Here is a 53,679-nt window from a genome sequence, read left to right as displayed (position 1 = left end):
GGCTCCCGCCCCCGGGAGCCGGCGCGTCGGCCTGTGTCCGGGCGTTCATACGATGGTTTCCACGGCGTAACCCGCCGCACCGGGCCCACCCTTCAGCATGGGACGACCGCATCCGCGGTGATCGGCGACAGCACCGCCACGAGCGGTGCTCCTCCCCCGGAAGGCCCCTCGATGATTCGACCCCTGCGCGTGCTGTCGTTGTACGAGGGCTTCTTCGCCGGGGGCGCACGGATTCTGCATTCCGACGTCATCGCGGGTCTCGCCGCCGGCGGTGCGCAGCACCACCGGGTGCTCTCGCTCACCTCCGCCGCCCGTCGCGACGCGTCGCTGCAGCTCGCCCGCGACGACACGCGCTATCGCCGTCTGCGCCGCGCCGGGGTGCGCATCGACGCCCTCGACCGCATCGCGGGCGATCACCCGGTGCACCCCGAAGACTTCACCCGGCCCGAACTCGAGCGGGCGGCCCATCTCTTCGCCGACGCCGACGTCGTGCTCTCACTGAAAGAGCAGCCGCTCAGCCTCGTGGTGGCCCTCGATCGCGCCGGGCTCCTGCCCGCACGGCCGGTGGCGGCGTGCCTGCACCGCTCCGATCCCACGCATTCGGGGCCGGCGCTGGGGTGGTTGCGCGATGCCGGGGCCTCCGGCGCCGTGTCGGCCACGATCGCCTGCGCCTCGTCGACGTCGACCGCCTACGCCCGCGCCGGCGTCGTCACCGAGCAGGCGTGGGTCATCGACAACGGCATCGACACCCGTCGTTTCCGCCCGGGCACCCGGGCCGAGCGTCACCGCATCCGCGAGGGTCTCGGCATCCCGGAGTCCGCCCCCGTCGTGCTGCTGGCGGCACGCTTCGACGCCATGAAAGACCCGGGGCTGTTCCTCGCGGCGGTGGCGCGCCATGCGGCGCTCTCCCCCGGCGCCCACTACGTCATGTGCGGTTCGGGCATGACCCGCGACAATCCCCTGTTCACCGCCCTGCTCGCCGAGAACGGCATCGACGGCACGGTGGCGCTGCACGCCCTGGGACTGCGCGAAGACATGCCGCAGCTGTATCGCGCGGCCGACATCGTGGCCCTCACCAGCGCCTTCGGCGAAGCCTCACCCCTCTGCCTGGCCGAGGGAGCGGCATCCGGAGCCGTCCCCGTGACCACCGACGTCGGCGACGCCGCCCGGATGGTCGCGGGCTTCGGCCTCGTCACGCCCCGCGACGCCGCCGCGATCGCCGCCGCCTGGGACGACGCGCTGCACCGCCGCGGCGAGCTGCGCCGCGCCGCCCTCGCCGCGCGCACGCGCATCGACCGCAAGCGCATGGTCGACGATTACCGCGGTGCGATCTCGAGCCTGCTGCTGCCGAGCGTCCTGGCCGCCTGACCCTCGGCGCGAGGTGAGAACACCGTCGCCCTGTGGCACGGTACCGACGGATTCCGCACCACGCGCGGGTGGCGGCAGAGTCAACGTGGTCGTCTACGGGACGGGCAGTCGGCGCACACTGTGACGCCTGAGCCACACGCGCGGACGATATGCGCAATGATGGCCGGAAAGCGCCTGTGATCACAGTGCCTCCCCGTCCCCCCGAATGGTTGCACATGCCTCGATCACGCTCCATCGTTGCCGCGCTCGCTTGCGCGGCGGTGCTCGGTACCTCGTTCCTCGCCCCCGTTCCCGCTGCGTCCGCACGGGGACCGGTGGTGGATGGCGAGGGTCGATCCGCGGCGGTGTACGACATGGCCGAAGCGTTCATCGAGCACGTCTACGTCGAAGCGGCGATGGACTCGGACGGCGACGGCCGCGGCGACCTCATCCGCGCCGACATCGTGAGACCCCGTACTCCCGCCGCGGTGCAGGTTCCCGCGATCATCACCGCCACCGGATACAACGGCACGCCGGGAGGCAAGCCGTACGTCGACAACGCGAACCGCGACGTCAGCGACCTCGCGTTCATGCCGGGGTGGGAAGACAACTACTTCGTCCCCCGCGGATACGCCTACATCTCGGTCGACGTCGCCGGCACCAACTGGTCGGAAGGGTGCGTCGACAACGTGGGGCCGAACGACGTCGAATCGGTCGCCGCCGTCATCCGGTGGTTGCACGGAGAACCCGACTCCGTCGCGTACCGCAACCTCGATCGCGAGCTCACCGTGGACGCCCGGTGGAGCTCGGGCAAGAGCGCCGTGACGGGCATCTCGTACGACGGCGGCATCGCCAACGCGGTGGCCACGGCGACGGCCGTGCCGGGCCTGCAGACGGTGGTCCCGATCGCCGGCGGGAGCAGCGCCTACAACACCCGCCCGCATGGAGTGTTCGTCGGGGGTGGCACGGCGAACTTCTCGGAATGGCTCACCGAGCCCGAGCCCGCGGGGGTCGAGAACCCCTCGAATCCGGCGCGGCTGCGCGAGCACCAGGCCGAGAAGCGACGCGTCTGCCAGCCGCAATTCGCCGGATGCGCGCTGACTCCGACCCCGCCGAGCGCTCTTACAACGCCTTCTGGGACGCCCGCAACTACACGCGCAAGGTCGACACCATCGCCGCGAACGGCGTGAGCGTCTTCATCGCCACCGGGCAGGGCGACATGATCGTGCGCACGAACGAGTTCGGCGAGCACTGGGCGGCCCTGCAGCAGGCGGGTGTCGAATCGAAGCTGTGGCTGCATCGTCGGGCGCACGTGGATCCCTTCGACGTCGATCGCGACGGATGGAGCGACACTCTGCACCGGTGGTACGACCACGAGCTCCTCGGCATCGACAACGGGATCACGGACGAGCCCGCCGTCCGCGTCGAGACGCAGCCCGACGTGTGGGAAGACGCACCGACCTGGCCCGTGCCGGGCAGTACCGCCGTCACCCTGGGCGTCGGCGCGAAGAACGGCGTCGGCACCCTCCGGATCGGAGCGTCCGGAACGGGAACAGCCTCGTTCGCCGGTGCGCAGCTCGACGACGCGGCCCCCTTCGCCCTCACCGGCGGCGCGGCCGAACCGCGGGGCGGACGCGACCGGCTCGTATACGCGTCCGCGCCTCTGTCCGCCGACGCCCGCATCTCGGGGACTCCATCGGTCACCGTTCGGGTTCGCCCGGAGGCGGCGGATGCGAACATCTCGGTCGCGCTCGTCGACTACGGCCCCGCCGAGATCGTCGACTGGTCACGAGGGAATGGCATCCGCGCACTCGACTCGACACGGGAATGGGGCGGTTCACGCGCCGAGGAGGGGGCCACCTATGCCGACACCGTTGCCCTCACCGCGACGACCGGCAGCTCCGTGATCACCCGAGGGACGGCGAGCATCGCGCACCACGAGTCGCTCGAGCGGTACACACCGGTCCCGCAGGGCACCTACGTCGACCTCACCTGGACGCTGTTCCCCGCCGATCACACCGTCCCCGCGGGACACCGCCTCGGCCTCGTGCTCTACAACAACAGCATTCAGTTGGATCCCGGTACCGTCGGCGATTACGTCGGCACGGCAGGCTCCACCATCGACCTCGCGGGCACCTCGCTGTCCGTCCCGATCGTCGGCGGAGACACCGTGATCGCGGGAGTCCTCGTCCCGCAGACGCCGACCATCGTGGGCACTGCTCGCGTCGGTTCGCCCCTCACCGCCACGGTCGGCGCCTGGGGGCCGGGGCAGGTCGCACTGTCGTATCAGTGGGCCGCCGACGGCGTCGCCATCGCGGGAGCCACGAAGAGCACGTGGACACCCTCGCCCTCAGCGCGGGGGAAGACCATCACCGTCACCGTCACGGGCAGGAAGGTCGGATACACCTCCACCAGTCGCCCGTCGAACCCCACCGCCAAGACCGTGTCAGGAACGCTGACGAGCGTGGCACCAGCGATCAGCGGAACCGCGAAGGTGGGGTTGACAACTTGCCACGACTCGCAGTTGTGACGCGCAACACCGACGAGATGTTAGGAAGCGTTCTTGCCGACGATCGGCCCTCGTCGACCCGAAGGTACACGCGGGCAGACTCACATGGCCCCCGGTCACCGGAACCTACTTCGGACCAGTTAGACGAGACGCGCCGTTTAGGCGTGTCGTCCCTTTCATTTATGCGTCCGGTGAACGATCCCCTATTAGGACAGGGAGACCAACCATTCGGTCGTCGGCGAAATGCCCCTCTCCTGCGGAACCCTCGCCCTCCCCTCAACCAGCGGCAAAGTCATCGCCACCTATCTCACCGAGCCGGGCACACCCTCCACCGTTGCTCTCAACCTGCTCCGCAGCTGGGCAGCGCAACTCCTCGAAGCGCCGCCGTCGAACTAGCGGATCTTGGTGGTGATTGTCGACGCGCTATCGTTCGGCAATGACCATGCGCCTGGAACTCGTGCCCATCGCCGTGAGCGACGTCGACGCCACTGTCGCCTTCTACCGCGACGTGGTCGGGTTCACGCTTGACCACGACGTCTCGCCCGGGGGCGGGATGCGCGTCGTGCAGCTCACCCCGCCGGGCTCGGCCTGCTCGATCGCGTTCGGCGTCGGCATGGGCAGCGGTGGACCGGTCTCGAATCTGCACCTCGTGGTCGACGACGTCGAGGCGGAGCGTGCCGCTCTCGTCGGCCGCGGCCTCGCCGTCAGCGAGGTGCAGGACATGGGCGGCGTGCTCTACGCCTTCTTCGCCGACCCCGACGGCAACACCTGGGCACTGCAGGAAATCCGGGTTGCGTCACTGCCACAGTGATCACACCCGACGTAGACGCCCGCGAATGCCGATCCAAAGGCGCCCGGCCGACCGTCTCGCGACCATTCAATCGCGATCAGGCTCCGAGCGTGGTGAGAAGGGTTTGCAGCGTCTTCTGCTCGTTGCCGGCGTCGGGGGTGCTTGAGCGCACCGATGAGAGAACCGGGTCGATCTGCTGGTCGATGTAGGTCCAGGCTCCGCAGTCGGCGGCGTTCAGGGTGTCCTGGTTGTCGTCCCACGCGGTTTCGAGGTCGGTTGCGCTCTTCGCGGCGCCTGCTGCGTCGCCGTTCTGCACGGCGGTCAGGATGTCGGCGGTGATGGTTCGGAATTCGTTCATGGTCACGGTCGGGAAGTTCGATCGGGCCGCGGCCTTCGCCTGGTCCTGGGTGAGGGAGGTACTGGTGTCGCAGCTCGGGCCCGAGCCTTCGTCTGCCAGGACGCTCGCATGGGGCTGGCTGTTCGTGTAAATCAAGAGCGCGACCGTGGCAATCGCGACGACGGCAAGGATGCCGAGACTCGCCCGTCGGCGTCGTGGTGACGTCGCGGGTTCCGGTACGGTTCGGTCGCGTTCTACGACGTCGGTCTTGCTGACCGTCAGGTAGATCACGGTGGCGAGGATGGCGGCGAGGAAGATCAGGCTGGTCGTGAAGGTACCGAGGCCGATGCCGCCTTCGGCGGGAGTGAGCCCGAGCCAGTCGCCGATGTTGGCGCCGAGGGGACGGGTGAGGATGTAGGCGATCCAGAAGATGAGCACGGGGTTGGCGCCGTACCGCCAGAGGGCAGTGACGATGCCAATCATCACCAGGGGCAGCAGGATCGACAGTCCAGGTCCCCAGCCGGTGAGCTCGAGGGTCCAGTCGCCGAGGGCCGTGCCGAGGGCGAAGGTGACGAGCACGGCGACCCAGTAGAAGGCTTCGCGCGGGCGGGTGACGATGCTGTGGATCGAGAGGGTGCGTTCGCGGGCGAACCAGATTCCGAACACCACCGCGAGAGCGATGGCGAAGACGGCCGAGCTGGCGGAGAGTGGCACGCCGGCCTGGTCGGTGAGGATGTCGGTGTAGAGGGTTCCCGTGATGCTCAACACCACGACGGTGAACCAGTACGCCGCCGGCCGGTAGCGAGTGAGACGCAGCTGCACGGCGAGAACGACGACGGTGACGACGGTGAAGATGATCGCGGTGGCCACCAGTCCCACGCCGAGGGCCATGTTGATGTAGTCGGCGAAGCTCTCCCCGACGGTGGTGCAGAGGATCTTGATGATCCAGAACCAGATGGTGATCTCGGGGACTTTGCTCAGCAGCTGCCGAGTCGTGAGTGGGGTGGCGTGTGCGCTCATGCTCTGACGTTCCCAACCGGGGTTTCGGGCATCCTGCGAACGGCGCCCTCGGCCTCTGAGACTTCTCACACGATCGGGCTCGCCGCGGTGGTCCGGGATCGCTGGCGGCTGAGCACGGCGACGCAGACGGCGATCGCGGCGGAGAGAACAAGACTCACGGTGCCGGTGCCGACGCCGATGCCGCCACGGTCGTGGCCGACTCCGAGCCAGTCGGCGAAGGACGCACCGAGCGGCCGCGTGACGATGTACGCCACCCAGAAAGCGGCAATCGCGTCGACACGGAAGAACGCGTAAGCGACAGCGGGGATGCAGATCGCCACGAGGAACAGCAGCCCCGATCCGAGATAACCCAGGCCGAGCACGTGGGCGGTCCAGTCCCCGGCCGCGGTGCCGAGTGCGAACGTCGTGAGCACGGCGGCCCAGTAGAACGCTTCACGGCGCGGTGTGTCGATCGCGTGGATCGAAAGGGTGCGCTCGGTGCGGAACCAGAGAATGAACACCGCGACTAGGACGATCGCGAAGCCAGCGGTCGAGACCTCGTACGGCACGCCGAACTGCACGTGCACGACATCGGCAGCCATCGTGCCGAACACGCTCACCAGCACCACGGCGAGCCAGTAGACCCACGGCACATACCGCCGGGTACGGAACTGCAGCACCAGCGCCCCGACGAGCAGCACGAACGCGACAGCGACCCCGATGACGGGTTCGATGCTCGTCACGACGAAATCGGACGTCGTCTCCCCCATCCCGGTGGTGAGCACCTTCGTCACCCAGAACAGCACGGTGATCTCAGGCACCTTGCTGCGGCTCAGGTCCACGCGCTTCACGCGCTCACCCACGGTCGGCCTCGACCGCGGCACGTTCTCGTTCGCGCTTGTCGGCGCGCCGCTCCCGCACGACGGCGATGGCGATCGGGATGACCGACACCACGACGATCCCGACAGCGATCAGCTCGACGTTGTCGGCGACGACCGGAATCTTCCCGAGAAAGAAGCCGGCCACGGCCAGCAGCAGCGCCCAGGCCAGTCCGCCGATGCCGTTCCAGAGCAGGAAGCTTCGGTAAGGCATGCTCGACATGCCCACCACCGGCGGCACGAACGTGCGGACGACCGGCACGAACCGGGCGAGTACCAGCGAGTGGGCCCCGTACCTCGCGAAGAACGCATCCGCTTTCTCGAGGTAACGGGCTTTCAGGATGCGCGCATCCGGCTTGAACAGGCGCCGGCCGAAGCGGCGGCCGATCGCGTACCCGACCGTGTCGCCCACGATCGCGGCCACGGCCACGCCCGCGACGAGCGCGGGGAGCGGAAGCCCCAGCGACCCGGTGAGCAGCGCTGCGGTGAAGATCAGCGAATCTCCCGGGAGGAAGGGGAACAGCAGGCCCGTCTCGATGAAGATGATGCCCATGATCACGGGCAGCACCCAGGGCCCGGAGCCCTCCAGCAGTGCGGTCGGATCGAGGAGACCCCCGGATTGGATCAGCACGCGCGCCCTTTCGATGTGGATGGCTGGTGCTCGCAGACTAAGCACCGCGGGTGCGAGAACAGGCCGGATGCGGGGCCTGCGTTCCTGAAAGAACTCTCAGACGGACGGGTGTCGCTGATACCGGCTCCCGCCCGTCCTCAGGGTCTACTTCGTGGTGCTGGTGGGGTCATCGGCGGTCTCGCCGTCGTTGCTGCCATCCTCCACACCGGCGCTGTCCTCGACCTCGTTGGGGTCGTTCACCTCGGTGGGGTCTTCGGTCTCAGTGGCGTCATCGGCGGTCTCGCCGTCGTTGCTGCCGTCCTCGATGCCGGTGTCCGTGCCCGTGTCGTCGGCGGTCTCGCCATCGTTGGTTCCGTCCTCGACACTGGTCTGGCTGGTCGCCGGGGCGGGCGTGGTGTTGGAGGCCTGGGCGGGGATGGAGACGGCCAGGCCGCCACCGATGAGGAGGACGGCGGCTCCGATCGACCCGAGCGTCCATGTGGTTCGCTTGTTCATGACTTCTCTCCTTCGTCGAGCACACGAAATGCGTGCGTGGTCTGACGGTACGAACGTGCCGATGAGATGACCGTGAGAGGCATCAGCGCGCGTTCAGCTTAGGAAGTTCGATCGTGGCGACCGTGCCCTGTCGAGTCTCCGAGTCGATCGCCACACGGCCACCATGAGCGGTGACGATCTGTCTCACCAGCGGCAGGCCCAGTCCGTGGCCGGGGATGGACTGCACGGAGTCCGCTCGCCAGAACCGGTCGAACGCGCGGGACTGGGTGCCGGGCGGGAATCCGGGACCGTCGTCCGCGACCGCGATGATCGCCAGGCCCGCACGCTCGCTCACCCGCACCCGGACGACACCGGAAGCCGGGGTGAACTTGGAGGCGTTCTCGACGAGGTTCCCGACCGCGCGGGTCAGCAGCTCGCGCGAACCTCGAACGATCGGGTCGCCGTCGAAATCAAGCGTCAGTGTCGGCCAGGACCGATCCCGGTCGCGGCCGGGGATAGCTCCGAGAACGATCTCCTTCACCCTGACGGGACTGAAGATGTCTTCGATGCGCCGATCGCCCGCCTGCCCGAGCAGCAGCAGGTCGCTGGTGAGGCGTTCCATCTGCTCGACAGCGTCGATGCTCCGCCGGATGGCGGTGACGTACTCGGTGCTGGAGCGGGGTGCGAGCAGCGCCAGCTCCAACTCACCCGAGATCACGCTGAGTGGGGTGCGGAACTCGTGCGAGGCGTCATCGACGAACCTCTCCTGCGCTTCGTACGCCAGCCGCACCGGCGCGAGCGTGCGGCGGGCCATGACATAGCTGACGGCGGGCACGAGCACCACGAGGATCGCGAAGCTAATCAGCAGCCCAGTGCGCAGCCCCGAGAACGCGACCTCGGCCGCATCGACGGCAATGGCGGTGTCGCCCTCGGGCGGGTCGTAGTCGAACACCGTGGTGACGAAGAGATAGATGGCGACCGCGAACGCCCCGAAGACCGTCAGCTGCACGAGGGAGAAGAACACGGTGAGCCGGAGGACGGCCCGGCGGAACATCACAGGTGTGTCCGCACGAGATAGCCGGCGCCTCGACGGGTCTCGATGAACTCGGTCTCGGCCGTGCCTTTCGCGGTGAGTTTCTGGCGGAGGTAGCGGATATAGGTCTGCACCACGTTGCTGCCTCGATCGCTGTTGGTGTCCCACGCGTGGTCGAGCAAATCAGAGGTGGAGACCACAGTTCCGGCGTTGCGCATCAGATACTCCAGCACGGTGAACTCCTTCGCGGTGAGAGGGATCTCCCGACCCGAGCGGTAGGCCCGCCTCAGACCGGTATCGAGTGTGACGTCCCGTACAGCGAACACGGGCGCGATCGCTTTCGGTGCGCGCCGCAGCAGCGCACGCACCCGGGCGAGGAGCTCGTCGAGGTGGAACGGCTTCACCAGGTAGTCGTCCGCCCCGGCATCCAGTCCTCGCACCCGGGACCGGGTCGAGTCCATCGCGGTGACCATGAGCACGGGCACATCGGTGTCGGCGCTCCGGATGCGCCGGCACAGTTCCACACCCCCACCCACCATGCCCGGCAGCATGAGGTCCAGAAGCACGAGGTCGTAGACATCGGTCTCGAACGCGAACAGCGCCTCCGCGGCATCCGCCCTCAGATCGACCGGGTACCCCGATTCCGTCAGGGCGCGGCGCATGATGTCCGCGATCCGCCGATCGTCCTCGACCACCAGAATGCGCATGCCATTCCCTCCAGGAAACCACCAGGCTCCGAACCTAGGGAGCGGGGCCAGGCGACTCCTGCGATCCGAGGGCGTCGACCATGAGAAAACGTTCAGACACCCCGCTCTGCACGGTCGAGCAGGAAGAATGGCCACCATGACCGCTGTCTCGGATCGACCCGTGCGCGTGCTGGTCGTCGAGGACGACACCCAGCTGGGCCCGCTCCTGGTGCGGGGCCTGACCGAGGAGGGCTACGACGCGACCTGGCTCGAAGACGGCACCTCTGCTCTCATCCAGTCGCAAGGAGGCGGATTCTCGGTGGCCGTGCTCGACGTGATGCTGCCTGGCATGTCGGGGTTCGAACTCTGCCGCCGGCTCAGAGATGCCCACCCCGCCCTGGTCATCCTGATGCTCACCGCCCGCGACGAAGTCGACGACCGGGTCAAGGGTCTGGACTCCGGAGCCGACGACTACCTCGTCAAACCATTCGCCTTCACCGAGTTGGCGGCACGACTCCGGGCCCTCCGCCGACGCGAGAACCTCACCACCAGCCCGCGACTCGAGATCGCCGGACTGCTCATCGACAGCCATGACCACACCGTCACGGCAAGCGGTGTCCCGGTGCCGCTCAGTCCCAAGGAATTCGCGCTGCTTCGGCTGCTGGCCCAGAACCTCGACCAGACTCTCCCGCGGGAGCAGATCCTGCTCGAGATCTGGGGCACCGTGCAGCACACCGACCCGAACATTGTCGACCAGTACATCAGCTACCTCCGCCGCAAGCTCGACCCGGTCGACTCCGGAGTCACTGTGCGCACCGTCCGCGGAGTCGGGTTCCGGTTGGAGCGGCCGTGATGCGAGCCCTCGGCCGGTTGTCGATCCGCGCGCGGATCACGATCGGTACCTTGCTGATCGCAGCCCTGTTCTTCACCGGCGTCGCCATCATCGTGCGCCAGCAGGTCGACACCATTCTCCAGAACGCCACCTACGACGTGCTCACCAGCGACGCCACTCCGTTCGAGACCGCCCTCCAGCAAGAGCCCGACGACCCCGTCGACAACCCCGGCGAGGGGCAGCTCATCGCCGTCATCGACCCCGCCGGAGCCACCCGCACCTCCACCCTGCCCGCCACGATCGTCGCCCAACTTGACTCAATCGACAGCGGGCGGTCCGGGCCTCAGCACCTCACCGTCGACAGCGCCACCTACCTGGTCGCCGTCGAGAAAGTCACCTCCTCGACCGGCGACTGGACCATCATCTCCGCCCGTAACGAAAACGCATCCCAGCAGGTGCTCACCGACCTCACCACCGGCCTCGTCATCGGCCTGGGAGCCCTGACACTCCTTTTCGGGATCGTCTCCTGGGTTCTCACCGGTGCGGCCCTCCGCCCCGTCATCCAGCTCCGCCGCAGCGCCGACATCATCGTGGCCAACGACTGCGACACGCTGCTCCCGGTCGGCCCGGCGACCGACGAGATCGCCGACCTGGCCGCGACCCTCAACGCGCTGATCACGAAGCTGCGCGCATCCGCCGCCCGTGAACGCCAGATGGTCTCCGATGCGAGCCACGAGCTCCGCACACCGCTGGCGGTTCTGCAAGCGCAACTCGAGCTCCTCCGCACCGGCGACCGTACCCGTCTCGACACCGACCTCCTCGAAGCCGAGCGCGCCACCGTGCGTCTCAACCAACTCGTCGACAGTCTCCTCGCACTCTCCCGCCTCGACAGCGGACGGGCTCCAGCACGCGCCACGGTCGGCGAACTCGTAGAGGAGGCCGGAGAGGCCCTCGACCGTGCGCGGCTGGCAGCGTCGGGGGGACAGGTCGAGATCGACCTCACCCTGCCAGTGGCAGCCCAGCCGCGCGGCCGGGTAGCGATGGCACCACTTCTCTACGGCCGAGTACTCGACAATCTGCTGACCAACTCGCTCAGCGCCCTGGACGGCGAAGGACGGATCGCCGTCACCCTGTCCGTCGAGGCCGACCACTTCGTGACGACCGTCATCGACACCGGACCCGGGATGTCACCGGAGTTCTTACCCCAGGCATTCGACCGCTTCTCCCAGGAAGACCACTCGCGAACGACCGGGCAGGGCAGCGGGCTGGGCCTTGCGATCGTAGCCGCCGCAGCAGCAGCTGCCGGCGGAACGGCCCGACTCTCCAACACAGCCCCACAGGGGCTGGTGATCACAATCGCCCTGCCCGTCCTCGACTCCGATGCGACACCGACTCGCGGTCACCTCCCTCCACCCTGAGTCACATGTCCCTCCACCCTGAGCCACATGCATCCCGCGCCGCACCGCGCCGCGACTGTCCAGCTCAGTCCGACTCGTCGCATCGGTATCGGGTACATTCCGGCTCGCGCCGGTAAACCCGCACACCGCTACGCATTCGAATGCGCACCCTCCGAACGCTTCTGGTCACCGGTTTTGAAGAGTCTGCGATTCTCCGCCGTACTCTCGGAGTGTGCTCTACATTGCCCGTGGCATCGAGGATGACCATTACTGGGTGGTTCAAGAACTTGATGGTGCCCTCGTCGAGACGCCGTGGCGGGTTGAGCGCGAGGCGGGTAGTTACCGCCTGAGCCATGCGGACGACAGCCGCGAGACAGTTCGAGGACTTGCGTTGGGCGAATTTGCAACACCGGAATCGGCGGTTGAGGCGCTACGAAGCCTGCTGCAGCTCTGACGTCGGGAAATCTCTCCCCTCACAGAGACCCGCTTCTTGACGAGCCTACGTAGGGTCGTCCTGGTCATGACAAACCGTGATCGCACTGGCTCACGACGCAGCTCGTCCGAGTGACAGAGAGTCCGATGGCTCTCGCCGGTCATGTTCCGCAGGCCAAATCTCTAGCACCCGGTCAATGGGGTCAAAGATCGCATGTGGTATTCACGCTCACCGCCGCTCCCGGAGCATGGGGACCGGGAACGGTCGCCCTGACATACCAATGGAAAGCCAACGGCACGGTCATCGCGGGGGCGACGGCGAACACGTACCGGGTCGCTTCTCGCGACGTCGGGAAGACCCTCACCGTCACCGTGACCGGCAAGAAGTCGGGCTATGCAACGCGGTCGCGCGGGTCGAGCGCGACGAAAACCGTCGTCACGTAGCGCGCCTCGCACATCGTGCCGACCGAACGCGCGACCGTTCGGCACGATGTGCGTCCACCGACCGGCGTCGTCTGGCCGTGACGACCGCGTACCGGGCGAGGGCCGGAACCCTCGCGGCCGGACGCCGCCGCGCGTCCGGGCGGCACGGACCGACGCCGCCGCGCGGCACCATAGACGGCGCGCCGACACCGCGCTATCCCCGCCGTCGGCGCCCCGAACCGTGTCTACAGTGAGGCATGACCGCGCGCATCCTCTCGATCGGCACGGCCCTGCCCGAGACCCGCGTCGAGCAATCGACCCTGCGCGGCCTCTTCGCCGCGCAGCCCGGGTTCGACCGCAAGGCCCAACGCCTGGTGGGTGCGGCCTTCGATGCCGCCGCCATCGACACCCGCCACGTCGTGCTGCCGCAGCTCGCCGGCGGCACCGGGGGCGGGCTCGGCGTCCGCGACGGCGACACGCTGCTCATGCCGTCCACGGGAGCCCGCAACGCGGAGTACCGCCGCACCGCACCCGCCCTGTTCGCCGAGGCGTCGCGCGCCGCGATCGAGGGTTCGGGGCGGACGCCGGATGCCATCACGCACGTCGTGACCGTCTCGTGCACCGGCATGTTCGCGCCGGGTCCCGACTACCACCTCGTGCGCGACCTCGGCCTGCCGACCTCGGCCGAGCGGTACCACCTCGGTTTCATCGGATGCGCGGCCGCGATCCCCGCGCTGCGGCTCGCGGCGCGGATCGTGACCGCCGACCCCGACGCCGTCGTGCTCGTGGCGTGCGCCGAGCTGTGCTCGCTGCACTGGCAGACCTCGTCGCACCCCGACCAGATCGTCGCCGCCTCGGTGTTCGCCGACGGCGCGGCGGCCGCGGTCGTGGCATCCGGAGACTCATCGCACCCCGGTCTCGACCTCGACGACTTCGCCACCCACGTCACCGACGAGGGCGAGAAGGACATGGCCTGGACGGTGGGCGACTCCGGGTTCGAGATGACCCTCACCCCCGAGGTGCCGCGCATCATCGGGCGCGAGATCGCCGGCATCGCCGCCGACGTGCTGGGCGACCTGAGCGACGTCGACGCGTGGGCCGTGCATCCCGGCGGCCGCAGCATCCTCGACCGCGTCGAGAGCGCTCTCGCCCTGGATGCCGCCGCCCTGGCGCCCTCGCGGGAGGTGCTGCGCGCCCACGGCAACATGTCGAGTGCGACCCTGCTGTTCATCCTGCGCGACCTGCTGGCCGACGTCACGCACCCCGACGGGGAGCGGATCGCCGCGCTGGCCTTCGGCCCCGGCCTGACGGTCGAGGCGGCGCGTCTGACGCTGCGCCGCCCGTGAGCGCCGCGCGAGGCCCCGCCACCAGCGACGGAGCGACCGGCCTCTGGCGCGGCCTCGCCCGACGCGATGTGGCGCTCACCGAGCTGATGGACGACCCCGACTGCGACCCGCGCGCCCTGGCGGCGACGTATCGGCGGTTCGACGTCGTGAACCGCCTGGTCTCGGCCTGGGGGCACGTGTACCGCACGCGCGTCCGCCCGCAGTTGCGGGCGCTCGGCCGCCCCGCCCGCGCTCTCGACCTGGGGTGCGGCGGCGGCGATGTCGCCGTCCGTCTGGCGGGCCTGGCCGCGCGCGACGGGTTCGACGTCGAGTGGACCGGCGCCGATCCCGACCCCCGCGCCATCGCCTCGGCCCGCGCGCGCGAACGACCGGGCGTGCGGTTCGTGGCCCAGGACTCGGGCGCCCTGCGCGCCGCGGGCGAACGCTACGACCTGGTCGTGTCGAACCACGTGCTGCACCACCTCGACGCCACCGCCCTGGCGACGTTCGCCGAGGACTCGCTCGCCCTCTCGAGTGGTCGGGTGCTGCACGCCGACATCGCCCGCGGCCGACTGGCCTACGCCCTGTACGCCGCGGGGATCGCCCCGCTGTCGGCCGGCACGTTCCTGCGCGTCGACGGACTGCGCTCGATCCGCCGCAGCTACCGCGCCCCCGAGCTTGCCGCGGCACTCGGAACGCCCTGGCGGGTCGAGACGCCGGCGCCCTTCCGGGTTCTCGCCGTGGCCGAGGGGCGGGCGGAGCGTGCCTGAGGTACTGGTGGTCGGAGCCGGACCCGTCGGTCTCGCCCTGGCTGCCGACCTGCGTGTGCGCGGGGTCGACGTCGAGATCGTCGAGAAGCGCGCCGGCACCGGATCCGGGTCGCGGGCCATCGGCATCCACTCCCCCGCGCTCGCCCTCCTCGAGGCGTCGGGCGCGACCGAGGCCCTGCTGGCGCGCGCGGATACGATCGTCCGCGGCGAGGCGCGGGCCGACGGCCGACTGCTCGCGGCGATTCGCTTCGACCGCCTGCGTGCGCGTCATCCGTACGTCGCCGCACTCCCCCAGGCCGACACGATGGAGGTGCTGACCGGCCTCGCGCCACGCGTGCGTCGGGGGGTCGCGATCACCGCCGTGCACGACGATGGTCAAGGCGTACGCGTGCGCGCCACCGGTCCGCGCGGTGACGAGGAGATCCGCGCCCGCGTCGTCGTCGTGGCCTCGGGATGGGCGGGCCGCGACCTCGTGTACCGCCCCGGCGCCGTTCGGACGCATCACTACCCCGACCGCTACGTCATGGCCGACGTCGTCGCTCCCGGCGGTCCCGTCGCCCGGGTGCACCTGGAACGCCAGGGCGTGCTGGAATCGTTCCCGCTGCCCGGCGGACGCCGCCGGCTGGTGGCGTGGGCGGGCACCGACGAGGTGGCGGATGCCGTCGGCACCCTCGAGAGGGCCGTCGCCGAGCGCGCGGGGCTCGAGGTCGACATCGCCGAGGCGACGACGTTCCGCGTGCGGCGCGCCGTCGCTCCGGCGCTGCGGCGCGGCCGCGTCGTGGTGGTCGGCGACGCCGCCCACGAGGTGAGCCCCATCGGCGGTCAGGGGATGAACCTCGGACTGCTCGACGCCCTCACGCTGGCCCCGCTGCTGCCCGGGTGGGTGCGGACGGGCGAGGCGCTCGGCCTCGGACGATGGGAGACCGACCGTCTGGCCTCGGCGCGGCACGCGGCGCGCCTGGCCTGGCTCAACACGATGCTCGGGCGAGCCACGGGCCCGCTCGCCCACCCCCTGCGCACCGGGGCGCTGCGCACCATGCTGCGGGGGGCGGGGGGCGCGCTGTTCACGCGCGCGTACGCCATGCGACTGGATCGCGCCGCCCGCGACTGACGAGCCGCCCGGGCGGGAGGAGTCAGGTCACGACGAGTTGAGCGGCGAGCAACAGAGCCGCCAGCATCGTGAGCTGGAACACCGCGCGTCCGGGCGCGCGCACGAGCACGAGCACCACGGCCGTGGCCGCCACCGCGACGACGGCGGTGAAGAAGATCGCGCCGAGCACCGTGGCATCCGTGCCGATCAGCACCGCCACCGCTCCGGCGACGACGCCGACCGCCGCGAGCACCACCGAGACCCGCGCACCGAGGCGGTGCGGAAGGCCCCGCACGCCCGTGCGCCGATCGTCGTCGAGGTCTCGTACGACATTGGTCAGATGCACGGCCGCGCCGAGGGCGGCTCCCGCGAGCGACGCCCACGGGGCAGCCAGCGCGGGAGAGGCGAGGGACAGCGTCGCGAACGACGGGAAGAGCCCGAAACTCAGCACGAACGGCACGATCGACACCGGCGTCGACTTCAGCCCGGCGTTGTAGGCCCACGCCGAGGCCAAGGCCACCGCGTGCGCGGCGACGAGTCCGGGGCCGAGCGGCACCGACAGGAGCACGGCGAGGAGCGCGGACGCCACGGCCACCCCGAGCGCACGTTCCGGAGTGATCGCTCCCCCGGCGATGGGCTTGTCCGAGCGGCCGACCGCGGCGTCGCGCGCGCCGTCGATCGCGTCGTTCGACAGCCCCACCGACACCTGTCCCGCGAACACGGCGACCACCAGCAGCGCGAGTCGCGCGGGCTCGACCCCCGCGGCGAGGCCGAGGGCCAGTGCCAGAACGGTCACGACCAGGGTCGGCCCCGGGTGGGTCGCGCCCCACAGCGCCCGCACGAGGGGCGGCTTCGCCGCGGCATCCATCACCCGATGACGCTACCGCGGCTGCGCACTCGGGCGGCCGACCCGCCCGGGCGCCGCGCCACCACCACGTTGAGTGTCCAGGACACGCCGCGGAGACCGGCCCCGGCACGGCGCGTCTTGGACACTCGACAGTCTTGGCACTCTCCTGTCGAGAGTGCTAATCTGCTGCCACGTTGAGCGCACAAGGCTCAACTTCATCGAACTCCGGATGCCGATATCCGGACCGACCGAAAAGGAGAACCGACCATGGCCACTTACGACCCCTTCCGCGACCTCGACCGCCTCGCGTCGACCCTTCTCGACGCCCGTCGCGGGGGCGGACCGCGCCGGATGCCGATGGACCTCTACCGCGACGGTGACCACTACGTGCTCTCGGCCGATCTTCCCGGGGTCGACCCGGGCTCGGTCGACATCGACGTCGACGGTCAGCTGCTGACCATCCGCGCCGAACGCACCCTCGCCACCGGCGACGACGTCAAGTGGATCACCCGCGAGCGCGAGACGGCCACGTTCGTCCGCCAGCTCAACCTCGGCCAGGGCATCGACACCGACGGCATCAGCGCCGCCTACCGCAACGGGGTGCTGTCGGTCACGATCCCGGTGAGCGAGAAGGCGAAGCCGCGCCGCATCGCGGTGGCCACCGACGACCACGACGGCGTCATCCGGGCGCACGAGAGCGAACCGCAGCTCATCGAGCAGTAATCCACCGCGAACAGAGGGGCCGGCCCGAACGGACCGACCCCTCTCTCGCGCGTCGCTCAGAGGTCTTCGGGCGCCAGGTCTCCCTGGCCCTCTTCGCCGAGCTCGACGACGCCCGGGTCCTGACCCTGCGAGTCGGTGCCGGTGGACCCGGGGTGGATGTCCTCGAACGGGATGTCGGTGTCGTCGGCGGCGATCTCGGCCGGGTCGGCGCCCGTCGCGGTCGCGGGGGCGATGTCCTGCGGGTCGACGCCCTCGTCGAGGGCCGTCGTGGCATCCCACTCCGCCTGGGCGGGGTCGAGCGCGGGGTCGGGCTCGATCGAGGTGTCGCCGTCGCGCAGGGGCTGCACACCCGCGATGCCGACGTCGGCGGCGGGGGTCGACGAGTCGGCGGGGGACGGGTCGATCGAGGCGTCGCTCATGGGGATCCTTTCGTCGAACGCACCGGGGTGCGTCACCGCTGATCGGCGGTGTCTCCATCCAACGACGCCGACGGGGCCGCGCCCCGCCCCTTGACAGGCCCGACCCGCGCACGGACCACGCGCTTCAACGGGTGGGCTCCCGCTCCAGCGGCACGGGAGAAGCGCTCCTGCCGACGGCGAGCCCTCTTCGTCGTTCCCCAGCGCCCGGGTCGTCCGCCCGACCGACGCTGTCAACCGGGTGGCATCCCGCTGCCGATGACGACACGGTGAGGGAGACGAGAGGATCCCCCATGAACGACTCGAGCCGCACCGTCGCTCGCGCCGACACCCCCCGCATCGTGATCATCGGCGGGGGCAACGCCGGACTGTCGGTGGCCGGACGCCTCCACCGGGCCCGCGCCGGAGACATCACCGTGATCGAGCCGCGGACGCAGCACGTCTTCGCGCCCCTCCAGTCGCACATCGCCGGAGGCGCGGCACGGGCCAGCGAGGCCGTCCGCGCGCAGGCCGACGTGATCCCCGCGGGCACGCGCTGGCTGCGCGACGAGGTCTTCACGGTGGATGCCGCTGCCCGCCGCGTGCATCTCGTGTCGGGCGGTCATCTCGACTACGACCAGCTCGTGGTGTGCGCCGGCCTGCGCATGGCATGGGAGCAGATCCCGGGCCTGCCCGAGGCCATGGCGGCACCGAACGGCATCTCGAACTACGACTACGACCTCGCCGCGAAAGCCTCGCCGGTGCTGCGCGACCTGCGCTCCGGCACGGTCGTGTTCACCCAGCCGCCCGAGCCCGCGTCCTGCGGCGCGGCCGCGCAGAAGCCGATGTACCTCGCGTGCGACTGGTGGCGCGCGATCGGCGTGCGCGACGACCTGCGCGTGGTCTTCGTCGCCCCCGACCCCGTGCCCTTCGGCATCCCGGCCATCGACCGCGAGCTGCAGCGCAAACTCGACGAGTACGGCATCGAGGTGCACTACAGCCGCGAGATGCGGTCGGTGGATGCCGAGGCGCAGACGATCACGATCGGTCACGGCGAGGCCGAGGAGACCCTGGCGTACGACGTGCTGCACGCGGTCCCTCCGCAGCGGGCGCCGGAGTGGATCGCCGGCAGCGGGCTGGCGGCATCCGACGATCCGCACGGGTTCGTCGACGTCGATCCCGAGACGCTGCAGCACACGCGGTATCCCGAGATCTGGTCGGTCGGCGATGCCGCCGCGGTGGCGACCCGCCGTTCCGGGGGCGCGATCCGTCAGCAGGCGAAAGCCCTCGTGAAGAACATGACGGGGGTGAGGGCCGGGCGCTCCCCCTCCGCGAAGTACGACGGCTACAGCGTCGTGCCGTTCACGGTGTCGCGCGGCACCGTCGTCTTCGCCGAGTTCGATCGTCAGGGGCGCCTGCAGCCCACGATCCCCTTCTGGCGTTCGCTGTATCGAGAGCGCGCCCTGTCGTGGATCGCCGACCGTCGGGTGCTGCCCTGGGTCTACTGGCACCTGATCCTGCGCGGTCGCGCCTGAGCCGCGGGGCGAATCCCCGAACGACCCCGGCGCGCCGCGCACGCGCATAGGGCACGCGAGCCGATCCCTCAACCCCGGGGGCAGCTCGCCCGTGACGAGCGAAGACTGGGACCAGCCCCGGAAACCACACGAAAGAGGACACCATGGCACAGGTCATCGAAACCATCGACGTCAACGTTCCCGTCCGCGTCGCCTACAACCAGTGGACGCAGTTCGAGGAGTTCCCGCACTTCATGAGCTTCGTCGAGTCGATCACGCAGAAGAGCGACACCCTCACGCACTGGAAGGTGAAGATCGCCGGCGCCGAGCGCGAGTTCGACGCCGAGATCACCGAGCAGCACCCCGACGAGCGCGTCGCCTGGAACAGCGTCGGCGGCGACGAGAACCACGCGGGTGTCGTGACGTTCCACCGTCTCTCCGATGACGAGACGCGCGTCACCGTGCAGATCGACTGGGAGCCCACCGGAGTCCTCGAGAAGCTCGGTGCCGTCTTCGGCGCCGACGACCACTCGGTGAAGAAGGACCTCGACAACTTCAAGAAGTACATCGAGTCGCGCGGTGCCGAGTCCGGCGCCTGGCGCGGCGACGTCAGCTGACGTCACCGACAGGAAAGCCGGGTCCACCCTTCGGGGCGGACCCGGCTTTCGCGTGTCAGACGCTCACCACTGCGGGTGGATCTCCGCCCGCAGACGGCGGTCGTAGACGTCACGCACCAGCGCGTCGAAGGCGTCGAGGTCGAAGCCCTCGTCGAGGAGCTGTGCGGCCCCGGCGTTCGATGTGGCCTGCGCCACCGAACGTGCGCCCGGGATCACCGAGGTGATGCCCTCGCGCGAGGCGATCCACGCCAACGTGGCCGCGGGCAGGGTGACGCCCTCGGGAAGCGAGGCCTTGAGCTCGTCGGCCGCGGCCACGCCCTCGGCGAACGGGACGCCCGAGAACGTCTCACCCTTGTCGAACGCCTCGCCGTTGCGGTTGTACGTGCGGTGATCGTCCTTGTCGAACGTCGTGTCGGCGGTGTATTTGCCCGAGAGCAGACCGCTCGCCAACGGCACGCGGGCAAACACGGCGACGTTCTTCTCGGCCGCCATCGGCAGCACCTCGTCGAGGGGCTTGAGCCGGAACGGGTTGAAGATGATCTGCAGGTTGCTGAGGTTCGGCCGGCGGAGCGCCGAGAGAGCCTGTTCCATCGTCTCGACCGACGCGCCGTAGGCGGCGATGACCCCCTCGGCGACGAGCTGGTCGAGCGCGTCGTAGGTGGCGTCGTCGTCGATCACGGCCGACGGCGGGCAGTGCAACTGCACGAGGTCGAGGGTGTCGGTGCCGAGCAGCCGCCGCGAGCGGTCGATCCACCCACGGAAGTTCTCGATCGTGTAGTTCTCGGGCACCTGGTCTTCGCGACGGCCCATCTTGGTCGCCACGGTGATCCCCGCGGCAGCGGTGTCGTTCAAGAACTTCCCGATGATCTCTTCGGACCGGCCGTCGCCGTACACGTCGGCGGTGTCGAAGAGCGTGACGCCGGCGTCGGCCGAGGCGGCCAGCACGGCGAGGGCCTCGTCTTCGCTGACACCGCCCCAGTCGGGGCCGAGCTGCCAAGTACCGAGGCCGATCACCGAGACGTCACGGCCGGCGCGGGAGAGGGGACGCTGCTGCATTGCGGTTCCTTTCGAAGCTGGTTCCGAGCCTATCCAGCGTGTCCGGCACCGGGGCCGCGCCTCACCGGACGCCCCCTGCGCACCCCGTGGCGGTCGTCAAGCCCGTTCGCCCGGTCGGTGGTCGCCCATAGCGTGGCGGCACACCCCACGGAAGGAACGCCATGAACACTCCCGCCGACCGGCTCCCCGGAGCCGACGAAGAGAACATCGTCCCCGAGTCCGAGGGCCTGGCCGCCGATGTGCCCGCCGGCGCCGCCGGCGCCGACACCGGTGCCGTCGGAGCGGCGCAGATCGACGCCGACGACGAAGCCCGCATCCAGGGCATCTCGAGCCAGAACGACCTGCCCGGAGTCGGCACCCGCGCCGCCGACGGCCTCACCGAGCGGGGCACCGATGACGCCCGCGGCGAGGGCGGCTCGACCTCGCAGCACACCGAGGACACCGGCGGCGGCTCGGCCACCGCGCACGCGGCCTCGGACACCCCGACCGAGGGCGAACCGCACGTCGACGCCGACGACCCCATCGCGAAGTTCCAGCCCGGCGTCGGCCGTGATTCCGCGGCATCCAGCAAGATCGCCCAGAGCCTGCCCGATCCCGACGACGCGTGACCCCGGCGGGGGCGGCCCTCCGGTCGCCCCCGCGCAGGGTCCGGCACCAGACCTGCCGCCGCGGCGACGCTCAGCGTGCGAGGCGCAGGGCGTCTTCGGCGAGGTGGAAGAAGTCGCCCGTCGCCGCGGTCACGGCCTGCGCGTCGTCGGCCGAGAGAAGCAGCACCACCGTCGCCTCCCCCTCGTCGTCGCGCACGAACCAGCTGCCGGTCAGCACGCCCAGGCTCGAACCGCCCTTGAAGCCGACGTAGGGCCACGTGCCGACGTCGAGTCCCGCACCGGGGTTCTCGCTCACGATGGCGAGCACCTCGGCATCCTGGGTCTGCTGCAGCGCCCGATGCACGGCGGCGATGTCGGTGGCCGAGGCGAACCAGTCGAACCCGTCCTGCCACACCGGGGTCGTCACGTCGGTGACGCCGACGGCCAGCGGGGCGGCGTCGATGCGGTCGAGCAGCGCGCGCTTCGCGGCGTCGTCGGCACGCGCCCACTCCTCGCGCAGAGCCGGCTCGCCCCAGCCCAGGGTGAACAGCTCCTTGGTCGAGAGGAAGGGCGTCAACGCCGCGGGGTCGGCGTGGCCGCTGCGTGCGACCGCCGCTTCGACGCGCTCACGCCCGAGCCGCTCGATGAGCAGGTCGGTGGCGGTGTTGTCGCTGATGCGGATCATGGCCGAGGCGGCCTCGCGCACCGACACCTCGGTACCGGTGGGGGCGTTCTGCAGCTCGCCCGAGGGCAGGCTGCGGTCGGCGTCGTCGAGCACGAGCGTCTCGTCCCAGGCGAGATCCCCGGATGCCACGGCATCGGCCGCCGCGAGCAGCACATACAGCTTGAAGATCGAGGCGAGGGGAGCTGCCCGTTCGGTGTCCACCGCCACGACGTCGTCGTCTCCTCGCCGGATCAGCGCGCTGACCTCGCCGGGAAGATCGCCCAGGCGCTGCTCCACCTCGTCGAGCGAGGCGGAGGGCACCCACGGCTCGGCGACCGGGGCGAACACCATGCCGGTGATGCGGTCGTTGCCGTCGATCGCGAGCGAGAGATCGAACGGGTCGCCGAGCGTCCCGGCGAGGGTCGCGACCGCCTGGGTCTCGGTGCCCTGGTACGCGGTCACGGTGAAGGGCGCCGCCGGGCGGATCTGCCGATTGAGCAGCTCGGCGATGTCGTCGGCCGACACCTGCTGCTGGAAGTCCTCGTGCAGCACGCGCGACCAGTCGCCGGCCGTCGTGTCGGCCTCGGCCTCGAGCACGTCGATCACCCAGGTCAGCCGCTCCCCCACGGGGGTGGCCGGCACCTCGACCGAGGCCGCGGGGGTTGCGGGAGTGTCGGGCGCGGAGCTGGTGCACGCGGTGAGGGCGGCGATCGTGGCGATCGAGAGGGCGGCGGCGAGGCGACGGGCGAGAGTCACGGGAGTCCTTCCGGGGGGCTTTCCACGCTACGGACCCGCACCTCACGACGCCTCCCTCGCGAGACGGAGATACGCGAAGGTGGAGGCATGCCCGACCTCCGCCTCGAATCCCTCGCCCCCTCCCTCGACGACTACCTCGAGCTGCGCCGCGCCTCGGGCCTCACCCCCAAACGTCCCGACCAGGGCGCGCCCGCGCTCGCGAACAGCTGGGCCTGGCGTCGGATCGTGGATGCCACGGGTCGATCGATCGCGATGGGCCGGGTCATCGGCGACGGCGGGTGGTACTTCCTCATCGCCGACATGGCCACGCTGCCCGAGTACCAGCGACGCGGTCTCGGCCGCCGCATCCTCGAGGACCTTCTCGCGGAGATCCGCGCGAAGGCCCCCGAGGGTGCCTACGTGACCCTGCTGGCCGACCCTCCGGGCCAGGCGCTGTACCGCAGCCTCGGCTTCACCGAGCCGACGACGGGTTCGGTGACGATGCACCTGCTGCTCGAGGGCTGAGCGGGCCGCCGCACCGCGGCCCGTCGCCGCGCCGTCACACCGTGGGCCGCCTTGCCCCGGTCCGCCGTCGCGCCCGGAGACCGAGCAGCACGTCGAGCACCACGAACGCCGCGAGCGTGTAGCCGACGAGCGGCAGGAACAACCCGATCGCCACCGCGACCACGAGCACCGCCCCGATCCCCCACCAGGGCGCCCCGTGCAGTGCGCCGCGCGCCGGCGCCGACGCGAGGCCGCGGGTCGGGCGACGGTTCCACCACATCGCGTAGCCCCAGACGACGAGCGCGGCGATGCCGATCGCCAGGGCGAACAGCACGAGCTGGTTGACGAGACCGAACAGGGTGCCCATGTGCAGGTCGACGCCCCAGCGAGACAGCTTGGCGAGCAGCGGATAGTCGGCGAAGTCGACCCGATCGGTCACGTGCAGGGTCGATGCGTCGATGGCCACGGCATCCACTTCGGTCGGGAAGCTGCGGTGCACCTCCTGCACGACCCACGCGTCGCCGACGGCGGCCGGCGGGCGGATCTCGACGTCGCCGGTGTTGACGTTGACGCGCTTCGCGACGGCGAGGACGGCGTCGAACGTGGCCGGGTCCGCCGCCCCCGGAGTGTCGGCGTGCGCCCCGCCGCCGTGTCCGGCGTGCTCGCCGCCGGCCTCCGCCTCCGCACCGAGCGAGGTCGTCAACGCGGGTGTCCCCTCACCGACCGCGGCACGCAGGTCGGAGACGTGCGCGCCCGCCGAGGCCGACCAGGTGATGCCCGTCGCCGCGAGGAAGACCGCGCCCAGCACGACCCAGATCCCGACGGCCGAGTGCCAGCCCGACAGCTTGCGGTACCCCCGGTGCGCGCGGTTCGGGCGCAGCAGGTCGCGGCGCCCGCGGCGGCTGCGCACGAAGCGGCCGATCCACAGCCCGAGGCCCGCGAGCGAGACGATCCCGAGCCAGGATGCCGCGAGCTCGCTGTACAGCCGGCCCGGCTCGCCCAGGTGCAGCGAGCGGTGCAGGTCGCTGATCCAGTGCCGCAGGGGCAGCGCGCCGCTCGTGCCGTACGCGGGCAGGTCGCCGCGGATCTCGGCCGTCGCGGGGTCGACGAAGATCGCCCGCGTGGTGCTTTCGGGCAACGCCTCGTCGGCGAACAGGACGCGCGTGGTGTCACCGGGCGCGGGGGCGGGCCGTACGGCGACCGGTGAGGCCCCGCCGCCCACGTAGGCCTCGGCCGCCTCGACCTGGTGGGCCAGCGGCATCCCGACCAGGGTGGAGGTGGCGGTCACCTCGTGCGCGTACATGACCCTCTCGAGCGACGGCGTGAGGGCGTACAGCGCGCCGCTCAGCGCCGCGACCAGGATGAACGGCCCCACGAGCAGCCCCGCGAAGAAGTGCAGTCGGCGCAGCAGCGCGGTGAACCAGCCTCGTCGCGGAGCACTCGGCCCGCTCCCCGACCGTCGAGTGTCCGGAACACGCCGCACCGCGTCGTCTCCCGACGGCGTGTTGTGGACACTCGACGGGGTGGATGCCGTCATGACGGCGCCCCGGGCTGGACGGGGCGGCCGGGGGCGGGCGCGGGCGGCGGGGACGGCGGGGCGGACTCGTCGGGAGCGGATGCCGCGACGACCGACGCCGGCAGGGTGAGGGGAGGGGAACGGAACATGGAGGATCTCTTCTCCGGGCACCGGGTGGCGCCCGTCGGTCGGCGGCGCCGCGCGCGTGCACGACGGGCCGGGGTCCCGCGCGCGGTCGACGTCGCAGCGTGGCGGTGCGCCACGGGAGACGACATCGCCGCTCGACGATGACCGAGGAAGGGGGCGTCCCGAGGGGACGTGGAAGGGAGTCGCGCCGGCGCGAGAGCACTCGGCGTGCGCGACCGCCCGCCCGGTCCGTCAGACGGCCGGGACGCACCGCTCACGGCACGACGTGACGCGGAGCAGGGTCAGGATGCCGAGACCGGCGGCCCGCGACGCCTCGCGCTCGCGGCGAGCAGCACCGAGGTCGGGCGCACGACGGCGACCACGACCGCAACGCGATGGCGCGCCGACACGGGCCCGAACGTCGCCGCCATCACGCGCACGCGCGCACGCAGTCCCTCGACCGCGCGGCCCGCGAGCGCACGCAGCACCCCCAGGGTGCGTTCCGCGCGGTGCAACGCCAGCGAGGTGACGGCGGCGGCGAGCGCGTGCCAGAGCCACATCGTGGCATCCGGCGTCAGGGCGGCGCCCACCGGATCCGCGGCGACCGCCGGGAAGACGGCCCCGTGCACGTGGCCGGCCGCGCCGAGGTCGTAGCTGCCGAGCACGAACAGCGCGTGGAACAGCAGCTGGCTGACGACGACGGCCGCGCTCAGACGCCAGGCCGAGAGCCGTCGGCCGGCCAGGACCGTGCAGGCGACGAACGACAGCGCGAGCGGAACGACGACACCGATCCAGCCGGGCACGGCTCCCCCGCCGGTCACGTGCGAGAGCAACGCGACGAAGGTGGCGATCGATGCAGCGACGCCCCCGCGCGCGACGCGTGCGCCCCGTGCCCGTCGTCGCATGGCCTCCATTGTGGCAGGGGTTCCCCGCGCGTTCCGCGCACTCCATCGGTGTCGAGCAACAGGAGGGCGATCAGCACGCCCCCGCCCCTAGGCTGAGGCCACCCGACCCAGGAGGATGCCGTGCCCCGACCCCGCGCCGTAATCGCCGGAGCGAGCGGATTCGTCGGCGGAGCGCTGGTCGCCGCGTTCCGAGACGACGGCTACGACGTCGACACGATCGGCCGCACCGGCACCGCGACCTGGGCCGATCCGGCCGCCGTGGCGCGGGTCGTCGACGGCGCCGACGTCCTGGTGAACCTGGCGGGCAAGATCGTGTCGTGCCGGTACACCGACGCGAACCGTGACGAGATCCTGCGCTCTCGCGTCGACACCACCCGTGCCCTGCACTCCGCCGTCGCGCACGCCGCCCATCCACCCGCGGTGTGGATGAACGCCTCGACCGCGACGATCTACCGCCACGCCACCGAGCACGGCCACGACGAGGTCGACGGCGAGATCGGCGAGGGGTTCTCGGTCGATGTGGCCACGAGCTGGGAACGCGCGTTCTTCGAGGGAGAACTGCCCCGCACGCGCCGGGTGGCGTTGCGCATGGCGATCGTGCTCGGAGACGGTCCCGCGACCCGCATGCTGTTCGCCCTCGCCCGACTCGGGCTGAGCGGCCCGCAGATCGACAGCTGGTGGTTCCCCCACCGCCGATACCGCGGAATCGGCGCGCGCCCCACGGGGCGCCCGTGGTCGAGCTGGCACCGCACCTCGGGCCACCAGCGCTTCAGCTGGATCCACATCGATGACGTCGTGGCATCCGTGCGATTCCTGCGCGACCGCGACGACATCGTCGGTCCGGTCAACCTGGCCGCGCCCGCCGTGAGCGACAACCGCACCCTCATGCGAGAGCTCCGGCGCATCGCGCGGGCGCCGATCGGCCTGCCCGCTTTCCGGTGGATGCTCGATCCGGCGATGGCGCTGCTGCGCAACGAGCCCGAACTCGTGCTGAAGAGCCGGTGGGCGGTGCCCCGCGTGCTGACCGAGGCGGGCTACGTCTTCCGCTATCCCGAGCTGGCCCCGGCGCTCGAGGCGGTGGCGGCCCTGCGCCCCCCGCGCGGTCGCGACCTGTTCTCGGCCTGAGCCGGCCTCACGCGAAAGGCCGCCCCGGCCGCGTGACGCACGTCGGTGCGGCACACGGGGGACGGCTTCGGATCGCTCCGACCTCGGTCGGATCCGGGGGTGGGGACGAACGGTCAGACCTGGCGACGGATGAACCGCATGAGCGCGGCGATCACACCGATGATCAGGATGATCACGCCGATCCAGAGCAGGAACTTCACGGCCTCGACGAAGATGCCGAGGAAGAGGAGCACGAGACCGACGATGACGAGGATGATGGCGAGAGCGGGCATGGTCCCACTCTGCCGGGTCGACGCCCCCTCGTCTGCGCCCTTGACACCGTGCGGGCGGCACCGCACGGGTGGCGCCGTGCGGGCTGCGCGGCGGAAGCCGTGTCAAGACCGCTGCGCCCCCGGCATCCGCGGACTAGCGTCGCTGTCATCACGACCCCCAGGAGGCGGACATGACTGAGCGCGACGTCAACGGACACGGCACCGGACCCGAAGAAGGCGAGTACACCGACGTGCAGCTGCCCGGCGGAGACGACGACCGCGGGAGCGCCGACGCGCCCGGCGAGTACGTCGACCGCGAGAACGCCGACGGGAGCGAGTCGCGCCCCCGCACCGACGAGGCCGGCGCCTACACCGACGTCGAGCTGCCGAGCGGCGACGAGGCGCACGAAGACCTCGACAACCCCGGCGAGTACACCGACCGCGACCGCTGAGCGATCAGAGTCCCTCGGTCAGCACCCGGCGATCACCGCTCGAGCGTGCGCTGCGGTGCGACGCGATACACCTCGACGTACGACCGCACGAAGGCGTCCGGGTCGGCGAAACCCCATCGGGCGGCGACCTCCGCGACCGACGCACATCCCGCGTCGGCGTCGAGGAGGTCGGCGTGAGCCGCGCTCAGACGCGCCGCGGACAGGTACTCCTCGGGAGAGGACGCAAGTTGCCCGTTGGCCGCGAATGCGCGACGCAGACCGGTGGCAGACGTGCCGACGGCACGCGCCGCGTCGTCGACCGTCACCGGCAACGACGCGTGATCGTCGATCCACGACGTCGCGGCGGTGTAGATCGTCGCCTGCTCGAGGGCCGATGCCCGCCGCTCGCGTGCGTCGCCCACGAGCGGGAACGCCTCGAGCGTCGCCGCGGCGAGGGCGCGTCGCACGTGCGCCCGCACGAGAGGCTCCGCCAGCAGGGGGACCTGCGTCAGCGACCACCGCAGCGTCGCGAGCCAGTACTCGCCCAGGCGCCGCGACACCGGTCCCGTGCCGGCGAACCGGGCCACGAGCGTCTCGTCGCCGTAGATCGTGCGGGCCGTCTCGCTCAGCCACTCGGCGTCGAAGGCCACGAGCTGCACCGTCGTGTCGATCGGTCGCCCGATGAGTTCGCGACCGGGCTGCACGATGCCGGGCTCCACGCTGTAGTCGCCGGATTCGGAGCCGATGGTCCACGAGAACCCGGGATTCGAGGTGGCGAAGTAGAACCGATCCGCCTCGTAGACGATCTCGGCCCGGCAGTCCCAGGTCAGGTGTCGCAGAGCGAACGCCGCATCACCGACCGCGTGCTCCGCGATCGAGGCCCTCTCGGCGAGCACGTCGACCCGCCCGTACTGCTCTTGCAGCCAGGCCTGCGTGTCGGCCACGTCATCGGTGCGGACGCGCGAGTCGAAGAAATCGTTCATAGGCGAGGACGGCGAACCGCTGGAAAACGGACCGCTCATGCCCATGATAGTTAACCCCCCTCACCCCGACTCACCAGGAGAGACACCCGTGGCCGACTCGCCCGCTGTGCGCCCCATCCATCCCGACGACGCCGGAGAGGTGCTCACGATCCAGCGCGCCGCCTTCGCGAGCGAAGCGCTCATCTACGGCGATCCCGACATGCCTCCGCTCACGCAGACCCTGCCCGAGCTCGAAGCCGAGCTGGTCGAGAACCTCGGCTGCGTCGCCGTCGACGGACACCGGATCGTCGGCGCCGTCCGCGCACGCCGTGACGGGGAACTGCTGCTCATCGGGCGCCTCGCGATCGCCCCCGATCAGCAGGGCGCCGGTCTCGGAACGTTGCTGCTGGCAGCGGTCGAGCAGCGCGGACGCGAAGCCGGCGCCACCGAGGCGGAGCTCTTCACCGGCGGCCTGAGTGAAGCCAACCAGCGTCTGTACGAGCGCGAGGGGTATCACCGCACCGAGACCACCGCCGACGGCGAGATCTTCTACCGCAAGCCGCTCACCGCCTGATCAGGACGCCACCCCCCTGTTGAGTGTCCACGACACGCCGCAGTGCCGACCGCGAACGCGGCGTGTGTCGGACACTCAACAGGGGGGGTGGCGCACCGCAGACGAAGGGGCCGCCGCCCGATCCCGGACGACGGCCCCTTCTGCGCGTCACGCTTACGGCGTCGGCATGCCGCCGTTGACGTTGAGCGTCTCGCCGATGACGTAGCTCGACTCCGCCGAGGCGAGGTACACGTACGCGGGGGCGAGCTCGGCGGGCTGGCCCATGCGTCCGAGCGGGGTCTCCTCGCCGAACTCGTCGACCTTCTCGTTCGGCTGACCGTCGGTCACCTGCAGCGGCGTCCAGATCGGGCCGGGTGCCACGGCGTTCACGCGGATGCCCTTGGGCGCGAGCTGCTGACCGAGGGCCTTGGTGAAGGTGTTGATGGTCGACTTGGTCGAGGCGTAGTCGACGAGGATCGGCGCGGGCGAGTACGCCTGGATCGACGTGGTGTTGATGATGGCCGAACCCGCGGGCAGGTGCGGGATGGCCTCCTTGCAGATCCAGAACATCGCGTAGACGTTGGTCTTGAACGTGTCGTCGAACTGCTCGTCGTCCAGCGTCGTCAGGTCTTCGTTGAAGATCTGCTTGCCGCCGTTGTTGACGACGATGTCGAGGCCGCCGAGGCCCTCGACCGCTTCCTTGACCAGCGTGCGGGCGTACTCGCGCTCGCGCAGGTCGCCGGGGATCTGCACGACGGTCGCGCCGGCCTCACGAAGGATTCCGGCGATGCGGTCGGCATCCACCTTCTCCTCCGGCAGGTACGACATCGCCACCGAGGCTCCCTCGCGGGCGAACGCGATCGCGGTGGCCGCGCCGATCCCCGAGTCGGCTCCGGTGATCAGCGCCTTGCGGCCCTTCAGCCGCTCGCTGCCGACGTAGGTGTCCTCGCCGAGCGCGGCCTTCGGGGTCAGCTCGGCATCGAGGCCGGGCTCGGGCTGGTCCTGCGCCTGGGGCTCGATGTCGGCGTAGAGCTTCGTGGGATCGGTGAACGTGTACTGCGTGCTCATGGCGAGTCCTTTCATGGGGGATGGATGCCGAGACGAGACGTCGCGGCAGAGGATCAGCGGCCGGAGAGCTCGGCGGCATCCACGAGTTCGCGGATGACGAGCGCGGCGTTGATGAGGGCCAGGTGACTGAGCGCCTGCGGGAGGTTGCCCCAGAACGCCCCGTCCGATTCGGCGATCATCTCGGAGTAGATGCCGACGTCGTTCCCCTGGGCGACGAGAGCGTCCATCGCCTCGACCGCCTCGTCGTGGCGGCCGACGCAGGCGAGCGCCGTGGCCCGCCAGAAGGCGCAGGCGACGAACGTCTGCTCCTCCTGGTCCATGCCGGTGTACCGGTAGACGAGGTGGTTCTCCGTCGTGAGACGTTCGGTGATGGCATCCAGGGTCTTCGACATGCGCTCGCCCCGGTCGAAGCCGGTGGGGGCGTGCAGCAGCACCGACGCGTCGAGATCGGAGCTTCCGGGGGCGAGCGTGTAGGCCTCGAGCTCCTCCGACCAGCAGTGCTCTTCGACCCAGCGGTGGATGCGGTCGCGCTCCGCGCGCCACCGGTCGGCGTTGTCGGGGATGTGTCCGCCGGCCGCGAGCCACTGGGCGTCGTCGAGGGCCTTCCAGCAGCCCATCTTCGACGAGGTGTAGTGACGCAGCTCCGGGAGCTCCCACATGCCCGAGTCCTCGCGGCGCCACAGGTCGCACGTGCGGTCGGCGACGTCGGCGAGCAGGCGTCCGGTCTGGATGTCGAGACGGTTCCCCGCCTCGACGTAGGTGCGGCACAGGGCGATCAGGTCGCCGTATACGCCGAGCTGCAGCTGCCCCTGCGCGGGGTTCCCGGTCACGACCGGTTGGTTGCCGTTCCAGCCCGGCACGTCGTGCTTCTCGAGCCCGATCTCGGCCTCGCCGTCGAGGGTGTACATCACCTGCACCTCGGGACCGTTCTTGCGGATCGTGCGCAGCAGCCACGAGATGGCCGCGTGCGTCTCCTCGCGCAGACCGAAACCCACCCAGGCGTGCGCCGTGTAGGCGAGATCGCGCACCCAGGCGTAGCGGTAGTCCCAGTTCTTGCCCCCGCGGGGGTTCTCGGGGAGCGACGTCGTCGCCGCCGCCGCGATCGCCCCGGTGGGGCTGAACAACAGCAGCTTCAGCGCGAGGGCGCTGCGCTGCACGTCTTCGGCCCAGGGTCCCTCGTACGAGAACTCGTCGGACCACGTCGTCCACCCGTCGACGGTGCGGTCGATGCCGCGGTCGACGTTCTTCGCGTCGGGGATGCGCAGCGGCTCCCCCTCGGTCGCGGCGATCACGAGCAGATGGCGCGAGCCCTTCGACGTCGTGAACGCGCCGTCGATGCTCTCGTTGCCGGCATCCGGGTCGCCATGCAGACCGTGCTCATGGCCGACAACGGCGAGCGAGACGTGTCCGATGCGCATGATCGAGAAGCCGTCGATGCGTTCGGTCCACGGGGCGGCGGAGCGCAGCATGGTGCCGGGCTGTACGCACCAGGCGAACTCGACCTCGCCCTTCACCCCGTCGACGCGCCGCGCGAGCTCGGCCCACGGGAGGCGTCCGGCGATGCCCGTGACCATGGCGTCGGTCACGGTGGCCACCCCCGACGCGGTCGTGAAGGTCGTCTCGAGCACGTTCGTGTGCGGCAGGTAACGCCGGGTGACCTCGTACTCCTCCACCGGAGCGAGTTCGATGCACCCGCCGGCCGATTCGTCGACGAGTCGCGCGAACACGGGGCGCGAGTGGATGTTCGGGAGCGGCAGCCAGTCCACCGATCCGTCGAGACCGATCAGAGCGACCGTCCGACCGTCACCGATCGCGGCGTAGTCGCGGAGGGGGCGAGACGGAGCAGGGGGTGTGTGGGGCACGTCTCCACGCTAAGAACGGCGCGGTGAGGCGAGGCCGGGGTTGTCCATTCCGAGGGGAGCGGCTACGGCGCCGACCCACGCGTCGGCAGCTACCCCGCTGTGCGAAGGCTCGCAACCCCCGCCGCGCCCGCCGACGAAGCGCCTAACGTCGCTACCGACCGCGAGTGAAAGGAAGGCGCATGTCCGCCACCCAGGAGACCACCAAGAACCGCCGTCGCCCCGCCCGCGGCGGCAACGGCCCCGAAACCACCGAAGAGCAGAACGCCGAGAGCGGCTTCCAGGCCTCGGAGGAGCTCACCGACAACCTTCAGCGCGTGCTCATCGACCTGATCGAGCTGTCGATCCAGGGCAAGCAGGCGCACTGGAACGTCGTCGGCAAGAACTTCCGCGACACCCACCTGCAGCTCGACGAGATCATCGACGCGGCACGCGAGTTCAGCGACACCGTCGCCGAGCGCATGCGTGCCCTGCACGCTCTTCCCGACGGCCGCAGCGACACCATCGCCGAGACCACGACCCTCCCCGAGTTCCCCCAGGGCGAGGTCGACACCTCGGAGGTCGTGGACCTGATCACGGAGCGCCTCGACGCCACCGTCGGCACCGTCCGCGAGGTGCACGACGACGTCGACGACGAAGACCCCACGAGCGCCGACATCCTGCACTCGATCCTCGAGCGCCTCGAGCAGCTGTCGTGGATGGTCAGCGCGGAGAACCGCGTCGCCCGCAGCTGAACGACGACGTACACACCGGATGCCGAGGCCTCGTCGGGGCCTCGGCATCCGGCGTTTTCGCGTGCGGGCGTTCAGCCGCGGGCGATCAGGAACAGCGAGTGCGGTCCCTCGAGACGCGACACGGAGGCCTTGATCTCGGCGATGTTGCCGTCGATCGAGCGCAGACGCGCGTCGACCCGGTGTTCTCGCGCGTCGATCAGCACCATGCGTTCGTCGAAGCGGGCGTCAGCCCTCTCCATCCGTGTCTCGGCGCGCTCCATGCGCGATTCGATGCGGCCCAAGCGCTGGTCCACCTGAGCGAAATTCTGTTCGGTGCGCCACTCGACGCGGTCCAGCATCCACTTCATCCCGCTGAGGATCGCGGCGGCGAAGGTCAGGAAGAAGGCCCCGACGGCGATGAGGGCTTGAGCCGCGTCGAGGTTCACGGTGGTCCTTCCGGGGTGTGCGTGTCGACAGGGTACCCGCGTGCGCGCGGCCGTCGACAGCCTCGATCGGTGATCGGCGGAGAAGTTCACCCGCCCCTGGCCGGGGGAGAAGCCGTGGAAGCTGCAGCGACTCGATGACGCGCACGACAGAGGTCCCCGCCCCCCCTCTCCGATAGCGTCGGAGCGTCCGGCGGATCGCCGGGGGACGGGGACCCTGATGACGACCGATCCGACGCTCGACGTTCCCCCGCGACGGAGGGTCGCGTGGTTCCTGCTCTTCGGGGCGCTCGGCGCGGTCGTGGGGCTGCTCCCCTGGCTGACGAGCGGACCGTTCCTCCCGCTGCAGAACCTGGAGGACACCGACGATGTGTCGCGGCTGGGGCCGTTCGTGCTGCTGCCGTACAGCCAGTACGAGATCACGACGATCATCGTGCTGCTGGTGGTCGGTGGGGCCGCTGCCGGCATCATCGCTCGCGCGCAACGCTCGCGTCCGGGGGTTCTACGCGGGCTCGCGACGGTCGGCGGGCTCGCGGTCGTCCAGCTCGTCGCGATCGTCCAGACCGCGCTCGCGACGTGGAACGTGCTCCAGGAGCGCTTCGAATCGATCGTGTACCTGGTGCTGCTCACCGCGGTGGCCGTGCTCGCGTTCGTGGTCTCGCTGTTCGTGGCGTCATTGGCGTCGACGGCTCCCCGCGCGGGTGCGGGGGTCGCCCTCTCGATCGGCGCGCTGGCGACGGGCATGTGGGTCGGCGCGTGGATGACGTTGCCCTTCGGCGCCGAGGCGCCCTTCGCGGCCGTCCTGCCCCTGACCTTCTTCCTCGGCCCGGTGCTCGTGGGGGCGGCGATCGCGTGGACGGGCGTCGACACGGTGGGGCGGGTGGTGGCCGGGGTGGTCGGGCTCGCGCTCGTCTGGGTGGTCCCACCCCTCGCGACGGCTCTCGCCTCCGCCGCCGGCACCCGGGTGCTCGCCTCCGACCTCCCCGAAATGGCCGATTACGGCGTGAACGTCTTCGTCTCGGCCCTCACCCAACCCGAACTGGGCCTGCGCTCGATCGGGGTGACGATCGCCGTCGCGGTCGTCGGCCTCGTCCTGCGTCGGATGATGGCGCGCCGACGCACCGCCGCTACAGCCTGAGAACCTCGGTGACCCGCACGATCGCCGTGCCCTCTTCCTCGGAGGCCGCGAGGTCGACCTCGGCGCGGATGCGCCAGTCGTGGTCGCCCGCGGGGTCGTCGATCGTCTGCTCGACGCGCCACACGCCGTCGGAGGCCCCCGACTCGTCGATCTCGACGAGCGCCGAGGAGCGCGCCGCTCCCCCGGTGCCGATCGAGTCGTGCTCGTCGAAGTAGCGGTCGAGCACGGTGGGCCAGTCGATGTCGGGGTCGAGTTCGACGAGCTCGTCGTCGCGTTGGAGCGCGGCGAGCTGCACGCGACGGAACATCTCGTTGCGCACCAGCACGACGAACGCCCGCCGGTTGGTGAGGATCGACGGCGGCGCCGGCGGCACGACCGGCGCATCGGGGTCGGCGGCGGGGTTGATGAGCTGCTCCCACTCGTCGACCAGGCTCGAGTCGACCTGACGGACGAGCTCGCCGAGCCAGGCGATGAGATCGAGCAGGTCGGGCGTCTGCGCGTCGACCGGCACGGTCTGACGGATCGCTCGATAGGCGTCGCTGAGGTAGCGCAGCACCAGCCCCTCGCTGCGGGCCAGCTGGTACAGCGAGACGTACTCGCCGAACGAGCACGCCCGCTCGAACATGTCGCGCACGACCGACTTCGGCGACAGCTCGAAGTCACGGATCCAGGGCTGGCTCGACGCGAACACCTCGTACGCCTGCGCGAGCAGCTCGTCGAGCGGCTTGGGCCAGGTGATCTCCTCGAGCAGCTCCATGCGCTCGTCGTACTCGATGCCCTCGCGCTTCATCGCGGCCACCGCTTCGCCGCGCGCGCGGAACTGCTGCTGCGACAGGATCGGACGCGGGTCGTCGAGGGTCGCCTCGATGACACTGACGACGTCGAGCGCGTAGTGGCCGGTGCCCACGCTGTCACTGGCAGCCGTGGCATCCGGTCCCCGTCCGAGCTCGACCTCGGGGTCGAGCATCTCGATCGCGGCGAGCGCGAAGGGAGACAGAGGCTGGTTGAGCGCGAAGTTCGCCTGCAGCTCGACCGTGAGCCGGATGCGCGAGTCGCCGGAAATCGTCGCTTCGGAGCCGTCTGAAGCGACGAAATCCGGCGACTCGCGCGGGATGACCTCGGCCACACCCGCCTGCACCAGCGTGCGGAAGATCGCCAGGGCCCGGCGGGCGAGCTCGTACTGGCGGGCGCGGGGCTCGTGGTTGTCGAACACCAGCGAGCGCACGTTGGCGAACACGTCGCCGCCGCGCGCGATGACGTTGATGAGCATCGCGGCGCTGAGCTTCATCTGCGGCTGCAGCGGCTCGGGCTCGGCGACCACCAGGCGGTCGTAGCTCTGCTCGGTCCAGTTCACGAAGCCCTGCGGCGCCTTCTTGCGCACGATCTTCTTCTGCTTCTTCAGGTCGTCGCCGGCCTTGAGGATCTGCGCGGCGTTCTCGATCTCGTGGTCGGGCGCCATGATCACGACCGTGCCCGCGGTGTCGTACCCGGCGCGGCCCGCGCGGCCCGAGATCTGGTGGAACTCTCGAGCGGTCAGCTGGCGCATGCGCTGACCGTCGTACTTGGTGAGCGCCGTCATCATGACGGTGCGGATCGGCACGTTGATGCCGACGCCGAGGGTGTCGGTGCCGCAGATGACGCGCAGCAGCCCCCGCTGCGCGAGCGTCTCGACCAGGCGGCGGTAACGCGGCAGCATGCCGGCGTGGTGCACGCCGATGCCGGCGCGGACGTAACGCGACAGGGTCTTGCCGAAGCCGGTGGTGAAGCGGAACCCGCCGATCGCCTCGGCGATCTCGTCGCGCTGCTCGCGCCCGATGATGCGGATCGACGACAGCGCCTGCGCCCGCTCCATCGCCGCCGCCTGCGAGAAGTGCACGATATAGATGGGCGCCTGCTTCGTGTCGAGCAGCTCTTGCACCGTCTCGTGCACGGGTGTGCGCGCGTACTCGAAGTGCAGCGGCACCGGACGCTCGGCGCCGGTCACCCGGGCGGTGGGCCGGCCGGTACGTCGCGAGAGGTCTTCGGCGATCTCGGTGACGTCGCCGAGGGTCGCCGACATGAGGATGAACTGCGCCCGCGGAAGCAGCAGCAGCGGCACCTGCCAGGCCCAGCCGCGATCGGCCTCGCCGTAGTAGTGGAACTCGTCCATCACGACCTGGTCGACTGGGCCCACGCGGCCCGAGGCTCCAGACGGCGCGCCAGCGCCGTCTGGAGAGGCCGTGGGGATCGCGTCGGCGCCCTGGCGCAGCGCCAGGTTCGCGAGGATCTCGGCCGTGCAGCAGATGATCGGCGCATCGGCATTGACCGACGAGTCGCCCGTGACCATGCCGACGTTCTCGGCCCCGAAGATGTCGACCAGCGCGAAGAACTTCTCGCTCACGAGCGCCTTGATCGGCGCCGTGTAATAGGTGCGGCCGCCCCGGGCGAGGGATGCCGCGTGGGCGGCGACCGCGACCAGGGATTTGCCCGTGCCGGTCGGGGTCGACAGGATCACGTTCGCACCCGACACGATCTCCATGACCGCTTCGTCTTGCGCGGGGTACAGCGTCAGGCCGCGCGCGACCGCCCAGTCGACGAAGCCCAGGTAGACGGCATCCGGGTCGGCACCGACGGGCACGAGTTCGAGGAGGGGGGTCACTCCCCCACCCTCTCATCCGTGGGGCGTCAGCCCGCGTCGGAGAAGACTCCGACGTCGTCGCCGTCGAGCACGAACTGCACCGCCGTGCCCACCGGATAACGGGCGCGGAACTGCTCGGGGAACGTGGAGTTCACGATGAACTCCGCCGTCGCCGGGAAGAGCCCCGCCGCACAGCCCCCGAACCGCACGCCCGCGTTCGAGCGGAGAGCGCCGCCGGAGTCTGCCACATCGGCGGTGTCGGAGATGAGCAGACAGTCGGCCCGATTGCCCTCGGAGTCGATCTGCGTCGGCCCCGCGAACGCCGTCAGCCCGTAGTAGTCCTCGAAGCCCCGCGACTGCTCGGGATCGAACCCGAGGTAGCCGACCGCCGCGGGATCGAGGTCGGGGGCGGGCGTCAGCGCGTCGGTCTGCGCGATGCCCGGCGTGCGCTCGACGGTCGTGAACGACATGCCGACGGCGGTGAGCGCGCTAGCCGCCACCACGACGGCCGCGACGCCGACGGCGGCCACCCACACACGCCGCCGCGTACGAAGGAGCGGGGGCCGCGGTGTCTGGTCGATGTCGGGCGAGTCGAGGTCGTCGAGCCCTGCGGATGCCGCGACACCCGTCCGTTCCGCCTCGGCACCGCCCTCGACGACGGCGTCGGACGGAAGCGTCGTGTGCTGTCGCGTCCGGTCGAGCTCCTCGAGTTCGCGCAGACGCGCGACGGCCACGGGATCGTCGGCGATGTCGGCCCCCGGACCGTACGCCCGCGCCCGCAGACGTCGCAGCTCGTCCTGCACCTCGTCGTCCATGCCTGAATGCTTCCACACCCGCAGCGCACCGAGGCCACCCCTTGATACATGCGAGGGAATAGATCAGGCGCCGGTGCGTTCTCTCACGCATGCGTTCTTTCGGCACCCTCTCCTTCGGCCATTACGGTCCCCTCGGCGGCGGGCACCACCTGACCGCCGGTGACTCGATGCTCCAGGCGATCGACCTCGCCCAGGGTATGGACGACCTCGGCGTCAACGGCATCTCGTTCCGCGTGCACCATTTCGCCCGTCAGCAGGCGGCCCCCATGCCGCTGCTCGCCGCGATCGCCGCCCGCACCTCTCGGATCGAGGTGGGTACCGGCGTCATCGACATGCGCTACGAGAACCCGCTCATGCTCGCCGAGGAGGCGGCATCCGTCGACCTGATCAGCGCGAACCGGCTCGCGCTGGGTGTGAGCCGCGGCTCACCCGAGACGGTCGTGCGCGGCTACGAGGCCTTCGGCTACACGGGGTCGGACGACCCCCGTGGCGGCGACATCGCCCGCGAGCACTTCGACCTGTTCCTGCGCGCGATCGACGGCGAGGGTCTCGCCGAGCGCGACCCGCACAGCCCCTTCGGTGGCGGCACGGGTCTGCAGCGCATCGAGCCGCACTCCCCCGGGCTGCGCAAGCGCATCTGGTGGGGTGCCGGCACGACGGCCACGGCCGAGTGGGCTGGGCGCATCGGTGTGAACCTGATGTCGTCGACCCTGCTCACCGAGGCCGACGGCACGCCCTTCGACATCCTGCAGGCTCAGCAGCTCGACGCGTTCCGCGCCGCCTGGCGCGAGGCCGGCCACGCCGGTGAGCCCCGCACCTCGGTCAGCCGCAGCATCTTCCCGATCGTCACCGCCGAAGACGAGATGTACTTCGGCGGCTCGGCGGGCTCCGACCAGATCGGCGTCATCGATGGCATGCGCTCGACCTTCGGCAAGACCTACGCCGCGCCCCCTGAGAAGCTCATCGAGCAGCTTCAGAACGACGCCGCCGTCATGAGCGCCGACACGCTCATGCTGACGATCCCGTCGCAGATGGGCGTCGAGTTCAACCTGCGGCTGGTCGAGAACTTCGCTCGTCACGTCGCTCCGGCCCTGGGCTGGCAGCCGACCACGGCCGCAGCCCGCGTCTGACCTCAGCGACGCCGAAGGGCCCGGATGCCACGATCACGGCATCCGGGCCCTTCGACGTTTCTGCGCGCGCGGGACGGGCCGCTCAGCGCGCGGTCACGCCGCGGGAGCGCGCGATGGTCTGCGACACGAGGTACTCGCCCCAGGCGACGGCGTAGGCGCCGAGCGCCGCCCACATCCACGCCGACGGCAGCGCACCGGTGAGCGCGAGCAGGCCCGCCGCGGTCAGGGCGACGACGACGATGAGCACGGGCACGACGGCTCGCGATCCCACCAGGGCGCCGTCGGTGCGCCAGATCACCAGCAGCGCCCCGGCGGTGGCGATGAGCAGGATCACCGGTGTCCACCACGATCCGAGCGATCCCATCGAGATCGACGCCCCGATGCCGGCGATGGCCAGCGACGCGGTGCGGAGGGAACGGACGGTCGTGGTGCGGGAAGACATCGGAGCTCTTTCTGCCACGCCGGTGTCGGTGCGCCGGCGGGTCGTTCCAGCGTAACCACGGGTTGCCGGGCCGGGTTGCCGGGCCGGGTTGCCGTGCCGGTGCGGGCCGAACTCCTGAGAATCGCGACGGCGGCGCAGCGCGCGGCGCGTCGATTCGCGGCGGAGTCGGCCTCGGCCTCCCATTTCTCAGGAGTTCGGCCCGCCGCGGCGGGGGTGGGTGCGTCTTCGACGCGGAGTCCTCCCCGCAGAATCCACGTGAGTCGGCCCGGAACTCGTCGAGGGACGGGGGTTGGGACCGCCCTGCCCCGTACCCTGGAAGCCGGGGAGTCGCGCGAGCCGAACCGCGCGCACGCACCACCCCTTCATCGGTCGACGACGCCATCGCATCGAGAGGGGAGCCCGCGTGGAGCTGACACGACGCAGCGTGCTCTTCGGGGCGCTCGGCATCATCGGACTCGGCGCCGGATCGGTCGCCGCGGCGAAGGTGATGACGCACGGGGCACCCGATGCCCCGACGCCCTCCGCCTCGGGCGCCACGCACTCCCCGAACCCGACGGCGAACGCGACGACCCCGTCGACGAAGGATCTCGACCTGCACGTCTGGGATACGGTGCGACGCTCGCTGTCGCCCGCCGACGACGCGACGATCGCGGTGACCCGCGGCGTTCTGCCGGCCGGTCTCGCCATCGCGGGATCGACCCTGGCGGGCAGGCTCACCGACACCGGACCGTACGCCTTCGAGGTCGAGGTGCGCCACGGCGACAACCGCCGCCGACAGGCCTTCGCGGGCGCGGTCGGCGAGATCAAGCGCGATCTGAGCATCTCGCTCAGCCTCGATGCGACGACGCCGCTCAAGGTCACCGCGCGCGAACTCGACCGCATCGCCGCGCTCGGCGCCAACGCGACGCTCGTCATCCTCTGCTACATCCCCGACCCCGACTCGACGACCTTCACCCGCGTCTCCGACGAACGCATCGACGCCGTCTTCGCGCTGGCGAAGGACCGCGGTGTGCGCATCACCCTCGTCAAGCCGCACATCGCCACGGTGAAGGACGGCGACAGCTTCTACCGCGCGAACTACACCCCGGCCTCGGTCGACGCCTTCTTCGACAGCTGGGCCGACCAGCTGTCGCACTTCGCGCAGCTGTGCACCGACAACGACGTGGAGTACCTGTCGGTGGCGTGCGAACAGCCGTCGCAGACCACCGCCGAAGAGTACGGGCGGTGGGTGCCGATGCTGGCGAAGGTGCGCGCCGCTCACCCCGCCATCAAGCTCACCGCGGCGTTCACGACCCTCGAGCTGTTCCTTCTGTACACCTACTGGCTGCCCCAGAAGACCCCGCACATGGCGCAGCTTCTCGACGTGTTCGGCATCAACTCGTGGATCCGCCTGACCGACAAGGTCTACACCCCCGACGCCCCCAACATCACCGTCGACGAACTCGTCGCCGGGTGGCGCGGAGCGGGCGGACGAACCGACGACCACCTCGGCAAGCTCGAAGCCGTCTGCGACCAGCTGCGCATGCCCTTCCTCATCACCGAGGTCGGGGCGCAGCCGAGGGTCGACGGGCTCGCGCAGCAAGAGGGCAGCACCCCTCCCACGGGGGCGGCGAACCACGACGTCCAAGCTCTGCTGTACGCCTCGGTGCTGCGGGCACCGCTGCGATCACGGTGGTGCACGGGTGCCTCGATCTGGCACATGCGCGCGCCCTTCGCCTTCGGCGACCTGTCCGGCGACACCCTCTTCGCGGGCGAGAAGGTGCTCAAGACCCAGATCGCGAAGGTTCCGTCGCTGGCCGCGAAGTCGTTCTGACGGCGGCCCGCCCGGACACGCCCGTGCCCTGACCCGCGCCCCGGCGCCGCGCCTGGCGGGTGAACGCCGAAGACCCCTCGCGGCCGGAACGGTTCTGTGGCCGGATCGGGAGAGTGGGGCGTCAGCGCCCGTTGCGATCGGCCGCCGAGCGGGGCGGCGCCGATGAGACTTCGAGGCGGTCGAGGCCGCGCAGCGACGTCCAGACGAGTTCCTCACCCTTCGCGGCGTGCTGCGACGCGCGCACCGCGCGCTCGTCGGCCCAGGAGTTGAGCACGTGCCCGCTGTGACCGCGGACGTGTTCGAGGACGACGTCGGGCATGCCCGCCTCGCGTCGGGCGTCACGCGCGACGATGAGGGCCTCGAGGATCGAGCGGTTGGCCACCGGCTTCTTCGCGCTCGTGACCCAGCCGCGTCGCCGGTGGCCGTCCATCCACGACGAGTACGTGTCGATCGCATACTTCGAGTCGGCCTGCACGACGAGCTCCCGCACGTCGGTGTGGTCGGTGATCGCGTGCAGCAGGCCCAGCAGCTCGCCGATGTTGTTGGTCCCCTCGGGGATGGATCCGGCCGCCCAGTGGCCGTCTTCGCCGACCCACGCCCAGCCGGCCGGGCCGGGATTGCCCTTGCACGCGCCGTCGGTGGCGACGACGTAACGGTCGGAGGACGAGGACGACGCGGAACTGCTCATCCCTCTAGTCTCCCCCGCGCCGGCGACGCGTCTGTCCCCCGCACGGCGAACGGATGAACCGGCAGGTGAACCCGCGGGCGATACCGCGCGCGATGGCGCATCCGTCGCGAGGGTCGATCGTGCCCGCGTGGCAACCTACACCGGTCGTTCCTCCCCCGCTCGGCGCTGCGGCGTCCCTCGAGAAAGTCCGCTCCATGTCGACGCCCACGAAGTCCTCCGCCCGCCTTCACCCCGCCGCCGTCACCGCGCTGGCCGTCGGAGGAGTCCTCGTCGTCGGCGCACTCGCCTTTCTGGCGTGGTTCCTGTCGGCGCAGCAGTCCGATCCGAACGCCGAGGCCACGGGGCGCCTCGTGCAGTGGCAGGAGGTCTTCGAGAAGTACCGCACCGAGAACGGCTCCCTCCCCAACATGCCGGTCGGCGGCTACTGCCTCGGCACGGGGTTCCCCGTCGGCGCCGACGACACGGCCAACTGCCGCGACTACGACGCGGCGTCGCACTACACCGAGACCGCGAGCGTGCCGCTCATGGAGGCCCTCGCGACGACCGGGACGCTCCCCTCGGGGATCTCCACCCCGGTCCGCGGAACCGTGGGTCCGTACGCGCAGTACGAAGAGGGCGCGGTGCAGTTGCTCACCGCCGAGAGCGGGCCGTGCGTCGCCCCCGCCGTCGAGGTCTGGACCGACGGCGAGGGCCTGCACATCTGTCAGATCACGCTGACCCGCTGACCCGGCCCGCTGACCAGGCGAAGCGGGTCAGTTCGTTCCGCTCTCGGCCTTCTTCTGGCCCGCCTCGAGCACGTCGCCGGCGGGGAGCTCCTGGTGCCCGCCGAACTGCAGACGCATCGCCGAGAGCACCTGGTTGGCGAAGTGGTCCTCGCCCCGCGAGGCGAAACGCTCGAACAGCGACGCGGCGAGCACCGGCACGGGAACGCCGGTGTCGACGGCCGCCTTGACCGTCCAGCGGCCCTCACCCGAATCCGAGACGCGGCCGGCCAGGCCGTCGAGCGTGGGGTTCTGCGTGAGAGCGGCCGAGGTGAGGTCGAGCAACCACGACGAGATGACCGAGCCTCGACGCCACAGCTCGGTGACGCGGGCGGTGTCGATGTCGAACTGGTAGAACTCGGGCTCCTCCAGCGGCGCCACCTCGGCGGAGTGCTCCCCCTGGTGCAACCCGGCGTCGGCGTTGTTCAGCACGTTCAGGCCCTCGGCGAGCGCGGCCATGATGCCGTACTCGATGCCGTTGTGGACCATCTTGACGAAGTGCCCGGCGCCCGAGGGCCCGCAGTGGAGGTAGCCGCGCTCCTCGGTCGAGAAGTCGCCGGTGCGGCCGGGCGTGCGCTCGACCTCGCCCGGTCCCGGGGCGATGGTGCGCAGCACCGGCTCGAGGTGCGCGACGGCCTCGTCGTGGCCGCCGACCATGAGGCAATAGCCGCGCTCGAGCCCGAAGACGCCGCCGCTGGTGCCGACGTCGACGTAGTGGATGCCGGAGTCGTTCAGCTTGGCGGCGCGACGCACGTCGTCGCGGTAGTTCGAGTTGCCGCCGTCGATGATGATGTCGCCGGGCTCGAAGACCTCGGCGACCTGGTCGACGACCGAGCCGGTGAGGCCGGCGGGGATCATCAGCCAGACGGCACGGGGCTTGGTCAGCTTCGAGGCGAGGTCGGCGATGCTGGTGGCGCCGGTCGCCCCCTCGGCCACGAGGGCGGCCACGGCATCCTGATTCACGTCGAACACGACGCAGTCGTGACCGTCTTTCATGAGCCTGCGGACGATGTTGGCGCCCATTCGTCCGAGCCCGACCATGGCGAGTTGCATTGGTTCCCCGTTCCTCGTGGATCACGGCCGCGCGGGCGGCCCCTCCGCGAGTCTAGGAGCGCCCGGCGCCGCTCGGTCGATGTGTCAGCCCTGGAAATCGTCGGGGTCGACGTCGTCGAGGAATCGGCGGAACTCCTCGACCCGGTCGTCCTCGGCGGACGGCTCGATCTCGACCGCGTCGTCGGGCACGCCGGCCTCGGCGAGCACATCGGCGGCCACCCAGATCGACCCGCCGGAACGGGCGGCGAGCGCGATGGCATCCGACGGGCGGGCGTCGAAGGTGCGCGGTCCCGCGGGCGTCGCGAGCAGCACGCGGGCGTGGAACGTGCCCGCGTCGAGGTGCGTGACCTCGACGCGCTCGACCGAGGCCGACAGCTCGCCGAGCATGGCCGTGGTCAGGTCGTGCGCGAGGGGACGGGGACTCCCGGTGCCCTCGATCGCGACGAGGATCGACATCGCCTCTTGGGCGCCGATCCACACCGGCAGCACCAGGTCGCCGTCGGTGGCGGTGTCGACCGGCTTCAACAGGATGACGTGCTGCTGGGCCGGGTCGAGGGCCACACCGACCACACGCACCCGGATCATGTCGCCCATCGTACGTGCCGCGACGCGGCGAACCCGGTCAGCGCACGATGCCGAGGGCTCGCGCCCTCGAGACCGCGGCGGTGCGCGACGAGACGCCCAGCTTCGAGAACACGTGCGCGAGATGGGACTTCACCGTGGCGTCGGTGATGTGCAGGTGCGCGGCCACGTCGGCGTTGGAGGCCCCGCGCGCGACGAGTCGGAGCACCTCGATCTCACGCACCGACAGCGTCACGCGGGGTTCGCGCAGTCGCGCCAGCAGGCGCCCGGCGATCGCGGGGGCCACGGCGCTCTGGCCGGCGGCCGCGGCTCGCACACCGGCGAGCAGTTCGTGGGGAGGGGCGTCTTTGAGCAGGTAGCCGCTGGCCCCCGCTTCGACGGCGCCGAGGATGTCGCCGTCGGTGTCGTAGTTGGTCAGCACGAGCACGTACGGGGGTGCGGCGAGCGCGCGGATCCGCCGTGTCGCGTCGGCACCGGCCGCGCGGTCGCCGAACTGCAGGTCCATCAGCACGAGTTCGGGAGCGAGGGTGTCGGCCAGGGCGACGGACTCGTCGGCCGTGGCGGCCTCGCCCACCACGTCGATGTCGCTCTCGGCATCGAGCAGCGCCCGCACGCCCGCGCGCACCACGGGGTGGTCGTCGGCGATGAGCACGCGGATCACGGCGTCGCCCCCGGCAGCGTCACGGTGATCGTCGTTCCGGAGCCCGCGATGCTGTCGACGTCGAGTCGCCCGTCGAGCTGGTCGACCCGCTCGCCCATGGCGCGCAGGCCGAACGAGTCGGTTCTGGATGCCGCGTCCTCGGCGCCGCGCGGATCAAACCCCTCCCCGTCGTCGGTGATCGTCAGACGCGCGGTCCCCCGGTCGCCGCTCAGTCGGATGCCGACCCGGTGGGCGCGGGCGTGCTGGGCGACGTTGGCGAGAGCGCCCTGGGCGATGCGCAGGAGCGCCGTCTGCGCGTCCATCGGCAGGGACACCGCGGCATCCACATCGACGTCGACGGGGATGTGCTCGCGGGCGCCCCAGCCGGCGGCGAGACGCTCGAGGGCGGAGCCGAGTCCCCGGTCGAGGCTCGGCGGCGCGAGCTCGCGGATGAAACGCCGCGTCTCGGCCAGGCCGTCGGCCGCGGTCTGGCGCGCGAGGCGCACGTGCGCGATGCCCGGACCCTCGGCATCGGCTCGCTCGGCGGCGTGCAGCAGCATCTGGATGCTCGAGAGCCCCTGGGCGACCGTGTCGTGCAGTTCGCGCGCCAGGCGGGCGCGCTCGGCGAGAGTGCCCTGCTCGCGCTCGGCGGCGGCCAGCCGGTCGCGGGTCGCCAGCAGCTCGGCCATGAGGGCCTCGCGTTCGGCCGCGCGCCGCTCGAGTGCCGAGTAGCCGAGGCCGATCAGCAGAGCGACTCCGGCTCCGACGACGGGTCCGACCACGCCGCCGACGGTGAGGCCGCCGTGCACGGCGAAGGCCGCGATCGTCAGCGCCGTAGTGCCGATGACGGCGAGGGGTCCCGCGACGCCCGGCAGAAGGTGCAGGTAGAGGAAGAACAGCGGGAAGACGAGGTAGGCCGCCTCGGGGACGAGCCAGACCAGCGCCGCCCAGACGACGGTGAGGGCCGCCAGCCACACGACGGCGGCGCGGGAGCGCCCACCCCGTGCGAGCCAGAGCCCCGAGAGGTACACCGCGCCGAGCAGCCCGGCCAGGACCAGGGCGAGCACCGGCCCGTTCGTTAGCAGCACGCGCACGACGACCAGCGCCAGCAGGCCGCCGAAGAGGGCGTGGAGTCCGGCGCGCAGGCCCGCGAAGACGGGAGCGAGGGTGCGGTGGGGCATGTCGATCTCCAGGCTACGGATGCCGCGCCACGGGCGGATCATCCGAAAGGTGGAGAGGGAGTTCGTCCAGGCCGCCGATGACCCGCCGTCGCGCCGCGGCGACAGTGGAAGGAGCCGGGGAGATCCGCCGGCGGAAGGAGGCGACGTGTACGTCGCATGGCGCGATCTTCGGTTCGCCCGCGGGCGATTCGCCCTCATCGGGGCGGTCGTCGCCCTCATCACCCTGCTCGTCGGCTTCCTCTCGGGGCTCACGGGCGGGCTCGCCGCGCAGAATGTCTCGGCGGTGCTGGCCCTGCCGGGCGACCGGCTCGTGCTGCAGCCGGCCGGAGGCGCCGCGGCGACCTTCGCCGATTCGAGCCTCGGCGACGCCACCGTCGCCGCGTGGACCGCGACGCCGGGCGTGCGGGCGGTCACGCCCGTCGGCATCGCGCAGACCCGCGCCGCGGGGCCGGGCGGCAGCGGCGGCGTCGCCCTGTTCGGGCTCGACGCGGCCGGGATCTCGCCGACCGCCGACGGCGACGTCGTGCTGTCGGCGGGGGCGGCGAAAGCGCTCGGCGCCACCGCGGGCGACGACGTGACGATCTCGGGCTCCGCGTACCGCGTCGACGAGGTCACCGGCGATTCCTGGTACAGCCACTCCCCCGTCGTCGCGATGACCCCCGCCGCGTGGGCCGACATCGACCGCCGGCTGGGCGGGCAGGGCGACGCGACCGTGCTCGCGGTGTCGGGGACGCCCGACTGGGCGGCCGCCTCGGCCGCCACCGGCACAACGGCATCCACTCCCCTCGCCAGCCTCACCGCGCTGCCGACGTTCCGCTCCGAGATCGGCTCGCTCGCCCTCATGATCGCCATGCTGTTCGCGGTCTCGGCGCTGGTGGTCGGCGCGTTCTTCACCGTCTGGACGATGCAGCGGGCCGCCGACGTCGCCGTGCTGAAGGCGCTGGGGGCGAGCACCCCGATGCTGCTCCGCGATGCGCTCGGACAGGCGCTGATCGTGCTGGTCGCGGGCGTCGGAGTCGGCATCGGCCTCACCGCGGCACTCGGTGCGCTCGCGGGCGGTGCGCTGCCCTTCGTCCTCAGTCCGCTGACCACCCTCGCCCCCGCGCTCGTCATGATCGCGCTCGGCGTGCTCGGCGCAGCCGTCTCGCTGCGCATCGTCACGGCATCCGACCCCCTCACCGCTCTCGGGAGCACTCGATGATCCTTCTCGACGACGTCACCCTCACCTACCCCGACGGCGACTCCCGCGTCACCGCGGTCGACCACGTCTCGCTCGAGGGGCGCCCCGGGCTCGTGACCGGGATCACCGGCCCGTCGGGGTCGGGCAAATCGAGCCTGCTCGCCCTCGCCGCGACCCTCGCGCGCCCCGACACCGGACGCGTGGTCGTCGACGGGGTGGATGCCACCGGGCTCAGCGCCGCGGGCCGCACGGCGCTGCGACGCGAGCGCATCGGCATCGTGTTCCAGCAGCCGCAACTGCTCCCCGCCCTCACCGCGCGCGAGCAGCTCTGCGTGATGGCCGAGCTCGGCGGGCGAGGGCGGCGCGCGCGGCGGGCCGCCGTGCGCGGCCGCGTCGATGAGCTGCTCGATGCCGTCGGCCTCGGCGACCACGCCGATCGCCGCCCCGCGCAGCTCTCGGGTGGCCAGCGTCAGCGCGTCGCGATCGCGCGTGCCCTCGTGCACGAGCCGCGGGTGCTGCTCGTCGACGAGCCGACGAGCGCCCTCGACAGCGCTCGAGGCGCCGAGATCATGGCGCTCCTCTCGCGTCTCACCCGCGAACGCGACACGGCCACGCTGCTCGTCACGCACGACCTCGTGCACGCGGGTGCGCTGGATGCGACGGTCGAGGTGGTCGACGGGCGCGCGTCGCTCGTGGCGTCGCCGGTGTGAGCGTGGGCGCACGACGCCGGGGATGAGGAGGCACGGGGGTCACCACCCGACGGTGTTGAACCACTCCCGCCGCCGGTCGGCCTCGCCGCGGCTCTCGTCTCCGCGCCAGGAATCGTGCGGGGCGAGGCGCCCGTCCTCGAGATCGACGAACGCCCAGCACACCGGGCAGAGCGCCCGACCGCCGGGGTAGCCGTCGGGCAACGGAGGGGCGGCCTCGGCCGGGGTTCCCGCGCCCGCGCACTCGGGCGGATCGGCCTGCAGGTCGCTCCACAGCAGGCGCCCACCACGGCGGTGGTGGAGGCCTCGGTGGCCGGCCTCACGGGTGCAGATCTCGCCGTTTCTTCGGCTGAGACACAGCTTCCGTGCCGCGCCGGGGAGCGCCGCCAGGGTTCTCGTCATCTTCCGATTCTCGCCGCTGCGAGCGCAACGGGGGCAGGTGCGGGATGCGCACGGGACGGTGGGGGCCGGTGGGGAAGGGATCGGCGGTCATCGCTGACCACCACCGGTGCGACGAGAGAACATGTCGACCTCCTGGAGTACCGACGATCCGTCACGCGCGCCTCGCTGCCGAGGGGGTTGACACCGGGGGACGCCGTGCTAGGCATACCCCGTGGGGGTACCATGGGCACATGCACGGATACGAGGGGCACAAAGACGACCTCCTGAAGCGCCTGCGCCGCGCGGAGGGACAGGTGCGCGGCATCGCCCGCATGGTCGACGACGACCAGTACTGCATCGACATCCTCACGCAGGTGTCGGCGGTCACCAAGGCCCTCGAGAACGTCGCCCTGTCCCTGCTCGACGACCACCTGTCGCACTGCGTCGCCGAGGCGGCCCAACAGGGCGGCCCCGTCGCCGAAGAGAAGCTCAAAGAGGCGAATCAGGCCATCGCGCGTCTGGTCCGCTCGTGAAGGAGACCCCCATGACCGAACGACGCCTCGACCTCGGCCTGTCCTCGACGAACGCGGGCGGCTGCGGCTCGGGCTGCGGCTGCGGACACGCGTCGGCGCCCGCCGCCTCCGCCGTCTCCGCTGCTTCCGTGGCGGCCGCCGACACCCTGCGCGTCGAGGGGATGACGTGCGACCACTGCGTGCGCGCGGTCACCGAAGAGCTCTCCGCCCTCGACGGCGTCGAGGTGGTCGACGTCGAGCTGCACGTCGGAGGGGAATCGCTCGTGCGCATCGCCTCGACGGGCGCCGTCGACGAAGCTCAACTCGCCGCCGCGATCGACGAGGCGGGTTACACGCTCGCCCGCTGAGACCGCTCTCTCGAGGGCGAGGTCAGAGCACGCGCCGCAGCAGCGCGTCGACGGCGGCGTGGAACGTGACGTTCTGCGACACCTCGACCGCGCGGTCGTAGCGCGAGCCGCCCAGGGCCACGAAGACCGCTCCGACGACCTCGACGTAGCCGACGATGTACCCGTCGCGGGCGACCTCGTACAGGTCGAGGTCGATGCGCGTCCACGGGATCTCTGTGAGGGCGGGGGGCGTGACGGGCGAAGAGGCGTTCGCGGCGGCCTTCTTCGTCGACCCTCGGCTGGTGAGAGGTGCTTCCATGACCATGCGAGTGCTCCTTGGGTCGCCCGCGTCCCTCCAGACTGCGACGCGACCCGGTGACGCACCGCGGGCTTGACGAAAGGCCCGGACGGGGATACTCGCGGGTCAGAGCGCGGAGCGCGCGGGCCGACCGCGTCGCGGCCGATCGGCCGATAGCGCGAACGGAGCGCTCCCGCGCGTGAGCTCTTCGACGTCGTCCAGCCAGCGCAGGTCGGCGTCGAGCCGGGCGCGTCGTGCGGCGCGCACGATGGCCGCCGACACGGCATCCGTCGTCTCGCTCGGCGCTTCGGGGTCGGCGAGCGCCTGCCGCACAGCCGCGCGCTGAGCCGAGAGGATGCCGTCGACGTCGGCGCCGGGAAGGGTGACGGCCAGCGCGATCTTGAGGGCGACCTCGTCGCGCTTCTCGATCTGCGACGCGGTGGACAGCCAGGTGCGCGCTTCGAGGCGTCCGGCCTCGGTGGGCTCCCACAGCATGCGCCCCTCGTCGTCGAGGCCGCGGCCGACCACGAGACCGTCGCGTTCGAGGCGTTCGAGGGTCGTGTAGACCTGCCCGACGTTGACCGTGGCGCCGGTGCGCCGGTGGTACTCCGCGCGCAGCTGAGAGCCGTAGCAGGCGCCGCGATCGAGGATCGCGAGCAGGCTCTGACGTACCGACACGGCGGCCTCCCGGCGGGCTCGAAAATGACTTGCTCAGTATATGGTTCGACGCCGAGGCAACCCCGAACGGCGCTCCGGAGCCCGGCGTAGCATGTGGTCTGACCACACAATCCGGTTCGATCGGAGGCTCCTGATGGAGTGGCTCGACCCCCTGGCTCTCGCCCGCTGGCAGTTCGGGTTGACGACCCTGTACCACTTCCTCTTCGTGCCGCTCACGCTCGGGATGTCGTTGGTCGTGGCCATCTTCCAGACGGTCTGGTACCGCACCGGAGACGTGCGTTGGCTGCACATCACGCGCTTCTTCGGCAAGATCTTCCTCATCAACTTCGCCATGGGCGTCGTGACGGGGATCGTGCAGGAGTTCCAGTTCGGCATGAACTGGTCGGCGTACTCGCGCTTCGTCGGCGACGTGTTCGGCGCCCCCCTCGCGTTCGAGGGACTGCTCGCCTTCTTCCTCGAGGCGACGTTCATCGGCCTCTGGATCTTCGGGTGGGACAAGCTCCCCCGCCTCGCCCACCTCGCCAGCATCTGGATGGCGACGATCGGCGCCACCCTCTCGGCGTACTTCATCATCGCCGCCAACGCCTTCATGCAGAACCCGGTCGGGTATCAGATGTCCGCCGAGGGGCATCGCGCCGAACTCGTGGACTTCTGGGCCCTGCTGACCAACCCGGTCGCCCTCGCGGCCTTCCCGCACACGATCTTCGCGGGCTGGATGTTCGCCGCCATGATCGTCGTCGCCATCTCGGCCTGGCACATGGCCCGCGGCCAGAACACCGACATGATGCGCAAGACCCTGCGTTTCGGCCTGTGGTCCACGCTCGTGTCGTTCGTCCTCGTCGCCGTCGTCGGCGATCAGCTCAGCCTGGTCATGGTCGCGACGCAGCCGATGAAGATGGCCGCCGCCGAGGCGACGTTCCACACCGTCTGCGGTCAGGATGCCTCGTTCTCGATCTTCACGCTCGGCACCCCCGACGGCACGAGCGAGCTGTTCTCGATCCGGGTGCCGTTCCTGCTCAGCATCCTGTCGACGCACTCGCTCGACGGCTGCGTCGAGGGCATCAACGACTTGAACACGCTGTACAGCCAGCAGATGTTCCCGCAGTTCGCCGACCAGGTCGACGGCAACTTCGCGCCCGTGCTGTGGGTCACCTACTGGGCGTTCCGCTGGATGATCGCCCTCGGCGGTATCGCCGCGCTGGTCAGCGTCGTGGGCCTCTGGGTCACGCGCAAGAAGGCCACCCGCCCGGTCGCACCCTGGATGTGGCGCGTCGCGATCTGGGCCGCTCCCCTGCCGATGCTCGCGAGCCTCGTCGGGTGGGTGTTCACCGAGATGGGCCGTCAGCCCTGGATCGTGTTCGGTCTCATGCTCACGCAGGACGGCGTCTCGCCCAGCGTGCCGGGCTGGAGCGTGCTCATCTCGCTCGTCGCCTTCACCCTCGTGTACGCCAGCCTCGCCGTCGTCGAGTTCGGACTCATCAAGAAGTACGCGCAGAAGGGTCCCGACCCCCTGCCCGATCCGAACGCCGTGCACGACGACTCCGTCGAGAACACACCCACCACGGTCTACTAGGAGCCCCTCATGGACCTCGCATACCTCTGGTTCTGGATCGTCGCCTTCCTCTTCGTCGGCTACTTCGTGCTCGACGGTTTCGACTTCGGCGTGGGCATGTCGATCCCCTTCCTCGGCAAGGACGACATCGCCCGCCGGCAGATCATCAACACGATCGGTCCCGTATGGGACCTGAACGAGACGTGGGTCATCGTCGCCGGCGCCGCCCTGTTCGCGTCGTTCCCCGAGTGGTACGCGACGCTGTTCAGCGGCTTCTACTTGCCTCTCCTGGCGATCCTGCTGGCCCTCATCGCCCGGGGCGTCTCGTTCGAGTACCGCCACCAGCGCGACTCCCTGCGGTGGAAACGCTCGTTCGACCGCATGATCGTGATCGGCTCGGCACTGCCCGCCTTCCTCTGGGGCGTGGCGTTCGCGAACATCGTGCAGGGCGTACCCCTCGACGCCGACCACGAGTACGTCGGCACCGTGCTGACCCTGCTGAACCCCTACGGCATCCTGGGCGGACTCACGACGCTGAGCCTGTTCTTCCTGCACGGGTTGTTCTTCGTCGCGCTGAAGACCGACGGGCAGGTGCGCGCCGACGCCCGGTCGCTCGCGAAGAAGGCGGGGCTCGCGACCATCGCCCTCGCTGCGCTGTTCCTCGGGTGGACGATCGTGAACGCCGCGAACGCCCAGGCACCCCTGCTGCTCGGGGTCGTCGCCCTCGCGGGCATCGCCGCTCTGACGCTCATCGGCGCGTGGGTCGCGAACCTCCGCGACCGCGAGGGGACGGCGTTCACCCTCGGCGCGATCACGATCGTCGCCGCGGTCGCGGCCCTGTTCTTCGCGCTCTTCCCCAATGTGATGCCCTCGACCCTGGGTGCCGGATCGAGCCTCACGATCGACAACGCCTCGAGCACCGACTACACCCTGACGATCATGAGCTGGGCGGCACTGATCTTCCTGCCGCTGATCCTCGCCTACCAGGGCTGGACGTATTGGGTGTTCCGCAAGCGCGTGACCCGCGCGCGCATCGAGAAGGCCGCGCTGGTGGCGCATTGAAACCCGTCGATCCGCGGCTGCTGCGCCACGCCACCGCCTCGCGCCGCTTCTTCGCGGTCACGGCGGCGATCGTCCTCGCCCAGACGGGGGTGATCGTCGGCTTCGCGGGGGCGCTCACCGCCGCCCTCGTCGGCGCGATCGAGGGCCGACCGCTCGCGGAGCTCTGGGGCTACGTGGGGATCGCCGCCTCGCTCGCCCTGCTGCGCGGGCTCTTGATCGCCGCCTCCGAGCGGGTGTCGGCGCGCGGAGCCGCGGCGGCCTCGTTGCAGCTGCGGCAGTCGCTGGTCGCGGCGGTCGCGCGCCTCGGCCCGGCATGGCTCTCGCAGCGCAACTCGGCGAGCCTCGCCCTGACGGCGGGGCACGGCCTGGAGGCCCTCGACGCGTACTTCGGGCGCTACCTGCCCCAGCTGGTCGCGACGGTGATCACCCTGCCGATCCTCATCGGCGCGATGACCCTGGCCGACCCGCTGTCGGGCCTCACGGTCGTGCTGACCATTCCCCTGATCCCGCTGTTCATGGTGCTCATCGGCCTCGCGACCCGCGGTGTGCAGCAGA

The 53,679-nt window shown here is 70.8% G+C and carries 59 protein-coding genes (1 of these 59 cut by a window edge); 31 read left to right on the top strand and 28 right to left on the bottom strand.

Annotated features, from left to right (window positions below):
• Nucleotides 1–171: 171 nt before the first annotated feature.
• The 4 genes from BJP65_RS13410 (at nt 172) to BJP65_RS13395 (ending at nt 4,667) form a co-directional block, all read left to right on the top strand.
• Nucleotides 172–1,368 carry a glycosyltransferase gene (locus BJP65_RS13410; protein WP_070410019.1) on the top strand — a complete coding sequence of 399 codons (1,197 nt, stop codon included), beginning with the start codon at nt 172–174 and terminating at the stop codon, nt 1,366–1,368.
• Between the two features lie 215 nt (nt 1,369–1,583).
• A complete protein-coding gene (locus BJP65_RS17040; RefSeq protein ID WP_258027476.1) occupies nt 1,584–2,537 on the top strand; it encodes a CocE/NonD family hydrolase in 954 nt (317 codons plus the stop codon).
• Nucleotides 2,438–3,877: a CocE/NonD family hydrolase C-terminal non-catalytic domain-containing protein gene (locus BJP65_RS16330; RefSeq protein ID WP_070409465.1), complete on the top strand. Its 1,440-nt coding sequence runs from the start codon at nt 2,438–2,440 to the stop codon at nt 3,875–3,877. Before BJP65_RS17040 ends, BJP65_RS16330 begins: the two co-directional genes overlap by 100 nt.
• 415 nt (nt 3,878–4,292) lie before the next feature.
• A complete protein-coding gene (locus BJP65_RS13395; RefSeq protein WP_070409464.1) occupies nt 4,293–4,667 on the top strand; it encodes a VOC family protein in 375 nt (124 codons plus the stop codon).
• A gap of 76 nt (nt 4,668–4,743) precedes the next feature.
• Here the strand turns inward: BJP65_RS13395 and BJP65_RS13390 are convergent, their stop codons facing one another.
• The 6 genes from BJP65_RS13390 to BJP65_RS13365 all read right to left on the bottom strand — a co-directional run bounded on the left by BJP65_RS13390 (nt 4,744) and on the right by BJP65_RS13365 (nt 9,705).
• On the bottom strand, nt 4,744–6,003 hold the full coding sequence (locus BJP65_RS13390) for a hypothetical protein (RefSeq protein WP_070409463.1): 1,260 nt from the start codon (nt 6,001–6,003) through the stop codon (nt 4,744–4,746).
• Between the two features lie 65 nt (nt 6,004–6,068).
• Nucleotides 6,069–6,833: a hypothetical protein gene (locus tag BJP65_RS13385; protein WP_258027475.1), complete on the bottom strand. Its 765-nt coding sequence runs from the start codon at nt 6,831–6,833 to the stop codon at nt 6,069–6,071.
• Nucleotides 6,834–6,837: 4 nt separating this feature from the next.
• Nucleotides 6,838–7,491: a VTT domain-containing protein gene (locus tag BJP65_RS13380; protein ID WP_070409462.1), complete on the bottom strand. Its 654-nt coding sequence runs from the start codon at nt 7,489–7,491 to the stop codon at nt 6,838–6,840.
• A 144-nt stretch (nt 7,492–7,635) separates the two neighbouring features.
• The gene (locus tag BJP65_RS13375; protein ID WP_070409461.1) at nt 7,636–7,986 is read right to left on the bottom strand and encodes a hypothetical protein; all 351 of its coding nucleotides are present in this window, start codon (nt 7,984–7,986) and stop codon (nt 7,636–7,638) included.
• An 82-nt stretch (nt 7,987–8,068) separates the two neighbouring features.
• Entirely contained in the window at nt 8,069–9,019 is a 951-nt protein-coding gene (locus BJP65_RS13370; RefSeq protein ID WP_070409460.1) for a sensor histidine kinase KdpD, read from the bottom strand.
• On the bottom strand, nt 9,019–9,705 hold the full coding sequence (locus tag BJP65_RS13365; protein WP_070409459.1) for a response regulator transcription factor: 687 nt from the start codon (nt 9,703–9,705) through the stop codon (nt 9,019–9,021). Before BJP65_RS13365 ends, BJP65_RS13370 begins: the two co-directional genes overlap by 1 nt.
• Before the next feature lie 136 nt (nt 9,706–9,841).
• Between BJP65_RS13365 and BJP65_RS13360 the strand changes: the two genes are divergently transcribed.
• The 7 genes from BJP65_RS13360 to BJP65_RS13335 all read left to right on the top strand — a co-directional run bounded on the left by BJP65_RS13360 (nt 9,842) and on the right by BJP65_RS13335 (nt 15,974).
• Nucleotides 9,842–10,537: a response regulator transcription factor gene (locus BJP65_RS13360; protein ID WP_156784898.1), complete on the top strand. Its 696-nt coding sequence runs from the start codon at nt 9,842–9,844 to the stop codon at nt 10,535–10,537.
• 17 nt (nt 10,538–10,554) lie between these two features.
• Nucleotides 10,555–11,934, top strand: coding sequence for a cell wall metabolism sensor histidine kinase WalK (locus tag BJP65_RS13355; RefSeq protein ID WP_181015937.1), 1,380 nt, complete (start codon nt 10,555–10,557; stop codon nt 11,932–11,934).
• A gap of 211 nt (nt 11,935–12,145) precedes the next feature.
• Complete coding sequence (locus BJP65_RS16635; RefSeq protein ID WP_156784897.1) at nt 12,146–12,367, top strand: hypothetical protein; 222 nt, start codon at nt 12,146–12,148, stop codon at nt 12,365–12,367.
• 194 nt (nt 12,368–12,561) lie between these two features.
• Nucleotides 12,562–12,789, top strand: coding sequence for a hypothetical protein (locus BJP65_RS13350; RefSeq protein ID WP_070409458.1), 228 nt, complete (start codon nt 12,562–12,564; stop codon nt 12,787–12,789).
• A gap of 236 nt (nt 12,790–13,025) precedes the next feature.
• Complete coding sequence (locus BJP65_RS13345) at nt 13,026–14,114, top strand: type III polyketide synthase (RefSeq protein WP_070409457.1); 1,089 nt, start codon at nt 13,026–13,028, stop codon at nt 14,112–14,114.
• Between the two features lie 86 nt (nt 14,115–14,200).
• Nucleotides 14,201–14,863 (top strand): methyltransferase domain-containing protein, encoded by a 663-nt coding sequence (locus tag BJP65_RS13340; RefSeq protein WP_070410015.1) that lies wholly within the window; start codon nt 14,201–14,203, stop codon nt 14,861–14,863.
• Nucleotides 14,856–15,974: an NAD(P)/FAD-dependent oxidoreductase gene (locus tag BJP65_RS13335; protein WP_070409456.1), complete on the top strand. Its 1,119-nt coding sequence runs from the start codon at nt 14,856–14,858 to the stop codon at nt 15,972–15,974. Before BJP65_RS13340 ends, BJP65_RS13335 begins: the two co-directional genes overlap by 8 nt.
• Nucleotides 15,975–15,996: 22 nt before the next feature.
• Here the strand turns inward: BJP65_RS13335 and BJP65_RS13330 are convergent, their stop codons facing one another.
• The gene (locus tag BJP65_RS13330) at nt 15,997–16,821 is read right to left on the bottom strand and encodes a UbiA family prenyltransferase (protein WP_070409455.1); all 825 of its coding nucleotides are present in this window, start codon (nt 16,819–16,821) and stop codon (nt 15,997–15,999) included.
• 246 nt (nt 16,822–17,067) lie between these two features.
• Between BJP65_RS13330 and BJP65_RS13325 the strand changes: the two genes are divergently transcribed.
• The gene (locus BJP65_RS13325) at nt 17,068–17,523 is read left to right on the top strand and encodes an Hsp20/alpha crystallin family protein (RefSeq protein ID WP_055938475.1); all 456 of its coding nucleotides are present in this window, start codon (nt 17,068–17,070) and stop codon (nt 17,521–17,523) included.
• 56 nt (nt 17,524–17,579) lie between these two features.
• Here BJP65_RS13325 and BJP65_RS13320 read toward each other — a convergent pair whose 3' ends face one another.
• On the bottom strand, nt 17,580–17,942 hold the full coding sequence (locus BJP65_RS13320) for a sugar ABC transporter ATPase (RefSeq protein ID WP_070409454.1): 363 nt from the start codon (nt 17,940–17,942) through the stop codon (nt 17,580–17,582).
• Between the two features lie 290 nt (nt 17,943–18,232).
• Between BJP65_RS13320 and BJP65_RS13315 the strand changes: the two genes are divergently transcribed.
• Together BJP65_RS13315 and BJP65_RS13310 are read left to right on the top strand one after the other, a co-directional pair.
• Nucleotides 18,233–19,453, top strand: coding sequence for an NAD(P)/FAD-dependent oxidoreductase (locus tag BJP65_RS13315; RefSeq protein ID WP_070409453.1), 1,221 nt, complete (start codon nt 18,233–18,235; stop codon nt 19,451–19,453).
• 143 nt (nt 19,454–19,596) lie between these two features.
• Nucleotides 19,597–20,049, top strand: coding sequence for an SRPBCC family protein (locus tag BJP65_RS13310; RefSeq protein ID WP_055838580.1), 453 nt, complete (start codon nt 19,597–19,599; stop codon nt 20,047–20,049).
• 63 nt (nt 20,050–20,112) lie between these two features.
• Here BJP65_RS13310 and BJP65_RS13305 read toward each other — a convergent pair whose 3' ends face one another.
• Entirely contained in the window at nt 20,113–21,105 is a 993-nt protein-coding gene (locus BJP65_RS13305; RefSeq protein ID WP_070409452.1) for an aldo/keto reductase, read from the bottom strand.
• Between the two features lie 161 nt (nt 21,106–21,266).
• Here BJP65_RS13305 and BJP65_RS13300 point away from each other — a divergent pair, with 161 nt between their 5' ends.
• Nucleotides 21,267–21,713 (top strand): hypothetical protein, encoded by a 447-nt coding sequence (locus tag BJP65_RS13300; RefSeq protein ID WP_070409451.1) that lies wholly within the window; start codon nt 21,267–21,269, stop codon nt 21,711–21,713.
• 70 nt (nt 21,714–21,783) lie between these two features.
• On the opposite strand, the gene BJP65_RS13295 is transcribed toward BJP65_RS13300, so the two are convergent.
• A complete protein-coding gene (locus tag BJP65_RS13295; protein WP_070409450.1) occupies nt 21,784–23,112 on the bottom strand; it encodes a Cpe/LpqF family protein in 1,329 nt (442 codons plus the stop codon).
• Nucleotides 23,113–23,199: 87 nt separating this feature from the next.
• Here BJP65_RS13295 and BJP65_RS13290 point away from each other — a divergent pair, with 87 nt between their 5' ends.
• Nucleotides 23,200–23,616, top strand: coding sequence for a GNAT family N-acetyltransferase (locus tag BJP65_RS13290; RefSeq protein WP_070409449.1), 417 nt, complete (start codon nt 23,200–23,202; stop codon nt 23,614–23,616).
• A 34-nt stretch (nt 23,617–23,650) separates the two neighbouring features.
• On the opposite strand, the gene BJP65_RS13285 is transcribed toward BJP65_RS13290, so the two are convergent.
• Together BJP65_RS13285 and BJP65_RS13280 are read right to left on the bottom strand one after the other, a co-directional pair.
• Nucleotides 23,651–25,132 carry a PepSY domain-containing protein gene (locus tag BJP65_RS13285; RefSeq protein ID WP_083285851.1) on the bottom strand — a complete coding sequence of 494 codons (1,482 nt, stop codon included), beginning with the start codon at nt 25,130–25,132 and terminating at the stop codon, nt 23,651–23,653.
• 407 nt (nt 25,133–25,539) lie between these two features.
• Nucleotides 25,540–26,142 (bottom strand): hypothetical protein, encoded by a 603-nt coding sequence (locus BJP65_RS13280; protein WP_070410014.1) that lies wholly within the window; start codon nt 26,140–26,142, stop codon nt 25,540–25,542.
• 120 nt (nt 26,143–26,262) lie between these two features.
• Between BJP65_RS13280 and BJP65_RS13275 the strand changes: the two genes are divergently transcribed.
• Nucleotides 26,263–27,267 carry an epimerase gene (locus tag BJP65_RS13275; protein WP_070409447.1) on the top strand — a complete coding sequence of 335 codons (1,005 nt, stop codon included), beginning with the start codon at nt 26,263–26,265 and terminating at the stop codon, nt 27,265–27,267.
• Nucleotides 27,268–27,380: 113 nt separating this feature from the next.
• On the opposite strand, the gene BJP65_RS16835 is transcribed toward BJP65_RS13275, so the two are convergent.
• Nucleotides 27,381–27,539, bottom strand: a complete 159-nt coding sequence (locus tag BJP65_RS16835; RefSeq protein ID WP_181015936.1) for a hypothetical protein — start codon at nt 27,537–27,539, stop codon at nt 27,381–27,383.
• A gap of 170 nt (nt 27,540–27,709) precedes the next feature.
• Here BJP65_RS16835 and BJP65_RS13270 point away from each other — a divergent pair, with 170 nt between their 5' ends.
• The gene (locus BJP65_RS13270; protein ID WP_055938500.1) at nt 27,710–27,970 is read left to right on the top strand and encodes a hypothetical protein; all 261 of its coding nucleotides are present in this window, start codon (nt 27,710–27,712) and stop codon (nt 27,968–27,970) included.
• Between the two features lie 32 nt (nt 27,971–28,002).
• On the opposite strand, the gene BJP65_RS13265 is transcribed toward BJP65_RS13270, so the two are convergent.
• Entirely contained in the window at nt 28,003–28,932 is a 930-nt protein-coding gene (locus tag BJP65_RS13265) for an AraC family transcriptional regulator (protein ID WP_070409446.1), read from the bottom strand.
• A gap of 43 nt (nt 28,933–28,975) precedes the next feature.
• Here BJP65_RS13265 and BJP65_RS13260 point away from each other — a divergent pair, with 43 nt between their 5' ends.
• Nucleotides 28,976–29,485: a GNAT family N-acetyltransferase gene (locus tag BJP65_RS13260; RefSeq protein WP_055839517.1), complete on the top strand. Its 510-nt coding sequence runs from the start codon at nt 28,976–28,978 to the stop codon at nt 29,483–29,485.
• A 153-nt stretch (nt 29,486–29,638) separates the two neighbouring features.
• Here the strand turns inward: BJP65_RS13260 and BJP65_RS13255 are convergent, their stop codons facing one another.
• Together BJP65_RS13255 and BJP65_RS13250 are read right to left on the bottom strand one after the other, a co-directional pair.
• Nucleotides 29,639–30,532, bottom strand: coding sequence for an SDR family oxidoreductase (locus BJP65_RS13255; protein WP_055838603.1), 894 nt, complete (start codon nt 30,530–30,532; stop codon nt 29,639–29,641).
• A 53-nt stretch (nt 30,533–30,585) separates the two neighbouring features.
• Entirely contained in the window at nt 30,586–32,394 is a 1,809-nt protein-coding gene (locus BJP65_RS13250; RefSeq protein WP_070409445.1) for a glycoside hydrolase family 15 protein, read from the bottom strand.
• A gap of 179 nt (nt 32,395–32,573) precedes the next feature.
• Between BJP65_RS13250 and BJP65_RS13245 the strand changes: the two genes are divergently transcribed.
• The gene (locus BJP65_RS13245) at nt 32,574–33,125 is read left to right on the top strand and encodes a Dps family protein (RefSeq protein ID WP_055938511.1); all 552 of its coding nucleotides are present in this window, start codon (nt 32,574–32,576) and stop codon (nt 33,123–33,125) included.
• Between the two features lie 71 nt (nt 33,126–33,196).
• Here the strand turns inward: BJP65_RS13245 and BJP65_RS13240 are convergent, their stop codons facing one another.
• Entirely contained in the window at nt 33,197–33,550 is a 354-nt protein-coding gene (locus BJP65_RS13240) for a hypothetical protein (RefSeq protein ID WP_070409444.1), read from the bottom strand.
• Nucleotides 33,551–33,767: 217 nt separating this feature from the next.
• On the opposite strand from BJP65_RS13240, the gene BJP65_RS13235 reads away from it, so the two are divergent.
• Nucleotides 33,768–34,685 carry a hypothetical protein gene (locus tag BJP65_RS13235; RefSeq protein WP_070409443.1) on the top strand — a complete coding sequence of 306 codons (918 nt, stop codon included), beginning with the start codon at nt 33,768–33,770 and terminating at the stop codon, nt 34,683–34,685.
• Here the strand turns inward: BJP65_RS13235 and BJP65_RS13230 are convergent.
• Together BJP65_RS13230 and BJP65_RS13225 are read right to left on the bottom strand one after the other, a co-directional pair.
• Nucleotides 34,675–37,323, bottom strand: a complete 2,649-nt coding sequence (locus tag BJP65_RS13230; RefSeq protein WP_070409442.1) for an RNA helicase — start codon at nt 37,321–37,323, stop codon at nt 34,675–34,677. The two genes, BJP65_RS13235 and BJP65_RS13230, sit on opposite strands and share 11 nt — an antisense overlap.
• Before the next feature lie 26 nt (nt 37,324–37,349).
• Nucleotides 37,350–38,117 (bottom strand): hypothetical protein, encoded by a 768-nt coding sequence (locus BJP65_RS13225; protein ID WP_070409441.1) that lies wholly within the window; start codon nt 38,115–38,117, stop codon nt 37,350–37,352.
• A gap of 89 nt (nt 38,118–38,206) precedes the next feature.
• Here BJP65_RS13225 and BJP65_RS13220 point away from each other — a divergent pair, with 89 nt between their 5' ends.
• A complete protein-coding gene (locus tag BJP65_RS13220; RefSeq protein ID WP_070409440.1) occupies nt 38,207–39,247 on the top strand; it encodes an LLM class flavin-dependent oxidoreductase in 1,041 nt (346 codons plus the stop codon).
• An 82-nt stretch (nt 39,248–39,329) separates the two neighbouring features.
• Here the strand turns inward: BJP65_RS13220 and BJP65_RS13215 are convergent, their stop codons facing one another.
• Nucleotides 39,330–39,689, bottom strand: coding sequence for a hypothetical protein (locus BJP65_RS13215; RefSeq protein WP_055838711.1), 360 nt, complete (start codon nt 39,687–39,689; stop codon nt 39,330–39,332).
• A gap of 403 nt (nt 39,690–40,092) precedes the next feature.
• Here BJP65_RS13215 and BJP65_RS13210 point away from each other — a divergent pair, with 403 nt between their 5' ends.
• Complete coding sequence (locus tag BJP65_RS13210) at nt 40,093–41,502, top strand: hypothetical protein (RefSeq protein WP_070409439.1); 1,410 nt, start codon at nt 40,093–40,095, stop codon at nt 41,500–41,502.
• Nucleotides 41,503–41,623: 121 nt separating this feature from the next.
• Here BJP65_RS13210 and BJP65_RS13205 read toward each other — a convergent pair whose 3' ends face one another.
• Entirely contained in the window at nt 41,624–42,190 is a 567-nt protein-coding gene (locus BJP65_RS13205; RefSeq protein WP_055838717.1) for a ribonuclease H, read from the bottom strand.
• Nucleotides 42,191–42,384: 194 nt separating this feature from the next.
• Here BJP65_RS13205 and BJP65_RS13200 point away from each other — a divergent pair, with 194 nt between their 5' ends.
• A complete protein-coding gene (locus tag BJP65_RS13200) occupies nt 42,385–42,915 on the top strand; it encodes a hypothetical protein (RefSeq protein WP_070409438.1) in 531 nt (176 codons plus the stop codon).
• 27 nt (nt 42,916–42,942) lie between these two features.
• Here the strand turns inward: BJP65_RS13200 and gnd are convergent, their stop codons facing one another.
• The 4 genes from gnd to BJP65_RS13180 all read right to left on the bottom strand — a co-directional run bounded on the left by gnd (nt 42,943) and on the right by BJP65_RS13180 (nt 46,407).
• Entirely contained in the window at nt 42,943–44,004 is a 1,062-nt protein-coding gene (gnd, locus tag BJP65_RS13195) for a phosphogluconate dehydrogenase (NAD(+)-dependent, decarboxylating) (protein WP_055838724.1), read from the bottom strand.
• An 84-nt stretch (nt 44,005–44,088) separates the two neighbouring features.
• Nucleotides 44,089–44,589, bottom strand: coding sequence for a bifunctional nuclease family protein (locus tag BJP65_RS13190; protein ID WP_055939407.1), 501 nt, complete (start codon nt 44,587–44,589; stop codon nt 44,089–44,091).
• 37 nt (nt 44,590–44,626) lie between these two features.
• A complete protein-coding gene (locus BJP65_RS13185) occupies nt 44,627–45,247 on the bottom strand; it encodes a response regulator transcription factor (protein ID WP_070409437.1) in 621 nt (206 codons plus the stop codon).
• Nucleotides 45,244–46,407: a sensor histidine kinase gene (locus BJP65_RS13180; RefSeq protein WP_070410013.1), complete on the bottom strand. Its 1,164-nt coding sequence runs from the start codon at nt 46,405–46,407 to the stop codon at nt 45,244–45,246. Before BJP65_RS13180 ends, BJP65_RS13185 begins: the two co-directional genes overlap by 4 nt.
• 145 nt (nt 46,408–46,552) lie before the next feature.
• Between BJP65_RS13180 and BJP65_RS13175 the strand changes: the two genes are divergently transcribed.
• A complete protein-coding gene (locus BJP65_RS13175; protein WP_070409436.1) occupies nt 46,553–47,608 on the top strand; it encodes an ABC transporter permease in 1,056 nt (351 codons plus the stop codon).
• A complete protein-coding gene (locus BJP65_RS13170; protein ID WP_070409435.1) occupies nt 47,605–48,297 on the top strand; it encodes an ABC transporter ATP-binding protein in 693 nt (230 codons plus the stop codon). Before BJP65_RS13175 ends, BJP65_RS13170 begins: the two co-directional genes overlap by 4 nt.
• A 39-nt stretch (nt 48,298–48,336) precedes the next feature.
• On the opposite strand, the gene BJP65_RS13165 is transcribed toward BJP65_RS13170, so the two are convergent.
• Nucleotides 48,337–48,696 (bottom strand): hypothetical protein, encoded by a 360-nt coding sequence (locus BJP65_RS13165; RefSeq protein ID WP_235560572.1) that lies wholly within the window; start codon nt 48,694–48,696, stop codon nt 48,337–48,339.
• Between the two features lie 230 nt (nt 48,697–48,926).
• Between BJP65_RS13165 and BJP65_RS13160 the strand changes: the two genes are divergently transcribed.
• Together BJP65_RS13160 and BJP65_RS13155 are read left to right on the top strand one after the other, a co-directional pair.
• On the top strand, nt 48,927–49,208 hold the full coding sequence (locus tag BJP65_RS13160; protein WP_055838744.1) for a metal-sensitive transcriptional regulator: 282 nt from the start codon (nt 48,927–48,929) through the stop codon (nt 49,206–49,208).
• Between the two features lie 11 nt (nt 49,209–49,219).
• Nucleotides 49,220–49,555, top strand: a complete 336-nt coding sequence (locus tag BJP65_RS13155) for a heavy-metal-associated domain-containing protein (RefSeq protein ID WP_070409434.1) — start codon at nt 49,220–49,222, stop codon at nt 49,553–49,555.
• A 22-nt stretch (nt 49,556–49,577) separates the two neighbouring features.
• On the opposite strand, the gene BJP65_RS13150 is transcribed toward BJP65_RS13155, so the two are convergent.
• Complete coding sequence (locus BJP65_RS13150) at nt 49,578–49,859, bottom strand: hypothetical protein (protein ID WP_070409433.1); 282 nt, start codon at nt 49,857–49,859, stop codon at nt 49,578–49,580.
• Between the two features lie 99 nt (nt 49,860–49,958).
• Nucleotides 49,959–50,510 (bottom strand): PadR family transcriptional regulator, encoded by a 552-nt coding sequence (locus BJP65_RS13145; RefSeq protein WP_055838750.1) that lies wholly within the window; start codon nt 50,508–50,510, stop codon nt 49,959–49,961.
• A gap of 133 nt (nt 50,511–50,643) precedes the next feature.
• Between BJP65_RS13145 and BJP65_RS13140 the strand changes: the two genes are divergently transcribed.
• The 3 genes in view from BJP65_RS13140 to cydD are tightly spaced (at most 9 nt apart) and all read left to right on the top strand, a layout consistent with a single transcriptional unit that may run on beyond the window.
• Nucleotides 50,644–52,083, top strand: coding sequence for a cytochrome ubiquinol oxidase subunit I (locus BJP65_RS13140; protein ID WP_070409432.1), 1,440 nt, complete (start codon nt 50,644–50,646; stop codon nt 52,081–52,083).
• 9 nt (nt 52,084–52,092) lie between these two features.
• Nucleotides 52,093–53,124, top strand: a complete 1,032-nt coding sequence (cydB, locus tag BJP65_RS13135) for a cytochrome d ubiquinol oxidase subunit II (protein WP_055938552.1) — start codon at nt 52,093–52,095, stop codon at nt 53,122–53,124.
• Nucleotides 53,121–53,679: the 5' portion of a thiol reductant ABC exporter subunit CydD gene (cydD, locus tag BJP65_RS13130; RefSeq protein WP_083285849.1), read on the top strand. The gene runs 1,130 nt beyond the window's last position; only the first 559 of its 1,689 coding nucleotides appear in the window; its start codon is at nt 53,121–53,123; its stop codon lies off the right edge, out of view. Before cydB ends, cydD begins: the two co-directional genes overlap by 4 nt.

It is taken from the genome of Microbacterium sp. BH-3-3-3, assembly GCF_001792815.1.
Taxonomy (GTDB): Bacteria; Actinomycetota; Actinomycetes; order Actinomycetales; family Microbacteriaceae; genus Microbacterium.
Note: the sequence above shows the minus strand (reverse complement) of the source record. Positions and strands in the feature narration are given on the sequence as shown.

Excerpts from the sequence above, each read along its gene's own strand:
- BJP65_RS13235 (WP_070409443.1), top strand. The coding sequence starts at position 33,768 with ATGACGACCGATCCGACGCTCGACGTTCCCCCGCGACGGAGGGTCGCG.
- BJP65_RS13155 (WP_070409434.1), top strand. The coding sequence starts at position 49,220 with ATGACCGAACGACGCCTCGACCTCGGCCTGTCCTCGACGAACGCGGGC.
- BJP65_RS13280 (WP_070410014.1), bottom strand. The coding sequence starts at position 26,142 with ATGCGACGACGGGCACGGGGCGCACGCGTCGCGCGCGGGGGCGTCGCT.
- BJP65_RS13170 (WP_070409435.1), top strand. The coding sequence starts at position 47,605 with ATGATCCTTCTCGACGACGTCACCCTCACCTACCCCGACGGCGACTCC.
- BJP65_RS13260 (WP_055839517.1), top strand. The coding sequence starts at position 28,976 with ATGATAGTTAACCCCCCTCACCCCGACTCACCAGGAGAGACACCCGTG.
- BJP65_RS13325 (WP_055938475.1), top strand. The coding sequence starts at position 17,068 with ATGGCCACTTACGACCCCTTCCGCGACCTCGACCGCCTCGCGTCGACC.
- BJP65_RS13340 (WP_070410015.1), top strand. The coding sequence starts at position 14,201 with ATGGACGACCCCGACTGCGACCCGCGCGCCCTGGCGGCGACGTATCGG.
- BJP65_RS13200 (WP_070409438.1), top strand. The coding sequence starts at position 42,385 with ATGTCGACGCCCACGAAGTCCTCCGCCCGCCTTCACCCCGCCGCCGTC.
- BJP65_RS13190 (WP_055939407.1), bottom strand. The coding sequence starts at position 44,589 with ATGATCCGGGTGCGTGTGGTCGGTGTGGCCCTCGACCCGGCCCAGCAG.
- BJP65_RS13390 (WP_070409463.1), bottom strand. The coding sequence starts at position 6,003 with ATGAGCGCACACGCCACCCCACTCACGACTCGGCAGCTGCTGAGCAAA.
- BJP65_RS13365 (WP_070409459.1), bottom strand. The coding sequence starts at position 9,705 with ATGCGCATTCTGGTGGTCGAGGACGATCGGCGGATCGCGGACATCATG.
- BJP65_RS13370 (WP_070409460.1), bottom strand. The coding sequence starts at position 9,019 with ATGTTCCGCCGGGCCGTCCTCCGGCTCACCGTGTTCTTCTCCCTCGTG.
- BJP65_RS13310 (WP_055838580.1), top strand. The coding sequence starts at position 19,597 with ATGGCACAGGTCATCGAAACCATCGACGTCAACGTTCCCGTCCGCGTC.
- BJP65_RS17040 (WP_258027476.1), top strand. The coding sequence starts at position 1,584 with ATGCCTCGATCACGCTCCATCGTTGCCGCGCTCGCTTGCGCGGCGGTG.
- BJP65_RS16835 (WP_181015936.1), bottom strand. The coding sequence starts at position 27,539 with ATGCCCGCTCTCGCCATCATCCTCGTCATCGTCGGTCTCGTGCTCCTC.
- BJP65_RS13375 (WP_070409461.1), bottom strand. The coding sequence starts at position 7,986 with ATGAACAAGCGAACCACATGGACGCTCGGGTCGATCGGAGCCGCCGTC.
- BJP65_RS16330 (WP_070409465.1), top strand. The coding sequence starts at position 2,438 with ATGCGCGCTGACTCCGACCCCGCCGAGCGCTCTTACAACGCCTTCTGG.
- BJP65_RS13315 (WP_070409453.1), top strand. The coding sequence starts at position 18,233 with ATGAACGACTCGAGCCGCACCGTCGCTCGCGCCGACACCCCCCGCATC.
- BJP65_RS13140 (WP_070409432.1), top strand. The coding sequence starts at position 50,644 with ATGGAGTGGCTCGACCCCCTGGCTCTCGCCCGCTGGCAGTTCGGGTTG.
- BJP65_RS13300 (WP_070409451.1), top strand. The coding sequence starts at position 21,267 with ATGAACACTCCCGCCGACCGGCTCCCCGGAGCCGACGAAGAGAACATC.
- cydB (WP_055938552.1), top strand. The coding sequence starts at position 52,093 with ATGGACCTCGCATACCTCTGGTTCTGGATCGTCGCCTTCCTCTTCGTC.
- BJP65_RS13245 (WP_055938511.1), top strand. The coding sequence starts at position 32,574 with ATGTCCGCCACCCAGGAGACCACCAAGAACCGCCGTCGCCCCGCCCGC.
- BJP65_RS13205 (WP_055838717.1), bottom strand. The coding sequence starts at position 42,190 with ATGAGCAGTTCCGCGTCGTCCTCGTCCTCCGACCGTTACGTCGTCGCC.
- BJP65_RS13285 (WP_083285851.1), bottom strand. The coding sequence starts at position 25,132 with ATGACGGCATCCACCCCGTCGAGTGTCCACAACACGCCGTCGGGAGAC.
- BJP65_RS13180 (WP_070410013.1), bottom strand. The coding sequence starts at position 46,407 with ATGCCCCACCGCACCCTCGCTCCCGTCTTCGCGGGCCTGCGCGCCGGA.
- BJP65_RS13290 (WP_070409449.1), top strand. The coding sequence starts at position 23,200 with ATGCCCGACCTCCGCCTCGAATCCCTCGCCCCCTCCCTCGACGACTAC.
- BJP65_RS13255 (WP_055838603.1), bottom strand. The coding sequence starts at position 30,532 with ATGAGCACGCAGTACACGTTCACCGATCCCACGAAGCTCTACGCCGAC.
- BJP65_RS13265 (WP_070409446.1), bottom strand. The coding sequence starts at position 28,932 with ATGAACGATTTCTTCGACTCGCGCGTCCGCACCGATGACGTGGCCGAC.
- BJP65_RS13395 (WP_070409464.1), top strand. The coding sequence starts at position 4,293 with ATGACCATGCGCCTGGAACTCGTGCCCATCGCCGTGAGCGACGTCGAC.
- BJP65_RS13220 (WP_070409440.1), top strand. The coding sequence starts at position 38,207 with ATGCGTTCTTTCGGCACCCTCTCCTTCGGCCATTACGGTCCCCTCGGC.
- BJP65_RS13305 (WP_070409452.1), bottom strand. The coding sequence starts at position 21,105 with ATGCAGCAGCGTCCCCTCTCCCGCGCCGGCCGTGACGTCTCGGTGATC.
- BJP65_RS13360 (WP_156784898.1), top strand. The coding sequence starts at position 9,842 with ATGACCGCTGTCTCGGATCGACCCGTGCGCGTGCTGGTCGTCGAGGAC.
- BJP65_RS13160 (WP_055838744.1), top strand. The coding sequence starts at position 48,927 with ATGCACGGATACGAGGGGCACAAAGACGACCTCCTGAAGCGCCTGCGC.
- BJP65_RS13215 (WP_055838711.1), bottom strand. The coding sequence starts at position 39,689 with ATGTCTTCCCGCACCACGACCGTCCGTTCCCTCCGCACCGCGTCGCTG.
- BJP65_RS13410 (WP_070410019.1), top strand. The coding sequence starts at position 172 with ATGATTCGACCCCTGCGCGTGCTGTCGTTGTACGAGGGCTTCTTCGCC.
- BJP65_RS13225 (WP_070409441.1), bottom strand. The coding sequence starts at position 38,117 with ATGGACGACGAGGTGCAGGACGAGCTGCGACGTCTGCGGGCGCGGGCG.
- BJP65_RS13320 (WP_070409454.1), bottom strand. The coding sequence starts at position 17,942 with ATGAGCGACGCCTCGATCGACCCGTCCCCCGCCGACTCGTCGACCCCC.
- BJP65_RS13165 (WP_235560572.1), bottom strand. The coding sequence starts at position 48,696 with ATGACGAGAACCCTGGCGGCGCTCCCCGGCGCGGCACGGAAGCTGTGT.
- BJP65_RS13330 (WP_070409455.1), bottom strand. The coding sequence starts at position 16,821 with ATGGATGCCGCGGCGAAGCCGCCCCTCGTGCGGGCGCTGTGGGGCGCG.
- BJP65_RS13270 (WP_055938500.1), top strand. The coding sequence starts at position 27,710 with ATGACTGAGCGCGACGTCAACGGACACGGCACCGGACCCGAAGAAGGC.
- BJP65_RS13150 (WP_070409433.1), bottom strand. The coding sequence starts at position 49,859 with ATGGTCATGGAAGCACCTCTCACCAGCCGAGGGTCGACGAAGAAGGCC.
- BJP65_RS13345 (WP_070409457.1), top strand. The coding sequence starts at position 13,026 with ATGACCGCGCGCATCCTCTCGATCGGCACGGCCCTGCCCGAGACCCGC.
- gnd (WP_055838724.1), bottom strand. The coding sequence starts at position 44,004 with ATGCAACTCGCCATGGTCGGGCTCGGACGAATGGGCGCCAACATCGTC.